General features: G+C 37.8%; 37 protein-coding genes (1 of these 37 only partly in view). 18 read left to right on the top strand and 19 right to left on the bottom strand.

Features of this window, described 5'->3' with window-relative positions:
* Positions 1-133 precede the first annotated feature (133 nt).
* The 3 genes from IWB64_RS07555 (at position 134) to IWB64_RS07545 (ending at position 2860) form a co-directional block, all read left to right on the top strand.
* Positions 134-424: an HU family DNA-binding protein gene (locus tag IWB64_RS07555; RefSeq protein WP_038236075.1), complete on the top strand. Its 291-nt coding sequence runs from the start codon at positions 134-136 to the stop codon at positions 422-424.
* A gap of 288 nt (positions 425-712) precedes the next feature.
* Entirely contained in the window at positions 713-2260 is a 1548-nt protein-coding gene (locus IWB64_RS07550) for an Rne/Rng family ribonuclease (RefSeq protein ID WP_194533430.1), read from the top strand.
* Positions 2261-2386: 126 nt separating this feature from the next.
* Positions 2387-2860, top strand: a complete 474-nt coding sequence (locus IWB64_RS07545; protein WP_194533429.1) for a regulatory protein RecX — start codon at positions 2387-2389, stop codon at positions 2858-2860.
* 13 nt (positions 2861-2873) lie between these two features.
* On the opposite strand, the gene IWB64_RS07540 is transcribed toward IWB64_RS07545, so the two are convergent.
* The 10 genes from IWB64_RS07540 to IWB64_RS07495 form a co-directional block, all read right to left on the bottom strand.
* On the bottom strand, positions 2874-3371 hold the full coding sequence (locus IWB64_RS07540; protein WP_194533428.1) for a DUF6646 family protein: 498 nt from the start codon (positions 3369-3371) through the stop codon (positions 2874-2876).
* Between the two features lie 36 nt (positions 3372-3407).
* Positions 3408-4268: a cupin-like domain-containing protein gene (locus tag IWB64_RS07535; protein WP_194533427.1), complete on the bottom strand. Its 861-nt coding sequence runs from the start codon at positions 4266-4268 to the stop codon at positions 3408-3410.
* Positions 4269-4335: 67 nt separating this feature from the next.
* Positions 4336-5430, bottom strand: a complete 1095-nt coding sequence (gene bioB, locus IWB64_RS07530) for a biotin synthase BioB (RefSeq protein WP_194533426.1) — start codon at positions 5428-5430, stop codon at positions 4336-4338.
* A 98-nt stretch (positions 5431-5528) separates the two neighbouring features.
* Positions 5529-6707: a beta-ketoacyl synthase N-terminal-like domain-containing protein gene (locus IWB64_RS07525; protein WP_194533425.1), complete on the bottom strand. Its 1179-nt coding sequence runs from the start codon at positions 6705-6707 to the stop codon at positions 5529-5531.
* Positions 6708-6716: 9 nt separating this feature from the next.
* Positions 6717-8018: an adenosylmethionine--8-amino-7-oxononanoate transaminase gene (gene bioA, locus IWB64_RS07520; RefSeq protein ID WP_194533424.1), complete on the bottom strand. Its 1302-nt coding sequence runs from the start codon at positions 8016-8018 to the stop codon at positions 6717-6719.
* A 146-nt stretch (positions 8019-8164) separates the two neighbouring features.
* The gene (gene bioD, locus IWB64_RS07515) at positions 8165-8788 is read right to left on the bottom strand and encodes a dethiobiotin synthase (protein WP_194533423.1); all 624 of its coding nucleotides are present in this window, start codon (positions 8786-8788) and stop codon (positions 8165-8167) included.
* A gap of 1 nt (position 8789) precedes the next feature.
* Positions 8790-9173, bottom strand: a complete 384-nt coding sequence (locus IWB64_RS07510; RefSeq protein WP_194533422.1) for a putative signal transducing protein — start codon at positions 9171-9173, stop codon at positions 8790-8792.
* 1 nt (position 9174) lies between these two features.
* On the bottom strand, positions 9175-10329 hold the full coding sequence (locus tag IWB64_RS07505) for an aminotransferase class I/II-fold pyridoxal phosphate-dependent enzyme (RefSeq protein ID WP_194533421.1): 1155 nt from the start codon (positions 10327-10329) through the stop codon (positions 9175-9177).
* 500 nt (positions 10330-10829) lie between these two features.
* On the bottom strand, positions 10830-11420 hold the full coding sequence (locus IWB64_RS07500) for a hypothetical protein (RefSeq protein ID WP_194533420.1): 591 nt from the start codon (positions 11418-11420) through the stop codon (positions 10830-10832).
* 11 nt (positions 11421-11431) lie between these two features.
* Positions 11432-12022: a DUF3575 domain-containing protein gene (locus tag IWB64_RS07495; protein WP_194533419.1), complete on the bottom strand. Its 591-nt coding sequence runs from the start codon at positions 12020-12022 to the stop codon at positions 11432-11434.
* Between the two features lie 147 nt (positions 12023-12169).
* Between IWB64_RS07495 and IWB64_RS07490 the strand changes: the two genes are divergently transcribed.
* The 9 genes from IWB64_RS07490 to IWB64_RS07450 all read left to right on the top strand — a co-directional run bounded on the left by IWB64_RS07490 (position 12170) and on the right by IWB64_RS07450 (position 37697).
* Positions 12170-13978 carry a M61 family metallopeptidase gene (locus IWB64_RS07490; protein WP_194533418.1) on the top strand — a complete coding sequence of 603 codons (1809 nt, stop codon included), beginning with the start codon at positions 12170-12172 and terminating at the stop codon, positions 13976-13978.
* Positions 13978-14505 (top strand): GNAT family N-acetyltransferase, encoded by a 528-nt coding sequence (locus tag IWB64_RS07485; protein WP_194533417.1) that lies wholly within the window; start codon positions 13978-13980, stop codon positions 14503-14505. Before IWB64_RS07490 ends, IWB64_RS07485 begins: the two co-directional genes overlap by 1 nt.
* A gap of 242 nt (positions 14506-14747) precedes the next feature.
* Positions 14748-17183 (top strand): TonB-dependent receptor, encoded by a 2436-nt coding sequence (locus tag IWB64_RS07480; protein WP_194533416.1) that lies wholly within the window; start codon positions 14748-14750, stop codon positions 17181-17183.
* Positions 17184-17250: 67 nt separating this feature from the next.
* A complete protein-coding gene (locus IWB64_RS07475) occupies positions 17251-22599 on the top strand; it encodes an AHH domain-containing protein (protein ID WP_194533415.1) in 5349 nt (1782 codons plus the stop codon).
* Between the two features lies 1 nt (position 22600).
* Complete coding sequence (locus tag IWB64_RS07470) at positions 22601-23305, top strand: hypothetical protein (protein WP_194533414.1); 705 nt, start codon at positions 22601-22603, stop codon at positions 23303-23305.
* A 185-nt stretch (positions 23306-23490) separates the two neighbouring features.
* Positions 23491-24117, top strand: a complete 627-nt coding sequence (locus IWB64_RS07465) for a hypothetical protein (protein ID WP_194533413.1) — start codon at positions 23491-23493, stop codon at positions 24115-24117.
* Entirely contained in the window at positions 24114-29063 is a 4950-nt protein-coding gene (locus tag IWB64_RS07460; RefSeq protein WP_194533412.1) for a hypothetical protein, read from the top strand. Before IWB64_RS07465 ends, IWB64_RS07460 begins: the two co-directional genes overlap by 4 nt.
* 32 nt (positions 29064-29095) lie before the next feature.
* On the top strand, positions 29096-31153 hold the full coding sequence (locus IWB64_RS07455; protein ID WP_194533411.1) for a fibronectin type III domain-containing protein: 2058 nt from the start codon (positions 29096-29098) through the stop codon (positions 31151-31153).
* Between the two features lie 4 nt (positions 31154-31157).
* The gene (locus tag IWB64_RS07450) at positions 31158-37697 is read left to right on the top strand and encodes a T9SS type A sorting domain-containing protein (RefSeq protein WP_194533410.1); all 6540 of its coding nucleotides are present in this window, start codon (positions 31158-31160) and stop codon (positions 37695-37697) included.
* A 77-nt stretch (positions 37698-37774) separates the two neighbouring features.
* Here the strand turns inward: IWB64_RS07450 and IWB64_RS07445 are convergent, their stop codons facing one another.
* From IWB64_RS07445 to IWB64_RS07415, 7 genes are all read right to left on the bottom strand, one after another.
* Positions 37775-38053 (bottom strand): F0F1 ATP synthase subunit epsilon, encoded by a 279-nt coding sequence (locus IWB64_RS07445; RefSeq protein ID WP_194533409.1) that lies wholly within the window; start codon positions 38051-38053, stop codon positions 37775-37777.
* Between the two features lie 69 nt (positions 38054-38122).
* Positions 38123-39631, bottom strand: coding sequence for a F0F1 ATP synthase subunit beta (atpD, locus tag IWB64_RS07440; protein ID WP_194533408.1), 1509 nt, complete (start codon positions 39629-39631; stop codon positions 38123-38125).
* Between the two features lie 181 nt (positions 39632-39812).
* Positions 39813-41438: an SGNH/GDSL hydrolase family protein gene (locus IWB64_RS07435; protein WP_194533407.1), complete on the bottom strand. Its 1626-nt coding sequence runs from the start codon at positions 41436-41438 to the stop codon at positions 39813-39815.
* Positions 41439-41457: 19 nt separating this feature from the next.
* Entirely contained in the window at positions 41458-44244 is a 2787-nt protein-coding gene (locus IWB64_RS07430) for a TonB-dependent receptor (RefSeq protein WP_194533406.1), read from the bottom strand.
* A gap of 198 nt (positions 44245-44442) precedes the next feature.
* Positions 44443-46290 carry a glutamine--fructose-6-phosphate transaminase (isomerizing) gene (gene glmS, locus IWB64_RS07425; protein WP_194533405.1) on the bottom strand — a complete coding sequence of 616 codons (1848 nt, stop codon included), beginning with the start codon at positions 46288-46290 and terminating at the stop codon, positions 44443-44445.
* A gap of 187 nt (positions 46291-46477) precedes the next feature.
* Positions 46478-48313 (bottom strand): DUF4270 domain-containing protein, encoded by a 1836-nt coding sequence (locus IWB64_RS07420; RefSeq protein WP_194533404.1) that lies wholly within the window; start codon positions 48311-48313, stop codon positions 46478-46480.
* Between the two features lie 5 nt (positions 48314-48318).
* Positions 48319-49128, bottom strand: a complete 810-nt coding sequence (locus tag IWB64_RS07415; RefSeq protein ID WP_194533403.1) for a glycogen/starch synthase — start codon at positions 49126-49128, stop codon at positions 48319-48321.
* Between the two features lie 106 nt (positions 49129-49234).
* Here IWB64_RS07415 and panC point away from each other — a divergent pair, with 106 nt between their 5' ends.
* The 5 genes from panC (at position 49235) to radA (ending at position 54013) form a co-directional block, all read left to right on the top strand.
* On the top strand, positions 49235-50077 hold the full coding sequence (gene panC / locus IWB64_RS07410; protein ID WP_194533402.1) for a pantoate--beta-alanine ligase: 843 nt from the start codon (positions 49235-49237) through the stop codon (positions 50075-50077).
* Between the two features lie 17 nt (positions 50078-50094).
* On the top strand, positions 50095-50445 hold the full coding sequence (gene panD / locus IWB64_RS07405; RefSeq protein ID WP_194533401.1) for an aspartate 1-decarboxylase: 351 nt from the start codon (positions 50095-50097) through the stop codon (positions 50443-50445).
* Positions 50446-50447: 2 nt separating this feature from the next.
* On the top strand, positions 50448-51413 hold the full coding sequence (locus IWB64_RS07400) for a lysylphosphatidylglycerol synthase transmembrane domain-containing protein (protein WP_194533400.1): 966 nt from the start codon (positions 50448-50450) through the stop codon (positions 51411-51413).
* Between the two features lie 27 nt (positions 51414-51440).
* Positions 51441-52583 carry an alpha/beta hydrolase gene (locus IWB64_RS07395; RefSeq protein WP_194533399.1) on the top strand — a complete coding sequence of 381 codons (1143 nt, stop codon included), beginning with the start codon at positions 51441-51443 and terminating at the stop codon, positions 52581-52583.
* A gap of 68 nt (positions 52584-52651) precedes the next feature.
* On the top strand, positions 52652-54013 hold the full coding sequence (gene radA / locus IWB64_RS07390; protein ID WP_194533398.1) for a DNA repair protein RadA: 1362 nt from the start codon (positions 52652-52654) through the stop codon (positions 54011-54013).
* A gap of 139 nt (positions 54014-54152) precedes the next feature.
* Here radA and IWB64_RS07385 read toward each other — a convergent pair whose 3' ends face one another.
* Positions 54153-55193: an NADP(H)-dependent aldo-keto reductase gene (locus IWB64_RS07385; protein ID WP_194533397.1), complete on the bottom strand. Its 1041-nt coding sequence runs from the start codon at positions 55191-55193 to the stop codon at positions 54153-54155.
* 146 nt (positions 55194-55339) lie between these two features.
* Entirely contained in the window at positions 55340-56107 is a 768-nt protein-coding gene (locus IWB64_RS07380; RefSeq protein WP_194533396.1) for an exodeoxyribonuclease III, read from the bottom strand.
* An 88-nt stretch (positions 56108-56195) separates the two neighbouring features.
* Here IWB64_RS07380 and IWB64_RS07375 point away from each other — a divergent pair, with 88 nt between their 5' ends.
* Positions 56196-57671: the 5' portion of a TonB-dependent receptor family protein gene (locus IWB64_RS07375; protein ID WP_194533395.1), read on the top strand. Its footprint extends 606 nt past the window's final position; the window shows 1476 of its 2082 coding nt (coding positions 1-1476); its start codon is at positions 56196-56198; its stop codon lies beyond the right edge, outside the window.

The raw sequence follows: 57671 nt of genomic DNA, 5'->3' as shown, positions 1-57671 counted from the left end.
TAAGCCTTCCAGAACGGGCATAAATTGAAAAGTGAAGGTGAACGACTTAAAATTAACCCTTTAGCACGAAAGATTGATTTTAATTTATATATTTGCATCCCAAAAAAATTATACTGAAAATTTAACACGAAAGATGACGAAAGCAGAAATTGTATCGAAAATCTCAGACAAGCTGGGAATTGAAAAAGGAGACGTACAGGCTACAGTTGAGAGTTTTATGGAAGAAGTGAAATCTTCTTTGGAAAGTGGTGACAATGTGTATCTTCGCGGTTTCGGTAGTTTTATTATTAAAACTAGAGCCGAAAAAACCGGAAGAAACATTAGCAAGAACACCACAATTAAAATACCAGCACACAATATCCCTGCATTTAAACCTGCAAAGGTTTTTGTAGAAGGTGTCAAAAGTAACGTACAAGTAAAATAAATATACTAACTTAAAGTAGAATTTTATGCCGAGTGGTAAGAAGAGAAAAAGACATAAGGTAGCTACCCACAAACGCAAAAAGCGTAGGAGAGCTAACAGACACAAGAAGAAATAATTGCTAGGGGTTGAAAATTTTCAACCCCTTTGCTTGTTTTTTCACCCATACGTTCATTGACATAGAGATTACAGAGAATCTCGGCGAATTATTGTGGTTCGTTTCAAATATTGTTTAATCGATTTGTCCATTTATTATTACTAGTAAGTGCAGACAAATACAAATACATTCAGGTGAATAGAGAATTAATCGTAAGATCAAGTTCTGATGCCGTCGATTTTGCCCTCTTAAAAGATGGAAAGCTCACTGAATTGCATAAAGAAGAAGACAACAACGACTTTTCAGTTGGTGATATATTCTTAGCAAAAGTTCGTAAGCCCGTAACCGGTCTAAACGCAGCTTTTGTAAATGTTGGTTATGAAAAAGATGCTTTTCTGCATTATCATGACCTTGGCCCTCAATTGGCCACTATGCTTAAATTCATTAAGGGCGTGAGTTCCAATAAGATTACGGATTACTCACTAGCCAACTTTCCATTCGAAAAAGACATTGACAAGAATGGCGTAATTACAGACGTCATAAAAGCAAACCAGTCTTTATTGGTTCAAATCGTAAAAGAACCTATTTCAACCAAAGGACCAAGAATTAGCTCCGAACTTTCTATAGCGGGGCGTTATTTGGTAATGGTACCTTTTTCCGATCGTGTTTCCGTATCTCAAAAAATTGGAAGCAGTGAAGAAAAAGAAAGGTTAAAAATACTCGTAAGAAGTATCAAACCTAAAGGATTCGGGGTCATTATTAGAACAGTGGCCGAAGGCAAAAAAGTAGCGGAACTAGACAAAGACCTAGAAAATTTGTTGGCCAAATGGTCAACAATGTGTAAAAAATTGTACAAGGCTCACACGCCTTCAAAAGTGTTGGTTGAGCTTAATAGGGCATCTTCTATCCTTAGGGATATATTCAATGATTCTTTTACAGGGATTGAAGTTGATAATGAGACCCTTTATGATCAAATCAAAGATTACGTGCTAGAAATAGCACCAGGAAAGGAATCCATAGTAAAACTGTATGATTCGCCTGTTCCTATTTTTGAAAAATACGGAATTGAGCGACAGATTAAAACTTCTTTTGGCCGTACCGCAAGTATGAGTAAAGGTGCGTACCTTATTATTGAACATACCGAAGCACTACACGTTGTAGATGTAAACAGTGGTAACCGTTCTAACAAGGCCAAAAATCAAGAAGATACTGCTTTAGAGGTCAATCTATTGGCAGCTTCAGAAATAGCCAGACAATTGCGCTTGCGTGATATGGGTGGTATTATCGTAGTCGATTTTATTGACATGGTAAAAGCACCACACAGGAAAAAGCTTTTTGATCATCTTCGTGATGAAATGAAAGATGACCGTGCAAAGCACAAAATATTGCCTCCGAGCAAGTTTGGACTTATACAGATTACTAGACAACGGGTCCGGCCCGAAATGAACATCAAGACAACCGAGGAAAATCCGAATGGTAATGGGAAAGAAATAGAAGCCCCAATAGTCTTGATAGACAAAATTAACGCCGACCTTGAAAAGTTGTTGAAAGGACCTAAGAAAGATAACGGAATTACACTTAACATTCATCCGTTTATCGCAGCCTATATTACTAAAGGCTTTCCTTCCATGCGCTCTAAGTGGTTCTTAGAACACAAGAAATGGATTAAAATACAACCTAGGGATGCGTATACGTATCTTGAATATCGTTTTAAAGATAAAGACGGTAAGACCATATATTAAAATATTAAAGCGACCTTCGGCAACGATGGTCGCTTTTTTTATGCCTTATCTTTACATAAAAACAGGCGCTATGCTTTACACTTCAAATTGTACTTTTGAAATGTAAAGCGCTAAGCAAAAATTAATATGAACGAACAACGAGCTTATTCCGTAGAGGAAGCCAAAAGAAAACTGGAAGGGTATTGCGCCTACCAAGACCGTTGTCATAAAGAAGTGGTCACTAAACTTCGCGAAATGCGTATGATTCCAGAAGCCATAGATCAAATTGTAGTTCATTTAATCAACGAAAATTTTCTTAACGAAGAACGCTTTGCACAAAGCTATGCAAGAGGCAAATTTTCTATAAAGAAGTGGGGCAAGAGACGCATTGTAAATGAACTGAAGCAACGTAATATCTCAAAGTACAACATTACCACAGCACTTAAAGAAATAGACCCTGAGGACTATATAAGTACGCTAGACGCTTTAGCAGAGAAGAGAATCTCTCAGATTACAGAGCGCAACCCAATAAAACGAAAGAAAAAATTAGCCGATTACCTTTTATATAGAGGATGGGAAAGCCATTTGGTCTATGAAAAACTGAAAGAACTAGTGCCGTAGCACAAACCCTTTTTTAAAGGAAGTTAAATACAGCACCAATGTTCACCATAAACTGATTGTGCAGTTTTTCAGCAGGTTCTAAATTTTCAGTTTTATATTTGGCTATTGGAAAACCAAATTCCGTAAACACACCAAGTCCATCAGAAAAGAAGAAACGAGCACCCATATGAAAGCCAAAATTCTTAAGACCTAAATCCAATCCAGGATAAATATCAACCTGATCACCTAGACCTATTATATTACCTAAGTGTGCACTAAAACGAGCCTTTGCATCAAAACGGTCCCAAGTACTGGCAGACACACTTTCATTTACACCCAAAAGGTAAGTAGAAGTTGCCCCTATTGATATATTTTCACCAAGACCATAATCATAAGAAGTCATTATTCCCGTACCGTTACTCTGTAAATTAGCACCCACTTGAAATTTTTGGTCACCCCTACCTTCATATGCCTGTGCAGAAAGATAAGTTGTTGAAAGAAGTAAGCAAACAGATAGAATGTAGAATTTCATTATAGTATTTTTTTAAGAAAAGGATATCAAAAAAAATTATTGGGACAAAATTTTAGCCGTTCGCTCAATTGCCTTTTTATTCTTTTTATCTATCCATTTCTGACCTTGTAATTTTCGCATTAAAATATCAAAATTACGCATTATGAAAACATTATAGACCCCCTCTGCAAAATTTATAGGATTCTTTGGCCACGACCTTAAACTCATTGAAAATCCAGGAGTTTTATACTCCATATAATGCCAATACCCTTCCGGCATATAGAGCACTTCTCCATGATTCAATTCAGTTTTAAAACCATTGGCTTTTTTCAAAGCAGGCCATTTATCAAAGTCTGGATTCGTAAAATCTATGCTCTCGTGCGTTATAAGTGAATGAGGTACTTTGTATAGATGCTTGGTTTCTGAAGGAGCAAATAAAATACACTCCTTTTTTCCCTCAAAATGAAAATGAAAGATATTGGACATATCTATATCATAGTGCATAAAAGTATAGGAATCGGTTCCACCAAAAAAGAGCATGGGTAGCTTCTTTTTAAGTCTTAATCCAAAATCAGGAAAATTATAATCTTTTTGAAGCTGAGGAACTTCCTTTAAAACATTCCAAAGAAAAATACGGTATTTGGTAGGTTTAGCTTTTAAAAGGTCTACATACTCGGACATCTTCATTTTAGCATGAGGCTCATTAAAACCATCCTCATGATTAACGGGCCTATCATCATAAAGCGGCACCATCTTATCTCCGGCAATCTCCTTAATATAATCTAGATTCCATTTATCAAAAGCAGGCCAATTTTCTATAGCACGCTCTATAACCACAGGTTTCTGTGGTTTAAAATAATGTTCTAAAAAATCTTCCTTGGTAATTGATGATACCCTTGGAATTGCTGTTAGCTTCAATGGAAATAGGATTCTATTTAAGCAGCAAATTTAATTAACCTTATGTAAAGATTTACTTAAAATTAAATTAATCTACTACTTTGCTCTTTGCCTTAGCTTCTTCGTTACGCTCAATTTTGTGTCCTGGTCGGCTCCATTTTGGCTTCTCCCCCAAAGGTTGCAACTTAGACTCTGAAGCTTCTACCGTTTTAGGCTGAGAAACTTTAGTAAATGCCTTTTGAGGATTCAAACCAAGAAGTTTGAACATCTCCATATCTTCATTTACATCTGGGTTTGGCGTAGTCAATAGCTTATCTCCAGCAAAAATAGAATTGGCACCTGCAAAAAAGCACATAGCCTGTCCTTCTCTACTCATTTCCGTACGGCCAGCAGATAAACGCACTTGTGTTTCTGGCATAACAATACGTGTAGTAGCTACCATACGAATCATATCCCAAATAGAAACGGGATCCATATCCGCCATTGGCGTACCTTCTACCGCAACTAATGAATTTATTGGTACTGACTCCGGTTGTGGATTCAAACTAGCTAAAGCAACTAGCATTCCGGCGCGATCTTCTATTTCCTCGCCCATACCAATAATACCACCGCTGCAAACGGTTACATTACTCTTACGGACGTTATCTATAGTATCTAACCTGTCTTCAAAAGCACGGGTAGAAATAACATCTTTATAATAATCTTCTGAAGTATCTAAATTATGATTGTAAGCGTACAACCCAGCTTCTGCCAAACGGTGTGCTTGGTTTTCTGTTAGCATACCCAGCGTACAACAAACTTCCATATCTAGCTTGTTAATGGTACGTACCATTTCCAATACTTGATCAAACTCTGGACCATCTTTTACATTACGCCACGCAGCACCCATACAAACGCGCGAGCTACCAGAGGCTTTTGCTCTAAGCGCCTGCGCTTTTACATGCGAAACTTTCATAAGGTCGTTACCTTCAATATCCGTATGGTAACGTGCCGCTTGTGGGCAATAGCCACAATCTTCCGGACAACCACCGGTTTTTATAGAAAGTAAAGTTGAAACCTGAACCGTATTTGGATCGTGATGTTCTCTATGGATAGTAGCTGCATCGTAAAGCAGCTCCATTAAAGGTTTGTTGTAAATATCAAGAATTTCTTCTTTCGTCCAGTTGTGTCTTGTTTCGCTCATAGTCTTTTTGGAAATCTCGGCGTAAAAATAACCTTTCTAAAATTGAAATTCCAAATTAGACAAAATATTCCTAACTCTAATATTAAAAAACGCGCCGTTTATCTGGAGAGCAGAATGGAAACCGCATTACCACCAAAACCAACTGCATTTACAAGTACTTTTTCAAGTTTTTTCGGTGATGAACTATAGGTGATAAAAGGCACTTTTATTTCATGTTGGTGCTGTATCATCAATACCGCCAATTCTATGCTTAACGCTCCCGAAGCTCCAAAAGTATGCCCTACTTTCCATTTATTTGTAGTTAAAAAGGGCAGTTTGTTACTAAAAACTTTTTCAATTGCTTTATACTCAGATATATCCCCTTTTACTGTGCCTGGCGCATGCATAACAATAGCATCTACCTCTTCAGGATTTATTTCTCCTAATGCCATTTTCATGGAACTTTGAAAACACTCGGCGTCCGTAGAGATAGAAATATTATGACGTAAGGGTTCTGTAGCATAACCTACTCCTTCAATAATAGCCAAGGTCTTTTCATTTACACCTTTTTCCAAGCATATTATAGAAGCACCTTCTCCAAGAATCATGGTGCTTTTTTCCTTTTCGAAATCTAAAGCACGACTAGGGAATCCTTCATTCCCTTTTGAAGTATCTTCCGTATTATACTGCGAATAGATTTTGAGCGCCTTCATCTGGGCAATGGTAAAAGATGTTAACGGCGCTTCGCTACCGCCTACCAAAAACTTATCTGCCATGCCACTTCTTAGCCACGCTACTCCATTTAAAACGGCATGTAGCGCCGTAGAACAGGTAATAGAATGCGATATCTCTGGACCTTTTGACTTTAAATCGTGAGCTACCCATGACGAGATATTTCCCAAGGTGGTCGTTGGTGATGAAAGTGTTGCCGTTCTATTATTTTCCAGAAACTCTTGATGGTATTTTTCAAAAAGTGCTGTGGCTCCACGTGAAGATCCAATATTAATTCCGAAATCATCGCCTGCTTCCCAACCTGCTTTAGCAATCGCGTCTCTTGAAGCATAAAGCGCAAACAAAACCGAATCATCAAGACTTTTGTATTTATTATCTGAATTCCTAAGCTCTTCTATTTCTTGTTTTGAATCTTTAGATAATGAGGCGGCCCATTCCGTGGATTCACCAAAAGCCTTCTGTTCAAAAAAGTGATTATCTTGGAGGTAGCTTGCCCAAGTCTCTTCAGATGTTTTTCCTAAAGGAGAAATTGAGCCTATTGCGGTAATGGATATTGGTTCTTTCAAACGGAAAATTTAAATACTGTTCAGTAGATCTTCTATGGTAGTATATATTTTCTGCAACTGCTCATCTGTAATGACGTAAGGTGCAGAAATATAGATTGTACTACCCAAAGGCCTCAAAAATACCCCATTATTCATGAAATGCTTGAAAATCTGGTCGCGTAAATTACCATACCGTTCCATTTTCACATTAAGGTCTAACGCGTAAATAATTCCGCATTGTCGTGTACCCGAAACTTTTTCATGGTTCTTTACTCTCAAATCAAATTCTTGGTGCGAAGAAATTATTCTTTTGATGCTATCTTGAATCTCTACTGATTGTAACAACTCCAACCCAGCTAAAGCTGCAGTGCAAGCCAATGGGTTTCCTGTATAGGTATGACCATGGAACAATCCCTTTGCTAAATCATCACTATAAAAAGCATTATAAACTTCTTGTGAGCAACTCGTAATCGCCATAGGAATTAGCCCTGCCGTCAACGCCTTGGACATGCAAATGATATCTGGTTTGGTATCTATATAATCCGAAGCAAAAGGTTTCCCGGTTTTACCAAAACCAGTCATAACCTCATCTGCAATGGTCAGTACACCATGTACTTTTAATAACTGTAAAATTCGATTCAAATTTTCAGCCTTGTGCATTTTCATGGCTGCGGCTCCTTGCACTAACGGCTCATAGATGAATCCCGCAATATGGTTCTGTTGCAACCTAATTTCTAAATCTGATAGAATACCCTCTATATTTTCATCCGTGGGAACATCAATACGCTCTACATCAATAAAAAACTCTTCAAAAGGACCGTTATAGACAGATAGCCCTGAAACAGACATAGCACCGAACGTATCGCCATGAAAACCCTCTTCAAAAGCGAGCATCGTTTTGCGTGTTCTTCCGTTGTTAAAATGATACTGCAAAGCCATTTTTATACCGATTTCCGTTGCGGTAGAACCGTTATCGGAAAAGAATAATTTCTCTTGATTTTCAGGTAATATCTTAATAAGTTCTTCAGAAAGTTTTATGGCAGGCTCATGAGTGAATCCACTAAAAACCACTTGATCCAGTTTTTGCATTTGGGCATAGACCCTATCTGTAATATACTCGTTACAATGACCATAGGCACTTGTATACCAAGATGCAATGCCGTCTATATAATCTTTTCCATTCTCATCATACAAAACAGCACCTTTTGCCTTAACGATTCCTAACATTTCAGGATGCAGTTTATGCTGTGTTAATGGGTGCCAAAGATGTTTCTTATCTCTAACAGATAGACTTTCAATTACTAGGGTTTCTGACGCGTTTGCCTTCTTCATAATGCAAAGATGAGGAATTAAAACTTTTTTTTTGAAGTATATCGATGCTGGATTTTTACAACCTACAAACAAAACTTAGAAGGTCGCAATCCGTTATACCTATTTACAAGTAGCAAGCTAGATTTAGCCTTAGTGAGAATACATTATTAAACCTGAAGCGTTTTTAAGATTGGCGCGAATTTATCAGCATATTTTTTAATTACGGCCTTGTCAAAAACAAGCTCTTCATCAATACGACCGATTAACGAAACACCCGTTTTATGAAGAATAATATTTTCCGTCTCCGGATTTTCCTTTCCACTAAAGAGCACAGAAACATCATATCCTTTTTGTTGCAACCAACCGATTGTTAAAAGTGTATGGTTAATGCTGCCTAAGTAATGTCTTGAAACGACAATAACATGATATGTTGGCATGATAATATCCAAAACCGTGTCATTCTCGTTCAGGGGCACCAAAATACCGCCAGCGCCTTCAATCACTAAAGAATTATCGGTTACAGGTTCCACTATTTCTAGTCGGTCCATTTTTATCCCATCTCTTTCTGCAGCGGCATGTGGACTCATAGGAGTTTTTAACTCATAACGGCTTTTGTGTATGACCGTTTTATCATTTGAAATTAGTGAGCTTACTTTATCGCTATCCGTGTTATCCAAATCACCGGCTTGAACGGGTTTCCAGTAATCAGCCTCAAGAGCTTCCGCTATTATGGCCGAAGCTATAGTTTTCCCTACTTCGGTAGATATTCCTGTCACAAAAATTTGCTGCATGCTATTGAGGTTTTGTTATCATGTTACAATGTAGGCATTTGTATTTTTTTTCCTCAAAAAAAGGAAAAAGTTTATATAAAATTCCTTTTCTGTTATAATACACCTCTGATTTTTGCATTTTACAATTGGGACAGACAATCAATTTACCATTGTCATCTAAGGCGTAAGCCCTGATTTCATTATATATCTCCGTAGCCTTTTCCTTATCCTCTGTGTATACTTGTACTTTTACCCCGCCTATTGCGTTGCTAATCATAGGGTCAGAATTCAAAGTAAATTCATCTTTAAGAAAAACAGGAATACCTTCAGACTCTAATTTACCTTTCAGTATTTGAACATCAGAAGGGTATTCAAAAGATGCTATCGTATAGAATTTCTCTTTCATATTACATAAGATCAGCTATAGCTTTTAGCAAAGTATCAATTTCCTTTTCAGTATTAAAACTATGAAGACAAACACGTAATCTTTCCCGACCTTCAGGTACAGTGGGAGATTGAATAGGTCTTACATCATACCCTTTTTCCTGAATGACTTTGGCAATATCGCGAATTTTATCATTACCTGAAATGATACAACAATGAATAGCAGAATTACTGGGGATAAACTTTGAGTTTAAATTAAAACTCTCTAATTTTTGATTGAAATACGTAATATTATGTTTTAGTGCTACCACCTCATCAACCCGATTTTGAAGATGGTCATATGCTGATAAAACCGAGGCTACAGCATGCGGCGAAAGCCCCGTGGTATAAATAAAACTACGGGCGAAATTTACTAGATAAGACTTTAGCAAAGTACTGCTCAAAATTGCAGCACCATGACACCCCATACCTTTGCCAAAAGTTACGATTCGGGCAAAAACCTCTTCATGCAAATTCAGTTCTTGGAGCAAACCTTCACCCTGCTTTCCAAAAACTCCTAGGGCGTGGGCTTCATCAACTATAAACCGACAATTATAATCTTTACATATTTTGGCAAATGCACTTAAATCAGGTACATCTCCATCCATGGAAAAAACAGATTCAGTGACCACATAGATTTCAACATCAGCCAAGTCTTTGTTTCGCTCAACCTGACATTTATGAACTAAATCTTTAAGGTTGTTATGCTTGTACTTATAGCTCTTGGAATTCCCCATTTGGATACCATCGCGAATACTAGCGTGAATATATTCATCATATAGAACAACATCTCCTCGTTGCGGTACCGAGCTAAAAAAACCAAGATTGGCATCATATCCAGAATTGAAGACCAATGCGTCTTCCGTACGATGAAATTTGGCCAGCATCTCTTCCAGTTCGTTGTAAAGAGAATGGTTGCCCGTTATCAATCTAGATCCGGTAGCACCATTTACAATGTGTCCCGTTTGCTTCACTATTTTACTGGCCATATCGAATAATGTAGGCTTTTGGGCCAAGCCTAAGTAATCATTGGAAGAAAAGTCTACTCGCTTTTCATTAGGGCTTGGAATAATGCGCATGGAATTTTGCCCATTTCTAAGCTCTAATTTTTGAATAAGTTTTTCGGGTAGCTGTACCATAAACCAAATGTAAGCTGTTTCATCAAAACAAACACATACTTGATTACTACAACATACCTTCGTTAAAGTATTTGATCTCTGGTCCTAGCTGTTGCGAGAAATGGGTATGCGCTCCAAAATAAACTGACCCTTAACATATGTAGCAGCTAATTTATTCCCTAAGAGATAAGTTGTAAAATCTCCTTCCAAGTTTTGTTATAGTAGATTTTATCATTTTTCGCTTGAGCCGAGCCTATTCATATCAGTCCAAATAGAAGCCAAACGAATGTTTTAAAAATTGAGTAATAATATGATTTTTATTGACAACAAAGGTAAAACCATGTGCGCTATGACACCCCATGTAATTAGGGGTTTTGTCTAAACGGAAAGATTATGATTATATGATCCTGAACAATAACTGGGTTTGTTATATAAATTGTAAAGCCGAAAAGTTTATAAAACAGGAAGCAAACGAACCTTCAATTGAATTCGTTAAATATACTTAGAAGGAAAATAAAACATTACTGCTGTTCTACTACCTCAAATTCTTTATAAGCATCATTAGGACTTGTAAAACGGTGCCTTATATCTAAATCAACACTCTCTTTGTTATTGTAATCAAACCCATTTCTGAAATAGACAAAAGATAAGTCCAACTGGAAAGACCCAATTTCCTGTAAAACTACTCCGACCCTTGACTCATATGCATCTTCTGCTTCGTTCAATTTGGCAACCGTAACGTAATCATTGTAAAAAAAGTAATCCGTAGGACTTTCTCCTGAAGTAATAATGTATTCAGGGTCTATTGAAACGTTCACATAAGTATTGGAAAAATCAGAGAATTTTTTAACATTAAAAGAATAAGCAAACTGATTGTCTTTTGTAGTTTCAAATATATCCAAGAGTTCATTGTACCCTTCTTCTTTAATATACCGGCTAAATTTTTGCGAAAAGAAAATGGTATCTCCAACTACATACTCGGTTTGGTCATCAAAGACAAATACATCCTCTACTTGTAGGTCTATATAGTTTATCGCAGAATCGTCATCATTAGAAAAACAGCCTGCCATGAGTAGGCTTAAAAGGAAGCAACCAATATATGCATATCTCATAATCACAAGTTTTAAAACCTATACCCTATTTTTATTCCTGTGCGCACTAAGGCAACATTTAAAAAAAAGAAATTAGTGCTAAAATTGGTTCGTATACCCAATTGTCCTTCTACAACCAATCTGTTCTTCATAAATAAAAACCGATACCCATATCCCGTTCCCAAACCACCAACAATGTAGTTTTCGGAGCCAATAACATACACGCCGTAGCCTTGATCATTAACGTTGCGTACATACCCACCGGTTTGTTCAACTTGGGATATGGAACCAAAGACTTCAAAAAAGTGGCCGTTGGTTTTAGTGCTGTTCAAATAGAACCGTACAAAAGGCATTATCTCAAAATTTGTGGTACGATCGTAATAGCCTGAAGATTCAGTATCAAAATCTCCAAAATCATCTCCATAAATTGCACCGGACAAACCTACTGCCCACTTATTAGCAATTGTTCGCTCATAAGTTAAATCAAAACTACCAGCAAAAGGCAGTAATAAATTTGTAGAAATCTGATTTTTATATTGAGGAAAATTCGTTTCTTCTTGCCCAAAACAAAATATAATAGAACCCAAGAACAACAGTACAATACAGTGTATTTTTTTCATCATGGTAATTCAGTCGTTAAAGAGATTCTTAAGCTCAAAAAAGATTGTTTCGATTACACGTGTAATACAAATCTTACTTCAAAATGGTAAAATTCAAAAATAGCGAATGCTCTGATTAAATAGTATATTGGTCTCATTAAATTTACATCAATGAAATTCTCCATTTCCTTCTTTCTTTTTATTGCTACAAGCGTACTTTTTGCCCAAACCAACAACTATGAAATTTCTTTTGAGAATGCCGTACACCATGAAGCGGTGGTAAAAGGAACCTTTCCCGATTTAAAAACGGATACGGTTGCTTTCAGAATGAGTCGCTCTTCTCCTGGGCGCTATGCGCTGCATGAGTTTGCAAAAAACGTTTATAGTTTTAAAGCTACGAACAGCAAAGGCAAAACTCTAGAAGTGTTACGTCCTGACCCATATTCATGGCAAGTAACGGGCCATGATGGTACTATTAAAATAAGTTACACTTTGTTTGCCAACCGAGGAGGAGGTACCTATTCTCAAGTAGATGAAACGCATGCCCACTTAAATATACCTGCGACATTTATGTACGCCCCTGCCCTGAGCGATAGAAAAATTGAAGTAGATTTTAAGGTAAGAAAAGATTTGAAGTGGAAGGTAGCCACTCAACTTCCTTTGGCTTCTGGCACCACATATTCTGCTCCAAACCTATATTATTTTATGGATAGTCCTACTGAAATAAGTAACCATTCGGTTCGTGAATTTGAGGTTGAGGACAACGGAAAGAAACAAAAAATACGTTTTGTGCTGCACCATAATGGTACAGATGAAGAACTAGATGCATATTTCGAAAACGTAAAGAAAACCGTTCTAGCAGAAAAGGAAGTATATGGAGAACTTCCAGAATTTGATTATGGTACCTATACTTTTTTAGCTTGTTATATTCCCAATGCTTCCGGTGATGGCATGGAGCATCGTAATTCTACCATTCTTACTAGCACACGTAGTTTGGCCAATGGAGGTATGGAAGGTAATATCGGAACCGTGTCTCATGAGTTTTTTCATGCTTGGAACGTTGAGCGTATTCGCCCAAAATCATTAGAGCCTTTTGATTTTGAAAAAACCAATATGAGTGGTGCCCTTTGGTTTGCCGAAGGTTTTACCAGTTATTACACGAATCTTATTCTTTGTAGAGCAGGAATTATTTCACCTGAAAAGTATGTGGATGGCATTTCAGGAACGTTCAACTATGTCTGGAACTCACCTGCACTTCAGTATTTCAACCCTATAGAAATGAGCTACCAAGCTCCTTTTGTGGATGCCGCTACCTCCGTAGACCCGGTAAACAGAGAGAATACCTTTATTTCTTATTATTCTTACGGAAGTGTACTCGGACTTGCGCTTGACCTATCACTCCGTGAAGAAAAATTGAACCTAGATGACTTCATGAAACTAGTTTGGAAACAATATGGAAAAGCTGAAAAACCGTATGTAATAGAAAACCTTCAACAAGTGCTAGCTGAATACGCTGGAATCGACTTTGCCAGTACTTTCTTCAACAAATATATTTACAAAAGTGAGATGCCTGATTATAGCTCGCTATTAAACTCCGTTGGTGTTACGTTGAAACAAAATTCAGAACAACCTTATTTTGGGGCAGCTGTATCGCTAGATGGTGATGGTCATGGTGAAATTCAATCGAATCCAAAAATGGAATCTCCAGCTTATATTTCTGTGCTGGATAAAGGTGATGTTATTACCGATATTAACGGAAATGGATTCCCGGACGGGCAACAATTCAGTGCCTATATAGAAAAACTAAAGATTGGAGATACACTGAAAATTACTTTTGAACGCTTCGGAGTAGAAAAGCACACCACCTTAATTCTAAAAGCAAACCCAGACTATCATTTATTTCTAACGGAAAAGGATGGTAAAGCCCCTTCAAAAAAGCAATTGCACAAAAGAAATAACTGGCTTAAAACTGAATACTAGTGATAACGTATACTACGGCAACAACGGATAATGAACTAAAGGAAATTCTGGCACTTCAACAGAAAAACCTACCTACTTCCATTTCACCCAAAGAAAAAGAAAAAGAAGGTTTTGTTACTGTGGTTCATACATTTGAAATTTTAAAAGCGATGAATGATGTCTGTGCTCATATTATAGCCAAGTCAGATAATTTAGTTATTGCATATGCCCTTTGTATGCATCCGAAATTCGCAAATGACATTGCCGTTCTTAAGCCCATGTTTGATGAACTTGAAGCTATAATCCCCCCAATACCCAGTTTTATTGCTATGGGGCAAATTTGTGTGGACAAAGCTTTTCGTAAACAAGGTGTTTTCAGAAAATTATATGAAACCATGCAATCCGTTACGCAACCGACTTTTGAATCTATTATTACCGAGATTGATGCTAGCAATACTCGATCGCTTCAAGCACATGCAGCCATTGGTTTTAAAGAACTGAAAACGTATTACTCTGCTGGTCAGGAATGGAAGGTTGTTAGTTTTTAATGATTTTTTCAAGCTAATGTTAAAAATCTTTAAATTTTCACATTACCAAATCGAAGCCTTATCGAAGTCAACACCCATAGTGTATTAGCTTTATTTTACTCTTTATAAAACACATGATGTTTTGTGAAATCCTCTCGTAGCAGTTGCGCTTCATCGAAAATATTGTAGTAATTTTCCTTGTTTAACTTACATTTAACGTTTTAGAACAAGAATCTTTGTATCGACTAATAGTTCCCTTACTTATGTGTTGTACCCTTGGTTTTTCCCAAAGTATCAACTTTGACCAACTGGGCAAGGAAAAATGGCTACGCTATAATGGCGGTGTAGCTGCCAATGCGGTGTATTATGATGGTACCGCCAACCGCCAGGCACTCACCTACTACCTAACAGGTAACTTAAACTTTAATATTGCAGGGGTTTATAATATTCCGTTATCATTCACCTACTCCAATCAAGAATTCGACTTTCCGAATCCGTTCAACTTTAATAGACTTAGTCTTCACCCTTCTTATAAATGGGCCACGGCGCATTTAGGGGATGTTAGTATGACCTTTTCACCTTATACCTTAGCGGGACACCAATTTAGCGGAGCCGGTTTTGATTTAAATCCCGAAGGAAAATTTCAAATCAGCGGAATGTATGGTAGGTTTTTAAAGGCCACAGAATATAATGAAGAACACCCTGAAGCCCTTACCGCATATAAACGTATGGGGTACGGTGTTAAGACCGCTTATGATTTTGACTTCATGAAACTGGGTGTTATTCTATTTAAGGCCAATGACGAGACAAATTCTTTGGAGACTCCGTATCCTTTAGAACTTGGGCTTTCGCCAAAAGACAACGCTGTGCTCTCATTTGAATCGGAATTTCGACTATTTGAGAAGGCTACTATTCATGTAGAATATGCTATTTCAGGGGTTACCGAAGACACACGTTTGACCGAAGACGTTGCGTCTGCTGGCTTGTTATCCTTCATCCTAAAAGAAAATATAAGTACTCAGTATTACAATGCCCTAAATGCTTCTTTTGATTACCCAGCCGGTAATGGAACCTTAGGTGTGGGATACGAAAGAATAGACCCTGATTACAAGACTTTGGGTGCCTACTATTTCAATAACGACCTAGAAAACATTACAGTAAACGCCAGTCAGTCCATTTTTGAAAATAAACTGAATCTTAGCGTAAATGCCGGTTTACAACGCGATAATTTGGACAAGGCAAAATCATCAAACCAACAACGTATTGTTAGTTCGGTCAATGCTAATTACACGGCTTCCGAACGTTTGGGTTTCAATGCATCGTATTCCAACTTTCAATCTTATACCAATATCCGAGATCAATTTGACTACATTAACCAAGTAGGTGTTTATGACAATGTAGATACGCTTAACTACCGTCAGATTTCTCAAAACGCCAATTTAGGAGTCAACTATGTGCTAAAGAAAACAGACACAAAGCAACACAGTACCAACTTAAATTTGGTCTACCAAAACAGTATCAATCAACAAGAAGGTGAAACTATAGAAGGTGGTCAAAATTCCTTTTACAATGGAATGGCTGGCTATACCCTTGGTTATCCAAAACAAACATTAAATATTTCGCTTGCCGGAAATGTTTCTTATAACACAGTGGCAGAAGATGACAATATGACTCTAGGACCGACGTTGTCAATAGGAAAGCAATTTTTTGACAAGCAGCTTCGTACTAATTTCTCTAGTTCTTACAACACGGCCTTCACCAATGGAAATCGACAAAATAACGTTTATAATTTTAGATTGGGCAGCACATATACATTATATAAAAAGCATAACCTCAACCTAAATTTCCTGATGCTTTTTAGAAATACAGATTTGAACAATAGCCGTGACCTTACTATAACTTTTGGCTACAGCTACGCCTTTGACAATTTCAAGCTTAATTTAGACCGAAACCAACGAATTCTTAACGAACGTGAGCCTCGTAGTAAGGAGAACTCACTTAGTTTCAGATACCGAAATGTTTCCTACAGCGGAACTATTCCTGAACTAAATGAGCAATTGACCAATGTGTCCGAAAGCTCACAATTTGCAGATATCCCGCAATTCAAAAAAGACGAACTAAAAATACTTTTAGCCATAGTCAAAGAGCAAAAACGCGAAGAAAAGTATAAAGAAAGTGCCCTTGTTTTTTTAAAGGAACTTTATGCTTACGGTGATTTTCAAGCTGTTTATGATGATGCCCTTTACAATATCATAATGTCCATCAAAGACGATATGACTAAAATTGACATGGCTCTAGAAAAGTTATTTGTAGTCAAAAAACTGGAAGCCGACAAACACCCGTTAAACGGAAAAGCAGTTGAAGATTACTCTGTCAGGGATAAAGCTATAGCTCCAAAATATCAGGCATTGCTAAAAGAACGGGGAACTCGTTTAGAAAAATTGGTAGGCCACAGATGGATGGAAACGCAATTTTCTGAATACACCACTAAAGAAGACATCATTAACCCAAGTGGATTTTTAAAAGAATTTAAAGAAGCCAACGCTCTGAAAGGCTTTGAGATTTACGAGAAATCGGAAGGTAATGTACAGAAACTAGAATACTATCTTGAAAATGAAATCATAGATTTCTATTATAAGAAGTCGTTGAATTTGGTGAATCCAGACTTATTTGAGCTGAAATATATCAATAAGAATTAGTAGTTAGTAGTTAGTAGTTAGTAGTTAGTAGTTAGTAGTTAGTGAAAATTAAAAAAATGCGCAGTGAATGTTAAATAGAGCGGTAAAACATATGAAGAATAGCATGTTACGATTGCAGCATTTTACAAAAGAGCTGGTAAGCGACTGTGGGCAATTGCAAACTGCAAACTTTACACTACCTACTCTTTTAATTCGTCCACTTCTTTTATTAGTACTACTACTAAATTTTTTCTCTGCTAGCGCCCAATCTTTTCCTGTTCAGGTAATTCCGCAGGCGACGCCTCCTTCGCCCATCTATTTTTCAGATTATGCAGATGCTAGTACCATAAGCAGTCCGTTGCGAGTGCAAATTATTTTGAATGATTTTGAGGTTGCCAACCGTGAGATTAGACTCCGTACGTATTTTTCAGGTGGGGGTATTAACTTTCAGAGTAATGATTTCGTTGTAGGTGCAGAGCAGCTCTTTTTGGAAGGAGGAACACCATTAGTGCTTACCAACGTGCAATTGGCACCCTATTTCAGGCTAGAAAATATTACAGGTATTTCGCCCAACGTATATGGCAAGGCAATTCCTGAAGGCGCCTATACTTTCTGTTTTGAAGTTTTTGATGTCCTTACCGGCAATCGCCTTTCACAAAGAAGTTGTGCTACCAGTGTAGTTTTTCACAACGATCCTCCGTTTTTGGTTTCACCAAGAAATAAAGACAATATAGCGGAAACAAATCCACAGAATATTGTATTTCAATGGACTCCAAGACACATAAACGTCAGTAATGTGGAGTACGAACTCAGTATTGTTGAGATATGGGATACCCAAGTAGACCCACAACAGGCCTTTTTAAGTTCCCCACCCGTTTTTTCAACCACCACCTCAGCAACCACCTATGTTTACGGACCGGCAGATCCGCTTTTTCTTTCGGGAAAAAATTATGCGTGGCGTATTCAAGCAAAAGCCAAACAAGGTATTGAAGAAATTGGTCTGTTCGAAAACCAAGGGTATAGTGAAATCTATTCGTTCAGTTACGCTACTAGTTGTGATTTACCTATTGGAATAAGCCATGAGGTTAAAGGCAGCACCAATGCCAATATTTTCTGGGACGACTTTTCTACGGATATCCCAGAATATACCTTAAGATACAGACAGAAAAATGACCCACTGAGCGCAGCCGAAGGGGGGAATGAGTGGTTCATGAACAAAACTACTTCAAACCAAACCACGTTGTGGGATTTGAAAGCAGGTACTGTTTATGAATATCAAGTACAAAAACAATGCGCCGTTACTGGTAGTGATTGGAGCATAACCAAACAGTTTACCACCTTTATTGCTGATGACGAAGCCAGCGTATATGAATGTGGTATTACCCCAGAATTTGACGTATCCAACAAAGAACCTTTACCAAGTATTAACTCTGGTGAGCAATTTACAGCAGGAGATTTTCCTATTAACGTTTTAGACGTAAGTGGAAGCAACGGTAGGTTTACGGGAAAAGGCTATGTAACCATCCCTTATTTAAACAGTATTAGAGTTGGTGTAGAGTTTACCAATATACTCATTAATACGGACAAGAAGTTAGCAGAAGGAACGGTAACTACTATGTACGACCCTAGCCTTAAGAACATTCTAGATATTGATGAAGCCATTAATACCGTTACGGATGTAGTTGATGCAACTGGGGAGTTTTTTGAAGGAGATAACGACCTTGATGAAATAGAGGTTGATTGGGCTATTAGCAAGGATGATATAACTATAGAAGACGGGAAAATTGTCATTACCAACCCTTATACCGGGGCAACCAAATCAGAACCTTTAGGTGATGATATGGTGATTACCGACAGTGAAGGGAAAACGTATTACGTAGATGCCGATGGAGAGATAACCGAAGGCGGTGTTATGGATTCTGGAGGAGCCGTAACCTCGGGCAATGTACAAGGGGTTTCCAATGATGGCCAAATAGAATCTTTAACGGCACAAGGTATTCTAGTAACCTTTGATGAAGAAGGAACTTACGGAATGGATAGTATGCCTTCAGGCAGCATTGGCCAGCTCAAACAAGAATATACCATAATAAAAGATGCCGATGGCGATGACTACCCCCTCACCCATCACGCAGTAAAAAATGGTGCCACCACACAAATAAAAGCTGATATTGATATTCAAAACAGCACCTACGCTGCTTCTGATGTTATCTTTAAGAATAAGCAAGGGGAGGTTATACCCCATATCCTAAATGGTACTAAGGCCACATTAACGTTAACGGGTAGATACACTTTTGAAAATGAAGTGATATATGCCGTAGTACCTGACAAAGAGAACAACATCAAACAGCTTACAGCAGGAGCCTTTACTTTATGGCATCTAACAGAAAGAACGGTAAAAGTAGCCTTGGTCTCCGTTAACGGAGCCTCTTTGGGTAGTATAGAAACCAATGTCTCCAACATTTTTGAAAAAGCGGTTGCCAATATCCAGTTTGGAGATAACCTCAACCTTTCTGTTAATAAAAGTGAACTTGGTGCGAACGAACAGCTAGATTTTGGAGAGAGTGCCTGGGCCGCCGCTTACAATGAAGAGCAAAAAATGCTCGTAAACAGGGTTAAGCAATTGTCTGGGTATAAAAGTGACACCTATTATATCTTAGTCTTCAATGATATTGAACCTTCGAGCTCTATTGGTGGGTTTATGCCGTTACAGCGCCAAATGGGTTTTGTCTTTGGAGGCAATCCTAAAGAGGAAGATAAAGACGGTGATAAAAGCAAAACTCTAGCTCACGAAATAGGCCATGGTATTTTTGCCTTACAGCACCCGTTTACTGAGTATAGCATTAATGAAGATGCTACGGAGTGGTTAATGGACTACGGTAGCGGAGACCAATTACCGCATACGCATTGGGCCCAAATTCATAACCCTGATCTTAAGTTTTATATTTTCCAAGATGAGGAGGATGGGGAGATTGCGGGCAGAACTTGGTTCACACCAGATTGGACTCCATTTTCAATTGAGAATTCAAGTATAATCAGGTCAAAAGAAGAATCTGATAGGGTTAAAGGAACGGTCCCCGGATTTAGATTGAACAATAATGTTGCCTATGACGCGAGATTTAAGGCAGATGGCAGTTTTGATGGTTACTATACAGAAGGTAATGATAATCCGTATACCCTTAAATTGATTCCGAACATACAGGATAATGCAAGTGTCTATTTATTTGAATCTGTACCGAATGATTGTGCAAATACGTATTTGACAGATTATGCCTATGTAAACAGCAACAAAAATAGTATCAATTTTTCCAGTACCAATTCAAATTTACTCCCTGTTAATATTACAACCAATTGTGAAACTGATTTGTGTGAAGAAGGAAAAAAATACTTTGATTCATATAAAGACCTTCCCACTGTAGAAGGTTCTGAAGAAGATTACTTAAGAAAGGTTGCTGAATTAATTTGTGAGCAAGGTTCTGATGAATTAATTAAAGCCCAAAAAGAGCAGTTCAAAGCTTGGGAAAATTCGGCAAAGAGTATCACGCAAAATGTTCAAAAATCATTTAGTTGGGAGAATTATTATAAAGCGTTAAATAGTTTAAATCAATGGGTTTCAAACGATGTTCAAGGTCTTTTAACAATAGAACAAAGAGATGAACTTTTTGAAGTGGCATTTCGTTTAGAGGTAGAAGTGTTAGAGCTTTTAAGTTTAGACAAAAAACTTGAAATGTTCAAGATTATGTTCGACGGAGAACTACAAAAACTCTTTTTCCCAAACCATCATGAAGTAATTGCAAAACTTACCGCAGCAATAAAAGACGAAGAAGCTACAGCTTTTATTACCGCATTAGAATCTGCTGAATATAAGGTTAACGAAAAGCCTCTATTATACCATTTCAAAAATAGGCTTAGCGACTACTTTACTGGCGATGCATATTCAGATTTTTTTAAAGAAATCTTGCGTCTTTCAACAGTAATGGCAACGGATAGTAATCTAAAAATAGAAACTCCGTTAATTTGGGATGTTGAACAAAAAGATTATGTACTTGTTTCATATGTGCAAAATCGTAATGATTACGATGTTGTTTATCATGAGAACACTTTTAAAGTATCTGTTAAAAAGTGTATATCATGTTGTTCCGGCACAAGAGGCTGTGGTAGTAACAAAGAATATGAAACTTTATTAGATAATGTTGATCCTTTTCATATGATTGGTCTCACCATTCTAAATGATGTTTCGCCATTGGCTTCAGGCTGTGCAGAAGACCCTAGAGCTTCCGAAATTTGTGGAGCAATGACACCTATACCAGCAATTTTCCTAGAATATTTAGGTGAAAATGAAACAGCCCAAAGATGGAAAAATTTTGGCTGGAACACTTTTAACGTAGCTATAACAATAGGAACATTAGGAGAAGGTGCTGGTGCTATAACTGCAATAAGGGCCGCAAAAGATGGCACAAGGGTTGCCATAGCATTAAAAAATTCTTTCAAACTTTTCGATTTTGCTTATACCGTTACAGACATAACTTTAAGTTTTACCGAAAGTGGTCCTTACGGCTGTGGTAATCTAGAAACAGAAGATGATAAGGAAAAGTGCAAAGAAAAATGGGAAGAATGGAAATATGTATCCTACGCTTTAGCTGCCAAAGGCGGGTTAGACTTAACAAAAGGTCTTGCACAATCTTCAGCAAAAGTTAGCAGGTATTCTGCTGAAGAATTGAGAGAATTTATCAGAGCAACTCAACTAAAAAAGAATAATTCCGACCTTAACCAAGATGAAATCGATGAAATAATCACTCAACTTGAAGATATTATTCAACGAAACGGATTACAAGACGAATATCAGGCGGCCTTAAGAGGAATTGATGATGTAACTGATGAAGGGGCAGATTTAGTAAGTTATGTAAATAACTTGATGAATAAGAATATCAGAAATGCTATTCTTGATGTTGCTGAAAGTAAAGCTGTAGCCCAAAAATATTTCAACCGAATACAACAAAATCCTTCAAATTATTTAAGTGAATACACCCTTCATTTGGATGATTTTGATAATTGGCATAAAAATGTCTTTCAATCGAATTTATTTGAAGCTCATCATATAATTCCAAAAAATGTGCTTAGAGACAATGCTAACTTGCAGAGTATTCTTGATTGGGCAAGAAAAAATAATAAAACTTGGGATTTTGGGGATTTAGAAAATGGAATTATGCTTCAGAAACGAAGAAAAAACAGTTTAGGAGAGGTTGTTGGAGACCACGCTAATCATCCTGCATATGATGAAGGTATTACTAATAAAATTGATGAAATATTTAATGAGAGTAATGGAAATATGTCAGATGCATTTGATGATTTTATTGATTTTGTAAATGATTTAAAAGTAGAATTAAATTCTCAAGTAGTTGAAGGAGATAAAGTAGTTAACTCATTAATTATTCCATAAAATGAAATATTATCAATTAAAACTTCGCTCTTATGATGAAAACATAAAAGATGAACTATCTGAAGGGCCAAAAGTTTATCCTAGGGCCAATGGAGATAGGGTTTCTAATAGTAACGGCTTTTTATCTAAGGGAGGTGAATTTGGAAAGATATTTTTTGAAAATTATGTTGATGATGCTCCAATTTTCGATTATTTCTATTTATATAATTTGTCTTACAAAAAAGAGTATGATTGGATTTTGCTAGATGCATACGGATATATAGGTCAAAACATACCTTCTGCAAGAGGCTTTTTAGTTTCAAGAAAACTTAAAGAAACTTTAGAAGAGTATAGTATTGCTAAGCCTTTTAGATTTTACAAAAGTAAATTGATGTACAAAGGAGAAAAGTTAGAGTATTTTATTTTTCATTTAGCTCAAAATGAATGGAATGAATTTAACTCTGAACAATCCTCTTTCTTTATGGATAATAAAAGGTTGGATGTAAAAGTATCAAGCAATAAAGAATTGAAAAAAATCTTAAAATCAAATTTAAAAATAAAGATGAATCTTGTTTTTGAAAATCAGAGTGACATTTTTTATTTCTCGCAATTAGGCTACCTGATATCTGAATTATTAAAAAATAAATTAGAGGAGCTAAAGATCTCAGGTTTTGAATTTAATGAACTCAAAAATGTAACCATATCTTTTACAAATAGGCTTGTTTAGTTTTTAAAACTCATAAAACATTATATAATCCAAGCTGCACATCGGCACCAATATGTTGAACAGAGCCGTAGTAACAGAAACAAGAGGAGAAACAAAAAATAATAAACAGCAAATGAATTATAAATTAGCAAAACACAATTTATAGAAAAGTGAAAGCTTTAAACTACATAGTAACATTTGGTTTTATGATAGGCGTTACGTTCTGCATACTTTTCTTATTTGTGCCGGAATTTTACAGTAAAGCTCAAAAACAAGATGTATTTGTTTCTTTAAAGCCTTTACAAGAGTTTAGTCTCACCTATTTACCAAATGGCAAATCTTTTGACAAAAGATATCTAAAATTGTTTGTAAAGTTTGATAGTGTAACAACATATAAAAAAACTTTTTATATGCCTGATAAAGAACATGAAAAAATAGAAATATTTCTGAATCAATTAGGTGTTTTAAAAGAAAACAATATAAGAAGTCTAATACCGCTATCTTTTAATAAGGACCAACTTAAAAAGTATAGCACGGTCGAGGTTGCCTACCTAAATAAAAGTATTGAAAAAATTAAGATAAACCGTTTTTTTCTAAAAGGTAAAAAAATAACGTCAATAGAAAGACTAATGTATTATACACTAACAGTAGTTTTCAGTGTTATAGGTTTATTGAGTGCTTGGTTTGTTGTAGGTTCGGCCAAACTCCATATAGAACATTATCAAAAAACTGGTGAAACATTAGAAATCAATAATTTGATAGCTGCAAAAATTGAAGGGTTTAAATATGTCCTGAGAGGTTTCAAATCGGAAAATAAAGAATCGGAAATATGAATAAAAACTATCTACATCTCATAATTTTCCTTTGGTTAAATTTTATTTGGGCTAACCCAAATGATTTTTCTTATGGAGCTGATGAGTACTCTAAAAACTCATTTGTAGTTTCAAAAGATTCTACAACCTCAAATACAAAAGACACCACAAAAATTAAAAAAGCAAATACGCAACAAATTGCACATTTGCAACAGTTGGCAGCTATGCGTAGTTCTGTATTAGCTCCGGGCCCAATTAATTCAGATAACTCAAAAACAGGAGATCTAACTGTGGAGGAAGAACAGGTTTTCCGTTCTTTCCCAACCCTAGACCAAAAACTGGTAGAGAATCAAAATTTTAATGTATCGTTTGCCAATAGAGAACCAGAATTTAATGCCGCTTTTTTAGCAGAGAATTTTCAACAAAACCCAGCTACCGAGAAACTCATTAACAATGCAAAAAACGCGGTTGAAGCAGTGGCTAAACTAGGCAATTTTGTAGACATTATAACCGGTAAAGACTTATTAGAACTCCCTGTAGGTCTTAAAAAAACAGACCAAACCTCTAATAATTCGGTAGAATTGGCCATTACCGAAGTAAAATTTACATCGGGCTATGCCCTACTTAAAATATGGGCCCGTTTGACTATACCTGAAAAAGGTGAGGTAGCGAATGAAGAAGATCGCGGTATTGAACGTGAGCTCTTTTTTGGTGCAGAAAATGTAAAACTCTCTCATGATGGCGGTCTCTCAGGAGATATGAAACTGGTGCTTTTAGGCAACCAAGCCATACCCATTCAAGGAGACAACTGGTTGCTTACCTTAAAAGGAGGAATTGACCTTAAAACAGGTGCTTTTACAGACCAATCGTTTATAGAATTTAACTGTTCTGATTTAAAAGCAATAAGTCTTGAAGGTGATGTACGCGTTTCGCGTAACGTACTTCTGCCCATAGACCAAGATGGTGAATATACATGTGGTAATTATAATGGTAATCTCTATGAGTTTACTGAAGATTATGACATTGTTGTAGCTAATGAATGCTATGTAGGTGCCTCGTTCAGTGTAAAATCAGAAGGCTGGAACGACCTTTTAGTAGATGTTAACCTACCACGCTTTGAGGTTGTAGGCTTAAAAGGTTGGGGCTTTAATCTAGAAAACGTAATTCTAGATCTTAGTGATAGTAGAAATTCACCCAATTTACAACTCCCTTCAGATTATGACCAAATCTACTCAAGCGAAGACCGAAAATTATGGCGTGGCTTCTATGCAGATGAAGTTAGTGTAATGCTGCCAAAAGGCATTGAAAACACTAAAAAAACAAACGGAAGGGTAGAATTTGGCGCAAAAAATTTAGTATTGGATAGTCAAGGCGTTTCCGGTACCTTCTTTGGCGAAAATGTTTTGCCAGCTGGAGAAGGCGCTGCAGGAAAATGGGCCTTTACCATAGATGATGTTAGTATTTCCCTCTCAAGAAATTCTATAACGGGCGGGTCTATTGGAGGCGATGTTTCCGTTCCAATCTTAAAGGAACCTATGGGATATTCTGGTTATATATCTCAAGACGAATATGGTCTTTCCGCTGTGCTAAAAGGGAGCTATACTGCTCCTGTCTTTTTAGGAGAAATGCAATTGGAACGTAATTCAACTGTTGCTATTAATGTAAAGGACGGTACGGCGTATCCATCTGCAATATTAAATGGTAAGTTGGCCATTGCCGGTAAAATAAATCAAAAAGAAGGTGAAAACCCCAATCCAGAAGACAAAAATGGTTTTGCCTTTAACGGTATTAGTTTTCAAGAATTAGAATTACAGACAGCACCCGGAACAAAACTTATACAGGCAAAGGAATTTGGCTTTAATGGGGAAATGAACCTTATGGGTTTCCCAGCTTCTATCGGAGATTTAAAACTAGTAACACCTAACAATCAAGTAGGCCTTTCTTTTGATTTAAAAATAAATCTAGATGATGGAGGTTCTCATGCTACAACTAGTATGGATATTCTTGGTAAGTTAGACGAAGGTGCTAAAATTCAAGAATGGAAATTTGAAAAAGTGAAAATTGATGGTATTGCCATTAAATACACCAAAAGTAATTTCACCTTAGAGGGCTCATTAAAAGTCATGGAAGATGACCCTATTTATGGAGATGGTTTTGATGGTACCTTATCGGCTACTTTCAAAAATCCAAATTTCAAAGTAGGTGGTCGCGCGATATTTGGTAAAACGGAGTTCAGATATTGGAATGTAGATGTTTGGATGGATAATGTGGAGGGCAATGGAGACTCTAAACTACCCTTAAAAGCATTTGTTGGAGGTATCTCTAACCGAATGAAAAAAACAGGTGGTAACGCTTCTGGTTTTGAACCTGGTTCTGCCGTTTATGAACCCGATGCTAATACTGGGCTTGCTATTAGGGCCGGAGTTAAAATTCAAACTCAAAATGCAGGTTCCTTTTCTTGTAAGGCTTATCTAGAAATGGAATATAATATACATGGTGGCCTAAATCGTATTGGATTTATGGGTGAAGGTGCCATTATGGGTGATGGTGACGGAGGCAGTTTAGCTGAAACCGGAGCAGCGGCTAGCAAGGTAGGAAAAGCCCTTGAAGGAAATAGTGCAGCAGCAGCAAACAAGCGCTATGGTAATTATTTAAGCGTAGCGCAAGAATCAATTCCTGTACATGATATTGCCGCATCGGGTAAAGTAGGGGTATATGTAGGTATTGAAAGAGATTTTGTAAATGACACTTTTGATGGCGAATTTGAACTCTATCTAGATTTAGCTGCCGTAAAGGGTGGTGGAGCAAATAATTTAGCAGGTTACGCTAAAATACATACTGGTCCTGAAGATTGGTACATGTATATTGGCACCCCACAACAAAGAATTGATTTGTTGTTCAACTCTGGGGTTTCAGTTAGAGTTGGCGGTTATTTCATGACAGGGACAATATTACCTCCTCCTGGCGATATAAGTCCGCATCCAATAGTTACTAAGATTTTAGGCGATGATATTTTCAAAGGGGAACGCAAAGACAACCAATTGGTTTCTGGAAAAGGTTTTGCCTTTGGAATGAACTTTGGTTACGGCTATGGTTTTGACTGGCCCATATTTTACGCTTCGGTAGAAATTGGAGCTGGGTTTGATGTCATGCACGCCTATTACCCAAATGCTAAATGTGTAGGCAGACCTGGCCCGGTAGGCAACAATGGTTGGTACTCTATGGGGCAAGTATACGCCTATCTTTATGGTGAATTTGGTGTAAAAGTGGACTTGGCCTTTATAAAAGGTAAATTTAAAATAGCTGAGGCCGGTGTGGCTGCAGCTTTACGAGGCCAATTCCCTAACCCCGTTTATATACAGGGCTATGTAGGCATGTATTATAAAATCTTAGGTGGTTTAGTAGAAGGAAGAATGCGAATGAAAGTAGAACTGGGTGAAGAATGTGAATTAGAGGGCATTTCTAACACAGTGGGTGTTCCAATAATTTCAGATTTAACGCCAAGGCATTCAAGTGACGATGTATCTGTATTTGCAGCACCACAGGCAGTGTTTAACTATGCCGCGAATTCCGATTTTACCGTAAATTTAGACGAAGGTAATCGCACTTTTAAAATACAACTCAAAAACTTTACGGTTACTTCAGAAGGACGCGAACTTGAAGGCCAATTGGAATGGAATGACACCAATGACGCGGTCACTTTCAAGCCAGTAGCAACTTTACCTTCTGAAAAAGAGGTACAGTTAGTAGTTGAGGTTAGCTTTGACGAAAAAATTGGAGGGTCTTATCAAACCATGGTTGAAAACGGTCAACCTGTAATTGAGCGATCGGAATCTACTTTTATGACCGACAAAGCACCAGACCATATACCATTAGAAAATATCGCCTATATGTATCCTGTTCTGGAACAGCAGAGTTTTCATCCCGAAGAGTTTGATACAGGCTACGTGAAGTTGATATCACAACAGAATTATCTTTTCGAAAGTGGTTTTGAAATGCGAGCAGAATTTGTTTCCAATTCAAACGGTCAAGGCGTACGCACCAATCTATCATATGACCGTTCAAAAGCAACTGTGTTCTATGATGTGCCAGAAATGGTTTTGAATTCAACTCACACACTAAACTTGATGGCATTTCCACCGGGAGCAGATATTCAAACAGAAATTATAGTAGAGCAAACAGAAGTTTTGTCAGGTGAAGAGGCAGGTGACACCAACTGGTTTGATCCTACTTCGGGTACTCAAGAAGTTAAGAACACATCTGGTAGTGTAGTTGTATCCAACAAAAAAGCTGCGGAAGTAACCATTTCAAATGGTGCTCCCAAATCAATATTGGAATATAGTTTTAAAACCAGTAAGTATGCAACTTTTGGTGATAAGGTGGGGAACTTAAACGTTACAGATAACCTTCTCAACTTTATTGGTGCAAATGTGCACTCCATGTCAATTGAAGTAGCTGACTATGAATATCTAGAAAAAATAGAGATTTTAGGTGGAAGATATACGGCATCACAACCTCTAGTTTATGGTCAAGCTATTTTGGATGACAAATATTACAAGAAAAAAATCTATCCTCTTATTTATGAAATTTATCCCCTAGACAGCAATATACGGGTCAATCGTGAAGAAGATATTCTTGGTGTACCACCAATCCGGTCATTTTATATTTCTAACCAGTATGAGGCAAATGTGGAAAGTAAACCTTATTCATATTGGGTAAAAAACAGAATTCCTTTCGTTTATGATTTACCTTATCAGTACAAAGAAGATTTTCTTTATTTACGAAATACAGTTTTAAGTAGATATGGAAATAATGAAGGAGACGCGGTTAAGTATGATTCGTACCGTTATTTATTAGAAGGGTTTCCAGCAATTCCTCTCGGTAATTATAAATCACAATTATTTTATTCTACACCAGGAAATCTTTATCAGAATGGTTACGATATTGAATATGTAAACAAGTTATAGTATATACTTTTTATAAGTTAAAAATTAATAGATTGAAGAAAATAGTACTAATAGTTTTATTAATAACAAACTTGGCTTGGAGTCAAGATACCGCATCAGTTCAGTTAATTACCCGTTCTCTCCCAGAAAAGGTGATGTTACGCTGGGCAGTAGATAAACCATTGGAATGGAAAAGAGCCAATGAATATGGTTTTTGGGTTGAACGTGCTACAATTTCTAGAAATGGCATAGCCGTTGTACCTATAGAAAGACAACGATTAACTCTCTCCCCACTTAAACCTAGACCACTAGAAGAATGGGCAGACTTAGCAAATAAGAATCAGAATGTTGCGGTTTTAGCTCAAGCGCTTTATGGCAGTTCATTTGAAACTACCGCTCCAAGTTCCAGAACATTGGGGAAAATTACCGCCATAAATAACGAACTAGAACAACGGTTTACTTTTGGCCTCCTTGCGGCAGAGCAGAATTATCAAGGTGCCATGCTTGCAGGATGGGGTATTGAAGACACCTCAGTGGTTGCCGGAGAAAACTACATTTACAAAGTTTCCGTTGCTTTGCCGGAAGAAAGTTCAATAATAATTAACGAAAATAGTGTTTATGCAAGTCCAGACTTATATGAAGAACTTCCCTTACCAATAGAATTGGCTGGCGTTTTTAGTGACTCAAGCGTTCTATTAAGTTGGAATTATGATTTATTAAGTACCATTTATACAAGCTATCTGGTAGAGCGGTCTATAGACAACATCAATTATGAACAGCAAAATGGACAACCAATTTTTAATGCTTCCGAGGAAAAGGAAAAGAAGCAGGCATCCTTATATTACACCGATTCTATTCCAAATAACAAAACCTATTTCTATAGGGTTGTAGGTAAAACCGCTTTTGGAGAAGTGGGCCCACCAACCAAGCCTATTTCCGGTAAAGCTTTAAAAGGACTCGAATTTGTTCCAAGAATATATAAAAAGGAAATTCCAACCGATAATAAAGCTATCCTGTATTGGGAGTTTAAGGATGAAGGCAATGCCTTGATTTCCAAATTTCAATTGCTGCGTGGATACAAAGCTGATGGTCCTTTTGAAATGGTAGTGGATAATATACCCGCTACGCAAAGAAAAATCACTTTTAACGATTTAAAAAGAATCAATTACTTTACTATTGTTGCGGTTGGCAAAAATGGGGTTAATGGTGAGTCTTATCCTGCCATTGTACAACCTTTAGATTCTATTCCTCCTGCTCCGCCTATCGGATTGAAAGGTGTAATGGACACCACTGGTATTGTAAAACTTAGCTGGACTAAAAATAATGAAGATGACCTTGGTGGTTATCGCATATTCCGATCTAATAATCCAAAAACAGAATTTAGTGAGGTTACAAACGCGACCTTCGAAAATGAAATCTACAACGATACCGTTGTTGCAGCCAATCTTAATAAAAAAATATACTATAAGTTACAAGCTGAAGACCTTCGTTTTAACCGATCTAAATTCTCTAAGATGCTAACCGTTGACAAACCAGATCTTATTGCCCCATCACCCCCGGTAATTACTAAGTACGAGGTCACCTCAGATGGCATTCAACTCAATTGGACTCCTAGTAGTAGCCAGGATGTTGCCTCGCACCGAGTGTATCGAAAAACATTGAACTCTACAGAAAATAATTGGAAAGAAGTACACGAAACAAAGTTAGATTCTACTTTTCTAGATAATACTAATCTTATAGAAAACACCTATAGCTATACCGTTATAGCTAAAGATTCCGTTGGTTTGGAAAGCATGCCTGCAAGCCCAATTACCTTAAATTGGTTGGGTAAGGTTTTAGAGGAAACTGATATTAAATTCTCCGGAACAGTAAATCGTGAATTACGCTTTATTAACCTTTCTTGGAAAGTAAAAAACAAAGATGTACTAGAATACCGTTTATATCGTGGAAAAAGTGAAGAAGGCTTGAAGCTATACAAAACTATTAAGGGAGGTGCAAATAGTTTTAATGACGTTTCTCTGGAAATAAATTCAAGGTATACCTATGGGCTTCAATTGATTCTTAAAGGAGGAACAACATCGTTAATAAAAAAGATAAGTTTAAAATATTAAGCCTATGAAAAAGCTAATTTTCATATTGTTCTTCGTTATTTGTGCTAAATCATTTGCCCAAACTTATGATGTTTATTTAGATCCTTTTCTTCGGACTTTTCCCTATATAGAAAATGGTACGGAATACTATCGAACCACTCGCGGTACAATGCTAGTTCGTGATGCGAACATGAACGTCTTAATTAGTATAAACAGGACTTTTGAAACCAATAATACAGGAATTTTTGAATGGCCGGGGGACATACGATCTGCAAGAACCAGCTCAAGTTCAATAAACTTTAGTGGTACTTTTAGGGTAGACACCTCTCCAAAGAGCTTTAACACGTCTGATTCTGGCTCAATGAGTATTGGTGACTGGAATTCATCGTTGTCCATGATTTTTAGTTATCCAGCTCCTTCGTACAATTTTGAGGCACTCATTAATTTTGCTGAGGAGATGAATATCTCTGTTCCGAATTCAACTCTATGTTATGATCAAGACATACAACTTACTCAAAATGCGAGAGGACATCCTAATCAAGCCTATAATTGGCAATTTAAAGGTCCACTCAAAGACGATGACTGGGCTAGTATTCCGTCTTCCACAGGATCTCCGACCGGGACTAAAATTGTTAGTTTGGCTAACCTTTATACAGATTCTAACGAATTGAGTAAAAGGATGGGCAAACCCATAGAGTTTAAAATACATAATGTTCTGAACGATTATGACTCAAATACAGTAACCTATACTTGGTTTGACTGCCCTCCTGAGTATGATAGTTTTTCAACGACTAATACTACCTGCGCCGTAGGTTCTACTGATGGCAGCATAACACTTAATTTTTTGGAAGATATCAATCCAGAATTTTCCATGCGCTATTTTATTTATCAAGGTGAGCCCTCTGAATTCCCTTCAGCTAGTAGCCCTGATGACCAGCGTCCTCCCGACGCTTACAGAAATGCAACCCTTAATTCTCTTGTGGATAATCTAGATGGCACGTTTAGCGGTTCAACTGGTAATATTTTGGACCCCGGCGAATATTACATCGTATATCAAGAAGTACTTTATGACCCTAACGATATTGATGTAACAGTTACCAGCGGTGCTATCACGCCTACCTCATTTACAGTTGGCAATCCCACTGCAGTGGCTATTAATAATGTAAGTATCACAGAACCTACATGCTCTACAATAGCTACTGGTTCAGCTACGGTCAATGTAGTTGCCCTAAGTGGTCAAGATTTTGAAGAAGGTACTTATGAATATTCTAATGATGATGGTGCTAACTGGCAGCCCTCACCTACTTTTGAAAACCTTGCACAAGGCAGCCCACAGAAGTTTCGCGTAAAACTTGTATTTTCAGGCGGCAGGGAATGTATAAGCGCAGATAATGAAAGTAGAACAATAGATTCCGTAACCAATCTTCTTACTATTAATGGCGGTAGTGGTCCCGTTTCTCCTACAACCGATTCGTCGAATGATGGTCAGCTCTTTATACGAGTTGACGGCGGTGCACCTGAATACACTTTTGAACTATACAACAGATTAAACCCTACTGTAATCTTACAAAGCACCACAGTAGCCATTGCTACTTTTCCAAATAACGAGTATCGATTTGAGGGTCTTGATGAAGGCACCTATTTTAGTATTGTTAAAGATGCAAATTGTGATGTTACCAGTCAAGATTATATTTTGGAAGCCGCCCTTACACCTCAACTTGGTCTTTCAACAGTTACACCAATAAGTTGCAATAACGCAAATGATGCAACAATTACAGTAAACGCAACATACGGAGAACCTACTACTTTTTTCTATGAATTGAGAATTGGCGCTACCGTTGTAAGAGATGGCAATTTTGCATCAAGTACAATTGCCCCATATGAAGAAGACATTACATTTTCAAATCTTGAAGCAGGTAACTATTCTCTTTTTGTGAGGGCAGATTTAGGAGATTTTTCATCCATTGTAATACCGGAAATAATTAACCCAGAACCTATTACCGCCACAATAAGTGCAACACCATTTTCTTGCTTTAACTCTACCGATGGTGCATTAACAGTCATCGCAACGGGCGCAACCAACTATGAATATGAACTCAGCACCGACCGAGGTAATTGGGTTGAGCTGGTTGGTAACAACATATCCGTTGACAATCCAAACTTTTATGAAGTAAGGCTAAGAAATCGTGATAACCCTAGTTGTGTTTCAGCTGTTTCAAATCAAGAAGAGGTTACCAGACCTTTGGAAATAACCATAACTGAAATCATCGCCAGCCATGTTGACGTCTCTACAAACGGTGTAAGTAACGGTGCCTTGGAAATTCTGGTAGAAAATGGAACACCAGGCTACATCTTTTCATGGACAAGAAGTGAAACCCTAACCTCTACTAAAATTCCGTTTACGCCTCCCACTCCAAATTCTACGGACACCAATTTAGTAGATTTACCCTTTGGGTTTTATCAAGTAACGCTAACTGATGACACCAATACTTGCCCATCTGTTCTGGGTCCTGAAATTGAAATTACCCAACCTGGGCCTCTCGATATCACTGACTTTATCGGTAGCGACACTTGCAACGGACTTGAAACCGGAACAATTACATCAACAGTTCAAGGAACTGGTAATATCACTTTTGAATTCTTACTGCAACCAGGAGAAGTGGGAGAGTCGGTCGCTTATACAATCACCACTACAGATAGAACAGTAACCGCACCAAATCTTGGCGCAGGTACATATGGCTTGCGAATTACCGAAGTAACTAGCACTGCCATTCAAACTACCGACCCGATTGATTATGTAACTATTTCCGAACTCCCCGGAATTACCGCAGAGACTGCCAAGACCGATGTTAGCTGTGACGGCTTTACACAAGGAACCATCACAGTAAGTAATGTCATAGGTGGGTCTCCATTCATTTCTGCACCTAATGACTTAACGGGTTATGAATATAGAATCAACGATACTTTCAATACCTTTCAGGCCGAACCAGTATTCAACAATGTAGCTGTTGGAAGTTATACGCTTACCGTAAGGGATGCCCTTGGCTGCGAGTTCAACACGCTTGTAGAGGTTGTTCAGAACGGCGTACCCGTACTTGATCCGGTAGCTACAATAGCCAATGACGCCTCTTCCGACACAAGCTTGGACGGTTCCGTTGTTCTTGAATTCGAGACCGGTACCGATCTAGGCTCGCTTTCATTTGAATGGTCGGGCCCCGGGGTATCGGGAATCACCACAAAAGACCTCGACGGCGTGGGCACGGGAACGTATCAAGTTATCATAACTGCTCCTGGAAATTGTACATTACCTGAAATATTTACAATTGGTGTTGAAGCTGCCTTCTCCATTCAACCCCTAACAGGAACACCAACCCTCTGCTCCGGAGGAACGGATGGCAGTGTAACAGCTAATATTACCGCTACGGGCCCTGTTACGTTTAATTGGAAAGAGGATGATGGTGGTGTTGACGGCATTCTAATAAATACCATCGAAAATTCCGCTCTTAGAACCTTGTCTTTAAACAATCTTTCAACAGGCATCTATTATTTAGAAGCTATCGACGAAAACAACGTAACAATTGAAAGTAACAGGTATGAGATAGTAGAACTACCGGAAGTTTCGGCAACAATCGTTCCCGTTCCCACTTGTTCAGGTTCCAATACCGGGTCCATAACCTTCATTCCTTCTGGAACTCTTACGTATTTCTATAGTATAGATGGAGGTACTACTTTTCAACCTGAACCAGTATTTGAGAACTTGGCCGATATCACTTATAACCTTCAGGTTCGTGCTACGGAAAGCCCCAATTGTGACTATATTTTATCAGATGTACTAATTGGAGTTTCATCCGGCATGTTCTGGGATGAAGATTACTCCTTAATCACAAGAGCTAGTGGACCAGGAGCTAATGACGGTAGCATAACTGCCGTCGTTACAGGAGGAACAGGATTTTATACCTATTCCCTTAATAACGGAATTCCACAACCGACCAATGTATTTGCCGATCTTGGTAAAGGAACTTATTCGGTTACCATAACGGATGAATCCGGTTGTTCCATTACCCAAAATAACCTTGAAGTAACCGAAGTAGGGCCTTTGACCATTTCGAATGTCACCGTAACCGATGCTTCTTGCCAAGGCGAAGCGAACGGTAGTATAGCCACCACCGTCACCGGGGAAGGAACAATTACATACAAATGGACACTTGAGAATGGTGATCCGGTTCCGGTTTCCAACGGTACCGATGGGGCCAATATAACAGGTGTTTTGGCCGGTACCTATCTTTTAACTGCCATTGATGACAATAGAACCGCAACCATAACTAGAATCGTTGGTGAGCCCACAACCAGTGTTACGATTACCAATATAGCGATTACCGATGTTTCCTGTTTTGGTGGTACTGATGGAACATTAACCATTACGGCCGATGGTGGCACAGCACCCTATATGTACTCCATAAATGGTGGTGATTTTCAAACAGAACTATTATTCGATGGACTTTCGGCAACCGGTTATACCGTAAGTGTTCGTGATGCCAATGACTGTATGTTTATTGAACAGACTTCAACCCCGATAATAGAACCACAAGAGTTAGGTCTTGCCCTTATTGATGTAAGACCGGTCTCATTGCCAAATGGAGAAGACGGGGCTATTTCTATAGATGCGGAAGGAGGCTCGGGCAATTATACCTATTCCTGGACGGGACCTGATGGTTATACTTCGGTAAATAAGGATGTTTTGAACGGTCAAGCGGGCGACTACGTCGTTACGATTACCGATGCCATAAACACAGGTTGTAGTTTTACCTCCGATCCCATTAAAATAACAGAACCTGGAGAATTGGTCGTAACAATTGATCAAAGTGTTATGCTCCCCTGTTATGAAGACGATTTTGCTGAAATAACAGCCAATGTACAGGGCGATGCGCCATTTACCTATCAATGGTTTGAAGAAATCAATGGTAACAATACTTTATTGGAAGAAGAAACCAATATTATCGGGGGTCTTTCCCCTGGAAAATATTTCCTTAGGGCAACCGATGCCAATTTATTATCCGTCGATTCAGACCCTATTACCATAACCGCACCTGCGCAACTGGAAATAACCATTGACAGTACTAACGATATAATCTGTGCCGGTGAGGCCACAGGTGCCATAAGTATTACCGTATCGGGAGGAACTCCCCCATATCAATATTCTTGGAGTAATTTAGCCACTGTTCCCGATATTAGCGGATTAGAACCTGGTGATTATACTATTTATGTGGAGGATGCAGCAATTTGTATTGCAGAACGAACGGTAACAATCTCAGCTCCCGTTGATGCTATTGAAATTACGGATGTAACTATATCCGATGCTTCGGAATATCTGGCAGCGGACGGTACAATTTCACTGGATATTATAGGGGGCGCAGAACCCTACTCCTATACTTGGACACGTCTTTCGGACAATTCGAATGTTGGTGACCGAGCGGCAATCTCCAATCTTATGGCCGATTCGTATGTAGTCCTTGCTTCGGATGCCAATGGATGTTCCGTAACCGAAACCTATGAAGTAACGCAACCCGATATTGTGGAGGGTACGATAGTTCAACCCATATGTTCGGGCGAGGCCAATGGAAGTATTTCTGTCATTGCCAATGAGGGCAATGGTGTGTTTACCTACCTATGGAGCACAGGCGCTACCGAAAGTCAAATCAACAATCTTCCAGCTGGAACCTATTCCGTGACGGTAACAGGCTTTGATGGTGGACCGATCGATAGGACGTACGTATTGGAAAACCCGGTTCCATTAGAAGTGGACCTGGGAAGTGATGTCGTGCTTTGTTCAGGGCAAACCTTACAGCTGGACGCTACCGTAGATGATCAGACCGCAACATACACATGGAGCTCGAATACCGGTTTTTCAAGTTCCGAACCGAACGTAGAGCTCATCGCCACCGGAAATTATACCGTAACCGTTGAATCCGAGACAGGTTGTACCGTTGAAGGTACTATTTCTGTCGATATCAGTACCGATGAGATCAATGCTGAGTTCGCCGTATCTAGTCAAGTATTTACTGGGGAATCCGTTATTGCAGTGGACATCAGTTACCCGCTACCTGATGGTATCGAATGGATTCTTCCCGTTCAGGCAAAAATCGAAACTCAAAACAGGGACGAGGCTCAATTTACCTTCGCAGAGGCAGGGGAATATGAAATAACCATCATTACCACCCGAGGTGAATGTGTTGCACAAAAAACTAAGAAGATAGTAGTTGTTGCTAGAGATGGTTTAATAACAGAAGAAGATACTAAAAATGGTCAAAAACTCATTGAAAACTTTCTTGTATACCCCAACCCAAGTGATGGTAAATTCACAGCAGACGTTACACTTACCGAAGAAGGTAATATCAGCATAAAGGTATTCAGTTTAGCTAATAACGCGCTCATGGCCTCTGAAAAAGACCGTGGGGAGTTATCTTACAGTATTCCATTTGACCTATCTGGCCTTCCGGCAGGTGTTTATGCAGTTTTACTTGAAACCCCATACGGACAAACTTTAAGAAAGGTGATTATTAAATAAATTATTTCCTTAAAATTTCCTCATAAAAAAAGCCCAAAGATATAAATCTTTGGGCTTTTTTATTTTAAAGTGAATTGTTAATCGGCCAAAATTATTACCCGATTATCACTCATCTCAACAGTTCCGCTAGCTATGGGAAGGATAACCTTTCCTGTGGCATCTTTAGAGAATTTAGAGGCATTCGCTTCTTCTATTGTTATATTGCCTTCAACACGAACATTACCTTCTTGAAGCAAAGAAACTATAGCAGCGTGACCGTTCAAAATTTGAAACTCGCCATTCATTCCCGGTACAGTTACCGATGTTACCTCGCCTGAAAATAAAGTGGCTTCTGGTGATACAATTTCTAAATACATATTCTTAGTGTTAAGTAGTTAGTTTGAAGTAAAAAGTACGAATACTCGTTACACCGCACTTAGTACTAATTAAGCTTCAGCTAACATTTTCTCACCTGCTTCCATCGCTTCTTCAATGGTTCCTTTAAGGTTAAAGGCAGATTCTGGAAGGTGATCTAATTTTCCGTCCATAATCATATTAAATCCTTTAATGGTCTCTTTAATATCAACCAATACACCTTTAAGACCTGTAAACTGTTCAGCTACGTGGAAAGGTTGTGAAAGGAAACGTTGAACACGTCTTGCACGACCTACTGCCGATTTATCTTCTTCTGAAAGTTCTTCCATACCAAGAATAGCAATAATATCTTGCAATTCTTTATAACGCTGTAATAACTCTTTTACACGTTGCGCACAGTTATAATGGTCATTTCCTAAAATATCTGCTGTTAAGATACGAGAAGTAGAATCCAATGGATCCACCGCTGGGTATATACCTAACTCGGCAATCTTACGAGAAAGTACCGTTGTAGCATCTAAGTGAGCAAAAGTTGTTGCTGGAGCTGGATCCGTTAAATCATCCGCAGGAACATATACCGCCTGTACAGATGTAATAGAACCTCTTTTAGTTGATGTAATACGCTCTTGCATAGCACCCATCTCTGTTGCCAAAGTTGGTTGGTATCCTACCGCAGAAGGCATACGACCTAAAAGAGCCGATACCTCAGAACCTGCTTGCGTAAAACGGAAAATATTATCTACAAAGAAAAGTACATCTTTACCTTGACCTTCTCCTGCTCCATCACGGAAGTACTCAGCAATTGTCAATCCTGACAATGCAACACGAGCACGTGCTCCTGGTGGTTCGTTCATTTGACCAAAAACAAAAGTTGCTTTTGATTCTTTCATGGCTTTTTTATCAACCTTAGTAAGATCCCATCCACCATCTTCCATAGAGTGCATGAAGTCATCACCGTATTTGATAATACCAGATTCCAACATCTCACGAAGTAAATCGTTTCCTTCACGAGTACGTTCACCAACACCTGCAAATACAGAAAGACCACCATGGCCTTTGGCGATGTTGTTAATCAACTCCTGAATTAATACTGTTTTACCTACACCTGCACCACCAAATAATCCAATTTTACCACCTTTTGCATAAGGTTCAATAAGGTCAATCACCTTAATACCGGTAAAGAGAACTTCGGTAGAAGTAGAAAGATCTTCAAATCTTGGAGCATCTCTGTGAATAGGTAAACCATCTTTACCAGCTTTAGGCAAATTACCTAAACCATCAATAGCATCACCAATAACGTTGAAAAGACGACCGTAAACGTCATCACCAACTGGCATTTGAATTGCGCTACCTGTCGAAAGCACATCTGTTCCTCTACTTAGACCATCTGTAGAATCCATGGAAATTGTTCTCACTGTGTTTTCACCAACGTGAGATTGTACTTCTAAAACTAGTTTAGAACCATCTTTACCAGCGATTTCAAGAGAATCGTAAATTTTTGGAAGGATATCTCCTGATTGAAATTCCACATCTACTACTGGCCCAATAATTTGGGAAACTTTACCTGTAACTTTTGACATTACTTTATTAGTTTATGAATTCAAATTACTTACTGTATTGAAAAACACCTTAATACACCCATGTTTTTCAGGCTGCAAAGGTATGTTTTTCATCTCGAATTGAAAATACTTTTTATTCTTTTTTCACCATAAAAAAAGGCGCCATTAACTGGCGCCTTGTTAAATGTAATAAAAACAATGCCTATTGCAATGCTGGTGAATAGTTTGTTGGATAATTTCCGATATTGAACAAAGACCCTGATGCTTCAAAATTAGTCTCATAAGTAGCATCTATAGACTTCATGAACTCATTAGCCATAAGTGCATATCCTCTTGCCGTTAGATGAACACCATCTAAAGAAAAACCACCACCAGTTACCAAATTAGCCGTCAGGGTAAAGTCACCATCGGTAACACCGCCACTAGCCAAATCCTGTAATAACTGATTAGCATCTACATACGCTAATCCTGCTGCAGAAGCTGCGGAAGCAATTGTAGCATTAAACTGGGTTGTAACTGCATTAATCTCATCTTGTTCTTCTGGAGTTAAAACCCATTTATCGGCCAAAGGCAGTGTAACCCCTTCAACAGAAAATTGGCCTGCAATCGCAGGAGGAAGATTTACCGCTGAAAAGTCAGCAAAAGATGCTTCATTCACCTTACCGATTACGTTACTACTAGGCAACACCAACAAATCATTTTCGGTAGCAGCTCTTGATTGACCATATGCCGTGCCTAAAAGACTAGCAACCAAAGGTGCTGCTGCCTCAGGAAGACCCAGTTGTGTAACAAACACAGGAAAACCAGGATTAGCATTGAATGCGCCCGTGATTTGTGCGGATATATCAATAAGCGCTTCGTCTTTTATAACTACCGCATTATTTGTTGAATCCGAAAAAACAACTATTCGATTCGTTTCTCCAAGCGCAGTATACACTTGATTTAAAGCTCCATAAACTGTATTTAATGTTGGTACTTGTGCAGCAAAACCATTCTCAGCTGGATCAATAGGGTCATGAGGAACGGTTGTAAAATGTGGAATCGTCGTTACATAAGGAATATTAGCCATCACACCTTTTGCTCCCGCAGAAGTCAATGTAGTTACCAATGTATTTATAGCAAAATCAAAAGTAGGCTGGTCTGTCATAGGGTTTGTACCATCGGCTCCTGAAAGCGCATGCCCTAAAACATCATTATTACCAATCCATAAACTAAAAAAAGTAGGTGATTGTGCCATAGCCAGTTCCAAAACCTTGGCATCAGGAGTTGTTCCCGTCATCCTAACATAATACGGATTAGCGCGCTGAGCAGCTAAATTTGCAGCATTACCATAACCATCCGCTAATAAGTGAAAACTCTTTGCTCCAGGAACACCCATATTATTGAACGGACCCGTTGGGTTATTTAAAATTATATCCGTTGTTGGGTCTACTGGACCAATAACATCCGCCAAGTCCACCGGACCAGCACCACCAAAAACCAATCTTGGATCAAAACCTTCCAATTGAGTTCCTCCGGCTAGAAGGCCTCCAATATTATCGCTCATTAAAGGCTGTGAAAAAGCACCGCCTCCTACCAAAGCAAATTTTGTAGATAACAAATTTGGTATTGAATTTTCTTGCCCTGCAATAAAAAGAGCATTATCCGTAAAACCTGCAGTTAACGAATTTCCTAAAGAAACATACGTTGAAAAATCTGCTGAACCCGCATTTAATTCAACAAGTGCTTCCGCCATTACTTCTGGCTCAAGATCTACATCTTCAGGGTCATTACAGGCGGTAAAAGCCAAGATACCTAAAGAGATGTATATATATTTTAAGTTTTTCATTTCAACTTTAGATTAAAAATTAATTATTAATTGTCCAAGATAAGTAGTACATAGACCCAATATACCCGGTACCGAACGCTGTATAGTACTCTTTACCGGTTAGGTTTGTTCCCCCTATTTTAAAGGAAGACTTAATACTTGGCACATCATAATTGATTTGTGCGTCAACTACATGAAATTCTGGAATAACACCGTTACCAAAAGTGGCTTCCCAGAAATAATCATCACTGAATCTGTATGACACATTAAATCCGAAATTTTCAAATAACTGCTCATTTCCAAAAGATGCCTTGAACTTGTGCTCTGGAGTGTTGAAATTCAACATTACATCTGGATTAGCATCACGGTCAAAATCTAATTTTGTAAACGTATAACTACCTCCTAAATTAAAATCTCCAAATACTTTCATGTTAAGGCCCAAAGATGCACCATATGAACTAACATCAGCATCAGTATTAGTGTACGTGCTATATGCTTGGTAATCCCCATTGGCTATTGCTGCTACAGAAAGTGCACCATCACCAACTACTCCATATAAAGGAGAAACTACAACTTCCTGAGAAATAAAATCTTTATACCTGTTATAGTAGGTACTAAAGTCAATTACCAGCTTATCAACCTTACCGCGGTATCCAATTTCAATAGATGATACTTTTTCGGGTTTAACTAAATCTGGATTAGCAATTTCCAAGTCCGCAGGGTTCCCTGTTGCACCTAAAGAGGCTACAGAAGCGGCAGAATAAGAATTGTTATATGCCACCGCACCAGTTTGCGTAACCGAAGCCGGTTGTTGATATAAAAGTTGACCGGTAGCACTTACATCATAATCCCTTGAATATCTATCTAGATTATCTGATGCAGACCCAACTAAAATTGCCCTACCAGCATTCAAACCAATGAAAAGATCTTGAGTAGTTGGATTTCTAAATCCTGTTTGGGCAGAAGCTCTAATGTTATGATTTCTGCTAATTGTATAACCAGCGGATAATCTTGGTGATAAAAATCCATCAAAAAACTCAGATTTATCATAGCGAATAGAACCCGTTAATTTTAAACTTTTTTCTCCTGCAAAAGGCAAGGTCTTTTGAACCTGAGAGTAAATTCCAAATTCCGAATAATCAATTGGACCATCTATATCTGTATAAATAGTACCTAAGGAATTTAAACTATACTCCCTAAACGACCCACCAACTTGAATTTCTGCCCAATCAATTAAATGAGCAAAATTATAATTAGCATCTGCATGATAGTATTTAGACTGATCGTAAAATTGAGAACCCTTGCTCAAATCTGGATCTTTAATAACTGTATTAAAGGCAGCATCAAACTCTGATGTACCAGGCAACAATCTACCTGATTCAGCTTGGGCCCTACCAGCAGCATGAGCTTGAGCATCTGTAGCTCCTCCTAAAGTTGCCTGAACATAAGCTCCTGTATACTCCCCAAACCAGGTGTTGTCATCTTTCCAACTTCTATTAATATTGATACCAGTAAATACCATATCATAAGAATCTCCAGCTTTATCACCAACAACATAGCCTCTTACAAAGAAGTTATCGTTTCTAATTTCAAGTTTATGTTGTTCTTGAAAAAATCCATCAATATTATATCTATTGGTACCTTGATAGATTGTAGTACCTGTTCCTACCTTACCTACATAAGAAATCTCCAGGCTATTACCTTCTATTGGCCTATAATATAAACCCCAATCTGCTTTTATACTTTCTGCATTGTACTGAGTAAGATCACTTTCAGCATAACCTGTTCTACTTACGATTTCCGAAGGAACCAAAGAATTGGCCCCAGCAGGTAGGATACCTAAACCTTCTAAAGTAAGCGCCACATCTTTAATGTTAGTAGAAACCTCATCTCCATAAACATTAACCCCGTCATAGTTCAAGTTATCTCTTGTACCACCTGGTGTAATCTTATCATCTGTATTATTAGCGGCCCAGTCAGTTCCCTTAAGATATCCGAAATTAACTTTTCCAGCAAATTTATCACTGAATTTATACGCTGCCCTAATACCAAAATCTGTATAAGAATTATCGCCAGAAGCTTCTTGAGAAGTTATCCCACGCTTAATTGACACACTAATTCCTTCGTAGTCAAACGGATTCTTACTTCGCATAAACAAAATACCGTTAAAGGCATTTGCACCATAAAGCGCAGATGATGCTCCGGGTAATAACTCAACACTTAAAACATCCGGTTCAACTAGACCTACTAAGTTTCCGATAGGGAAATTTAATGCTGGTGTAGAGTTATCCATACCATCAACAAGTTGCATAAAACGCGTATTAGAAAAAGACGCAAAACCTCTTGTGTTTACAGACTTAAAAGTTAAACTATTTGTATTTACATCAACCCCTTTCAAATTCTCTAAACCGCCATAAAAATCCGCAGCAGTAGTGTTTTTAATCTCAGAAACACCAATTCTCTCAACCGTAACCGGTGATTCAAAAATACGCTCAGGCGTTCTAGAAGCAGATATAACTACTTCATCTAAAAATGTTTGGGACTCATCAATTGTAATGGTCAAGGTTTGATTGTTGGAGGTGACTTCCTCTGTAGCATCCGAATATCCGATGCTGGTGATCATTAACTGAAAAGGGGGTACCTCAGAAGTTTGTAAATTAAAATTACCATCAAAATCCGTTGTGGTGCCAATCGCTTTTCCTTTAATAACGATATTGGCCCCTGGTACGGGCTGACTGTTCTGATCTACCACTTTCCCGTTTACCGTTGTTTGCGAAAATCCAAAGCTAGTCGCCAACAGCAAGGCTAAAAACAGTATTGCTCTCATGTTAAGTTTAAGTTAAAAATGTTAGTAAATCGAAGTTACATTTTTTTTTCGACCAATAATCATAAAATGGAAAAAATTATGCGTGCATAGTACTTTTTTCGCAAAAATACCTTCTTCAAATTACAAATACCCTAAAACAAACAGGCCTTGACATATGTCAAGGCCTGTTAAAAGCTGATACTATTATTTAATAACTGTTTATTCTACCGTAACCGATTTTGCCAAGTTTCTAGGCTGATCTACATTACAATTACGCATTACCGCAATGTGGTATGACAACAGTTGCAACGGAATTGTAGTTAATAATGGCGTAAGGCTTTCCAAAGTCTCAGGCACTTCAATTACATGATCGGCAAGTTCCTTAACCTGTGTATCACCTTCTGTTACAATAGCTATTATCTTTCCTTTTCTTGATTTGATTTCTTGAATATTACTTACCACTTTTTCATAATGACCTCTCTTAGTGGCAATCACAAATACTGGCATTTGTTCATCTATCAATGCGATAGGTCCATGCTTCATCTCTGCAGCAGGATATCCTTCAGCATGAATATAACTAATTTCTTTAAGTTTAAGCGCTCCTTCCAAAGCTACAGGGAAATTATACCCTCTACCCAGATATAAACAATTGGTAGAATCCTTATAAACCTCTGCAATCTTTTCTATAAGAGCATTGCTTTCTAACACTTTCTCTACCTTAGCAGGAATAGTTTCTAGTTCAGTCAAAAATTCATGGAATCTAGATTGAGAAAAAGCACCTTTTTCCTTTGCCAATTTTAACGCAATTAGCGTAAGAACAGTAATCTGCGTTGTAAAAGCTTTGGTTGAGGCCACTCCTATCTCCGGACCGGCATGAGTATAAGCGCCTGAATCTGATTCTCTAGCAATAGAAGAACCTACCACATTACAAACACCAAATACATAAGCTCCTTTTTCCTTTGCCAATTTTATAGCGGCCAAAGTATCTGCAGTTTCACCAGATTGAGAAATGGCAATAAGCACATCCTTATCTGTAATGACAGGGTTTCTATATCTAAACTCAGAAGCGTACTCTACTTCTACTGGTATTCTTGCCAAATCTTCAAATATATACTCGGCAACCAGACCTGCATGCCAAGAAGTTCCACAAGCCACAATAATTATGCGGTTAGCGTTCATGAACTTTTCTAAATTCTCATCAATACCAGCCATCTTTACAAGACCTTGAGCTGCACGTAACCTACCTCTATAGGTATCCAAAATAGCCCTTGGTTGCTCATAAATTTCCTTGAGCATAAAATGATCATAACCACCTTTTTCAATCTCCTCGATATTCATTTTCAATTCGAGAATATTCGGGTATGCTACAGCATCATTTTTTATTTTACGGAGCTTGATTTCCTTCCCTAGTCGAATAATAGCCATTTCTTCGTCTTGAAGGTATATAGCATTATTGGTGAACTCAATAAATGGCGAAGCATCAGAAGCAATGAAAAATTCATTATCACCAACTCCAATTGCTAATGGACTACCTAATTTGGCAACCACTATCTCATCAGGCTTCTTAATATCAAAAACAGCAATAGCATAAGCACCTACTACTTCATTCAAAGCAAGCTGAACAGCTTTGCCCAACTTTACATCTTCAGACTTTTGAACCTCTTCAATAAGGTTAATTAAAACTTCCGTATCTGTATCTGATTTAAAAGTATACCCTCTTTTGGTAAGTTCTTTCTTTATAGACTCATAATTTTCAATAATTCCGTTATGGATAATTACTAAATCACCGGAATTAGAATAATGTGGATGAGAATTAACATCGTTTGGCACCCCATGGGTAGCCCAACGTGTATGACCAATACCTAATTTTCCTTCTATAGAAATAGTACTTTCGGCCTTTTTCTTTAAATCTTCAACTTTACCCTTGGTCTTTGCCAAGTTTATTTTTTCGCCGTCGTAAATTGCAACACCGGCACTATCATATCCTCTATATTCAAGACGTTGTAAACCTTTTACTATAATCGGATAGGCATCTCTATGCCCTATATAACCTACTATTCCACACATACTGTATAAGTTAATTTAAGTTGGGGGAAATAAACACTTTGCCGCAAATGTACTAGAAGCTGGCGAAATCTCCCTAAAACACACCTATAAAACGAAAAATAACGTTTATTGGTATAGTAAGGTTAATCTCACTGCTTAAAGCGTAAACTCGCGTAAATAAAATTAGAGTAATTGTTTTGTATAAAAACTAGTTGGTTTCGGTATAGAAAATTTCAAGCTGTAACTTCTTATCAGAATCAGCTGCACTAACTTCGCTACCATACAGAGAAGTACCTAATGGCGTTAAAGTATTTGCAACCGGTAATTCTTCTTCAACATTGTTCTCCAGCATAGCATTACGCGTAGTAGAAAAAAACAGGTTAGGTGTAGTTGTAAGCCCTAAAGTGACATTTTCTGCATCATCCAACACAAGACTATTAATATAAGTAGTAACATCTACGGTGTATTTGACACCTTTTGCAGCACTGGAAGTCTCTAATTCCCCATCATACTCAGCCAATTGACTAGTAGCATCAATTGCTGATAGAGGCAAACTTGCATTAGTTGACTTATTATATAAATACAATTTTTGAGGCTCTGCGCCTAAATTATCATCAGCTACATAAAACACAAGATTGGCATTATTAATAATCCAATTATTAGCTTTTATTTCATTTATAGCCTCTCTACTGTTTGCGTCATCGAATAGTTTAATTTCGGCAAAAGAACCAGCTCCACCTTTCAAATAAATCTTAGATGCATTTTCACCAGTATCTAAATTATCTGATATTTCATTGGGATATAATTCATTAACAAACGTATTTGCCGCATTACCCTCGGTACTCGTAACCAAGCCCGTTGTTGAACTGAAAATATCTTGCATGAAATTAAGTACTAAGTCTCCCTGCTTACTTTGTTGAGTAACTACCCCATCTGTATCTGCACTATCATAACTATAAGAGACCGTAATACTTGCTGATTTTAGGTTGAACAAAAACATTACATCTTGACCGCCTTCTGTAACAGACAAATGCAATCCTCTTAAAAACTCCTTAAAATTTGCTTGAGTAGTAAGTTCAGATGAACCCTCTTTATCTAAAATATTTTCCTGAAAAAAGTCTTTATCCAAAGCTACTCGAATACCTGGATTCAAATAACTAAACTGATCAGATTCTATAACGTCCTCAGTTGATTCATCATCTCGTTGGCGTAAAGCTATTTGTTCAGAACTAATAACCAGTGGACCTACGACCGAACTGTCATAAAGAACTTCACCGAACGAATTAGCCGGAAACTCTTGGTTAGAGTAATACTCTTGCGCTTCTTGAAAATTAGCAGTAGGATCCAAGTCTCGCATAAAAAAAGTAGATTGTTGTACTTTTAGATTAAACGTTGGGTTATCAATATCCTGATCATACAATCTACTATCAACATAGATACTATCCAAGTCAAAAGTTTTAGCAAACTGATCTGCTACAAAATCAGCATCATCAGCATCATCAGCATCATCAAGAGGATTTGAACCTTTTACATCTTCTTGACTATCTGTAAGACCACCTCCATCAGTATCACTATTTGGATCTAATGGGTCAGCATCTAACTCATCAATAAGACCATCTAAATCTGCATCTCCTGTAGGGTTCGTCAAAAATGGAATATATAGGTATACTGAATCTATCGTTTCATTTTCCGGTATCTGAGCAAGTACACTTGCATTCTCTGTTTCTTCTAGTAATTGAGAATACGTCCCAAAAGTAGGATTAGCACTAGGCAACAAAACTTGAGTAGTTACTTGCGCCTCAGTTCTTCCGTAAAGAGGGTCGTCATAAATACCTAATTGATATATAGGCAATTGATTAGTAGCAACCGCCTTAATCTTCTTATTATAGGCAAAAACGTCAAAAACAGCCTTATTGTTTTTGAACGGCTCCCCTCCAACTACACCAGAGCCAACGGTTGTTAAGTCTTCTTCACAAGATGCAAAGATGGTGACAAGTGCTATTACTGCAAGAGCAGGAAGTTTTAATCTGTTCAAAAAAATCATTCGGGCTATTTTAAAACTTCAGTGTTATAAAAATTGGCATAGGCTTCCTCAAATTCTTGTAAGGTAACATATGGCAACACAGGTTTTTCAAGGTTGGATATATGACTCTGTAAATCTTCTGGAATATCTTCCGCAGCTAAAATAACAGCATCCGAGTTATCTACAGCAATCTTTAACAAATTATTATAATTGGGGGTTTTAAGATCCTGAATACTATCTTCTGAAATACCATCAAAAGCTACTTTCTTAATCATATCAGAATCTAGTTCACCTTCAAAAGATTTACCATAAACCGAAGTGACTATTTTACTAGCATTGAACAATGGCTCGTCTGCATAGTATTTTTTTAAATACAATGGCAACAAAGAAGCCAACCACCCATGAACATGTATTATATCTGGAGACCAATTTAACTTCTTGACTGTTTCAACAACACCCTTGGCAAAAAAGATAGCTCTTTGATCGTTGTCCGGAAACAAATTACCGTCCGTATCAGTAAACGTAGCCTTACGCTTAAAATACTCATCATTGTCTATAAAATAAACCTGAATACGCTCGCGAGGTATGGAAGCCACCTTAATTATAAGAGGCATATCCATGTCATTGATAACTAAATTCATACCTGACAAACGTATCACCTCGTGAAGTTGGTGTCTACGCTCGTTTATATTGCCATATCTCGGCATAAAAATCCGGATTTGACCGCCATTACTGTTGACCATCCTAGGAGTTTCATAAGACATTAGGGAAACTTCGTTCTGTGGAAGGTAGGGTACTAACTCCGACGAGACGAACAATATCTTTTTACCATTCATATATGCAATGTTTTTTATTTATTTGGTGCAACGTGCGTGCAAAATTACGAAAATTCTACAGATTAGCCGTAATTATAGTAAGTTTGCTCGCTTTTAAACCAAACCTATGCTAGTATTCAAAACTAAAAAAGAACTCTCCGATCACATTTCAACCCTGCCTAAAATAAATAAATTAGGGCTCGTACCCACCTTGGGTGCACTTCACACTGGTCATGCCTCCCTGGTTCAAAAGGCAGTTAAAGAAAATCAAACCGTTGTAGTAAGTATTTTCGTAAACCCCACGCAGTTTGACAATAAGGAAGATCTTGCTAAATATCCGGATACTTTTGAAGCCGATTTGGATTTACTTTCTAATATTTCGGAAGATATCCTTATTTTTTCTCCTTCTGCGGATGAAGTCTATGATCAAAATATTAAAGCCAAGAAGTATGATTTTGAAGGCTTAGACACGGTTATGGAAGGTGCATTTAGAGATGACCACTTTAATGGGGTGGGTACTATTGTTGAAGCGCTTCTTTTACTTGTAAAACCAGACAGGGCTTACTTTGGAGAAAAGGACTTTCAACAACTACAAATTATAAGAAAGCTGGTAAAACAACAGCAGATTCCTGTGGAGATTATAGGCTGCCCAATTGTTAGGGAAGCCAATGGCTTGGCCATGAGCTCACGTAATGAAAGGTTATCCACATCATTACGACAAAAAGCCTCGTTCATTTACAATACACTACTAACTGTCAAAGAAAAATTTGGCACGGAAAGTGCTAATTACATATTAGATTGGGTCAAAATACAATTTAAAGAACAAGAAGATTTAGAGTTGGAATATATTGAAATAACCGATGTAGAAACCCTAAGCCCAATTACAAGAAAAAACGAAAAACTAAAATATAGAGCGTTTATCGCCGTTTATGCTGACGGAGTTCGGCTAATAGACAATATTGCCCTATAATTAATTACCTTTATCCCATGCAAATAGAAGTTGTAAAATCTAAAATACACCGTGTAAAAGTTACCGGAGCCGATTTAAATTATATCGGTAGCATCACTATTGATGAAGATTTAATGGATGCAGCAAACATTATAAGAGGTGAAAAAGTACAGATTGTAAACAATAACAATGGTGAGCGGCTAGAAACCTATGCTATACCAGGGCCAAGAAAAAGTGGTGAAATTACTTTAAATGGTGCAGCGTCCAGAAAAGTAGCTGTTGGTGATATTCTTATTCTTATTACCTATGGTAGAATGGATATTGAAGAAGCTAAAAAGTTTAACCCTTCATTGGTATTCCCTAACGAAGAAACCAATTTATTGAAGTAAAATTGAACGAGAAACTTAAAAAGATTCTAAAAACACTACTCCCAATAGCCTTGGGAGTTTTTTTAGTTTGGTACTCTTATTATAAGACATCACCAGAAGATAGAACTCAAATATTATTTTACATTAAGGAAGCTGACCTTTTTTGGGTTAGCATTTCTATACTACTCGGTATCCTAGGCCATATCTCTAGGGCCGTTCGTTGGAACTTTTTATTGGAACCTTTAGGTTACAAACCTAAAATAATAAACAATATTTTTATCATTTTGATGGCCTATTTTGCAAACCTAGGCATACCAAGAACAGGGGAGATTCTTAGAGCCACAGCCCTCACCACCTATGAAGGCGTGCCTTTTGAAAAAGGGTTTGGAACTATTGTAACAGAGCGTGTTATTGATGTAATTATGCTTTTATCGCTAATAGGCATCACTTTACTCTTACAGACAGATATTATTTTAGGTTTTCTACAAGATAAAGGGTTCAACATTAAAGGACTATTACTATTGATGGGAGCAGGACTTGTAGGTCTGGTATTCTTTTTTATTTTCATTAAAAAATCGTCGCATAAAATAGCCATCAAGATTAAAGGCTTCGTTAAAGGACTTATGGAAGGTGTTTTTAGCATTTTTAAAATGAAAAAGAAATGGGCGTTTGTACTGCACACCCTTTTTATTTGGGGTTGTTACATTGGCATGCTTTGGGTCATTAAATTTACCGTACCCGAAACCATACACCTATCGTTAAGTCAACTTATGGTTGCTTTTGTAGCTGGGTCTTTTGCAATGACGGCTACCAATGGTGGCATTGGCCTATACCCCATAGCAGTAAGCAGTGCGTTGACCATTTTTGGCATTAGCGCGGTGTCCGGTGATGCCTTCGGATGGATTATGTGGATTGCACAAACTCTAATGATCGTCGTTTTTGGGGCAATATCTTTTCTGGTATTACCGTTATTCAACAGAAGCCGATAAGGTTTCGTTGTACCCAAAAACTAAACCATGTTACGCAAACTTACTTTTTTTGCATGCCTGCTTTGCGCGAGCCTCAACGCACAAGTTACACAAGAGATCTTTGAATCTTTTAAATTACAAGAGAGACGAGACGTAAAATACTACTTTCCAGAAGATTACGACAAAGAAAAAAAATACCCTTTAATTGTTGTTCTAGATGGCGAGTACCTTTTTGATCAGGTAGTAGCCAACGCTAAGTTTTACCATAAATTTCATGGCATGCCTGCCAGTATAATTGTAGGTGTGGAGCAAAGCAAAAAAAGTATTCGTTTTGACGATTGTGCTTTTGACCCTGATTCTGGTCTTCCTTCTGAAAAAGCAAAAAAATTCTTCGAGTTTCTAGGAATGGAAATTATACCTTACCTAGATTTAACTTACAGTACAGCACCTTTCAAAATGATTGTTGGGTATGATATCACCGCTAATTTCACCAACTATTGGCTTTTTAAAGAAAATTCGCTGTTCAATGCTTATGTGAATATTTCCCCGGATTTAGCTCCAGAAATGGAAACCAGAGTTCCAGCACGTTTAGCTGCTTTTGACAAACAAATTTTCTATGAATTAATAGTAGAGACTGAAAAAAACAAGAACACTTCACGAATTCTTCAGATGGACAAGGCCATTAAGGCCATTGACAAGGAATCCCTCCATTACAACTTTCAGCAATATGATGGTGCTGATCATGTTTCCATAGCCACTTACGGTCTAGGAAAGGTTTTTGATAATATTTTTGGCATGTTCAAGCCAATCAGCCCTAAGGAGTACAAAAATCAAATATTAACTTCTGAAGCGCCTGTTTTTCAATATTTAGAAAACAAATATCAAAATATAGAGGATTTGTTCCGAGTTAAAAAAACAGTTGACCTGAACGATATTATGGCCATCTATGCCGCATGCCGAAAAAAGGAGGATACAGAATCTTTAAAACCTCTTGCAGAACTTTGTAAAAAAGAATTTCCAGATACCATGATGGGTTTCTACTTTGAAGGTGAATATTACGAGCAGATGGGCGAACCAAAGAAAGCGTTCAAAACTTTTGAAAAAGCATTTGCTATGGATGAAATAGATTTCCTTACCAAAGAGATGGCTTTAGAAAAAATAGATGCTTTAAAAGCTGATTTTGGTTACTAAATCACAAACTACACAGCGCTAATTATCAAACAAAGTTTTACCTTTAAGGCCAATCCTCAAATCAAGGTATGGCCAAAACAAAAACAGCTTTTTTCTGCCAGAACTGTGGCACTCAATACGCCAAATGGGTGGGACAATGTTCTGCTTGCAAAGAATGGAACACCGTAGTTGAAGAAGTCGTTCAAAAGGAAGAAAAAACAAGTTGGAAGGCAAGTACTACAACGGTCAAAAAAATAGCAAAACCCTTACGTGTTAATGAAATTAGCACGGACAAAGAGCTTAGACTAGACACATTTGATTTAGAATTCAACCGTGTTTTAGGCGGCGGACTAGTACCTGGAGCTTTAGTTTTACTTGGCGGCGAACCTGGAGTTGGAAAAAGCACCTTGCTTTTACAGATCGCTCTTAAACTTCCCTATAAAACTCTTTACGTTTCTGGGGAAGAAAGTCAAAAACAGATTAAAATGCGGGCAGATAGAATTCACCCGAACAGCGAAACCTGTTTTATACTTACAGAAACCAAGACCCAAAACATCTTTAAACAAATAGAAACCACGGAACCGGATATAGTTGTTATCGATTCCATCCAAACACTACATTCAGATTACATAGAGTCTGCTGCAGGAAGCATCTCTCAAGTACGTGAGTGTACTGCAGAACTCATCAAATTTGCCAAAGAAACCAACACACCAGTTATTCTAATTGGCCATATTACCAAAGATGGTTCCATTGCAGGACCCAAAATCTTGGAACACATGGTTGATACCGTATTACAGTTCGAAGGCGATAGAAACTACGTATACCGAATCCTTAGAGCTTTAAAAAACCGTTTTGGATCAACGGCAGAATTAGGTATTTATGAAATGTTAGGTGGCGGGCTAAGACAAGTTAACAACCCTTCTGAAATACTGATTTCTAAAAATGATGAAGGATTAAGTGGCACTGCCATTGCATCTACCATAGAAGGCATGCGCCCATTAATGATAGAAATCCAAGCTTTGGTAAGTACAGCCGTTTATGGTACGCCACAGCGCTCTACTACAGGCTACAATGCTAAGCGTCTAAATATGCTGTTGGCCGTTCTTGAAAAGCGGGCTGGTTTTAAATTAGGAGCAAAAGATGTCTTTTTGAATATTACTGGTGGAATTTCAGTTGATGACCCAGCTATTGACTTAGCAGTAGTTGCGGCCATTCTATCCAGCAATGAAGATATTCCCATTGAAAAGGGCGTCTGTTTTGCTGCAGAGGTTGGTCTTGCAGGTGAAATACGGCCAGTACAACGGGTAGACCAACGTATTTCTGAAGCTGAAAAACTGGGTTTCACTTCTATTTATGTTTCTAAGAATAATAAAATTACCTTAAAAAATTCAAAAATAGAAGTGCATCTTATCTCAAGAATAGAAGATATGTTCAACTCTCTTTTTGGCTAATCTACTTATCTGAAAAATCAACAGAACGCCCCTACCTCTTATCACGAAGTATCCGGGCGGTAACCATGATTATCAAGATTACGACCACAATTACTATCAACTGGCCAAAGCCTACCTTTAGAAAGAACATATAGCCTATTTATGGTGCCGGATTAGGTATAGAATTGTGTATCGCTTCGATGCCTTCAAGCACCTCTTCGCTCAATTTCAAATCTATACTTTCAATATTCTCCTGCAATTGTTTCATTGAAGTAGCCCCAATAATGGTACTCGTAACGAACGGTCTTGTGTTTACAAAAGCCAAAGCCATTTGCGCCATAGAAAGTCCGTGCTGCTGTGCTAGTTCATGATACCTCTCAGTTGCCTGTATTGCTGGCTCATTACTGTATCTATTGTAGTTAGGAAACAATGTAATTCTTCCCGTTGCAGGCTTCATACCTCCTAAATACTTTCCGGATAATGTTCCAAAACCCATTGGGGAATATGCCAAAAGGCCAATCTTCTCACGCAATGAAATTTCAGAAAGACCAACCTCAAACTGGCGGTTCAAAAGGCTGTATGGATTCTGTATGGTAATAGCACGAGGCAAACCTGCATGAACTTTACTCTCCGTTAAAAAACGCATAGCTCCCCAGGGAGTCTCATTGGATATGCCTACGTGTCTAATTTTTCCTTCACGAATTAAATCGCGCATGGTTTCCAACACTTGATGAATATTATCTTCCCAATGGTCAGATATATCATGCTTATAACCTCTTTTCCCAAAGTAATTGGTATTTCTTTCTGGCCAATGCAGTTGATAAAGGTCTATATAATCGGTCTGAAGGCGTTCTAAACTTCCCTCAACAGCACTACGAATAGCATCTGGCGAGAAACCTGTAGTTCGGATAAACTTTGTAAAATCGGCCTTACCAGCAATTTTGGTTCCGAGTATGACTTTATTGCGATTGCCATTTTTCTTGAACCACGTTCCAATTATTTTCTCGGTTTCCGAATGACGGTCCGGATGCGCGGGAACAGGATACAACTCTGCAGTATCAAAAAAGTTAACTCCATTTTCTAAAGCAAAATCCATCTGTTCGTGGCCTTCCGCTTCGGTATTCTGTTTGCCCCAGGTCATTGTACCAAGGCAAATTTTACTGACTTCAATGTCAGTGTAGGGTAGGGTAGTATTCTTCATGTGTACTTTGGGGTATTATTGGGGTACTATTTTCAAAAAGCCCAAATCTAAGCAATTTGAAGGGTTACAAAAAACCCCTTATCGATTGTTGCCTGAAAATCGACAAAATACATATGTACAGGAAAAAACCTAACGGATCGACCAGATTAAACCATATCAATCTCTACCAAAATAGGACAATGATCACTATGTTTGGCTTCTGCGAGTATTACTGATCGTTTTAATCGACCCCTTAAAGAATCGGCTACCATGGCATAATCCAAACGCCATCCTTTATTATTGTTTCTAGAATTGGCTCGGTAACTCCACCAAGTATAATTATCGGGTTCTTCGTTGAAATGACGGAAGCTATCAATAAATCCGCTATTCATGAAATCGCCCATCCACTCTCGTTCAACAGGTAGAAAACCAGATACATTCTTATTACGAACGGGATCATGAATATCTATTGCTTTATGACAAATATTATAATCGCCTAAAACAATTAGATTGGGACGTGTTTTCCTAAGACCATCTGCATATTCTTGAAAATCTGCCATATACTGCAATTTGAGATCTAAACGCGCCAAATTAGTACCTGAAGGGAGATACATGCTCATGATTGAAATATCACCAAAATCTGCCCTAATATTACGTCCTTCAAAATCCATATAATCTATACCCGTTCCTTTTTGGACAGTATCTGGTTGCGTTTTAGATAGAATAGCGGTACCGCTATACCCCTTCTTTTGCGCACTGAACCAGTAATTGTATTTATAGCCCGCCTCTTCAAAAAGAGAAAGGTCTAACTGCTCCTCCATAGCCTTTATTTCCTGAAGACAAACTACATCTGGATCAACCGCTTGCAACCACTCTATAAAACCCTTGTTCAATGCAGCACGAATGCCGTTTACGTTATACGATACTATCTTCACGATTTTTACTTTTTTACGAAAATAAGCAATGTGAACCAAGAAGCCCATGAAGTTTGTTATTTTTGGGGTCTTCTAACAAAAGCCCTAAATGAAGTCGATTTTCACAGCCCTTATTCTTATTTTTTTTATACAAATCACAGAGGCACAAAGTCCTGTTCAAAAAGATAGTGTTACCGTATTAAAGGAAGTAGTTCTAACCGATACAATTATAAAAAAACAGGCCACGGGAATTGTTCCATCTTCAATTATAGGTATAAAAAGTTTTCAGAATTACAGCCCAGTAGATATGGTTTCTGCTATTAATCAAATACCAGGGGTCTTCGTTCTTTCCGGAGCTTTAAACACTAACAAAATTACAATTAGGGGTATTGGCGCTCGTTCCCAGTTCGGGACGGACAAGCTTCAGCTTTATTATAATGATATACCCCTAACAAATGGAACAGGATCATCTACCATTGAGACTTACGATTTAGAAAATTTAGACGGCATAGAGATCATTAAAGGTCCAAAAGGCACTGCATATGGCACAGGTCTTGGGGGCGCCATTATATTACACTCAGGAGAAAACACTAAAGAAGCTACTAGCCTTGAGAATAATTTCACAACAGGTTCATACGGGCTTATAAAGAACAATCTTAGATTCTCTCATTCGAATAACAGATTAGCATTAATGGTTCGTTATGGACATATGGAAACCGATGGGTACCGAGAGAATAACAGGTTTGAACGCGATGGAATTTTAGTAAACACATCGTATAAAATTAATTCAAAAAGTAAGGTTTCATTTTTACTAAACCATATTGATTATTCAGCACAAATACCTAGCTCCATAAGTCGTTCTGCATTTGATGAAGACCCAAAACAAGCAGCTTTTACTTGGAAATCAGCACAAGGTTTTGAGGATAACAATTATACTTTAGCCGGATTTTCATACCAACATGAATTTAGCTCTAGATTAGAAAACACCACAAGCATTTTTTACACCTATCTTGACCATTATGAACCAAGACCCTTCAATATTTTGGATGAAATCACTAATGGTTATGGCTTTAGAACTCGGTTTTCAGGAAATTTTAATTTTCTGCAAAGAAAAGCGAAGTACACCTTTGGAGCAGAACTTTATAAAGATGAATACAATTGGGGTACGTTTGATAATCTATACGAAGAGAATAACGGTAATGGCAGCTTAAAGGGAGGGCGCATTAGTGATAATAAAGAATTTCGCAGAAAATTTAATGGTTTTGGTTCCTTAACGCTTCCCCTTACAGATGAGTTCACTGCCCAAATAGGCCTAAATATCAACAAGACCCATTATGATTTTAGAGACAAATTCAATTCAGGTTCTGATAACAAAAATGCTAAACGCGACTTTAAAGCGATAGTACTACCGAGCCTTGATTTAAATTACAAACTGAATGAATACCATTTTATATACGCCAATATTAGCCGCGGCTTCTCTAACCCAAGTCTAGAAAGATCATTAACTCCAGAAGGTGTCATCAACCCTGACATTGCACAAGAAACAGGAATTAATTATGAACTTGGAGGTCAGTTTAATTTCTTC

Origin of the sequence: Zobellia nedashkovskayae (assembly GCF_015330125.1) — a bacterium.
Classification (GTDB): domain Bacteria; phylum Bacteroidota; class Bacteroidia; order Flavobacteriales; family Flavobacteriaceae; genus Zobellia; species Zobellia nedashkovskayae.
Note: the sequence above shows the minus strand (reverse complement) of the source record. Positions and strands in the feature narration are given on the sequence as shown.

Bases quoted from the DNA above. Each gene is read 5' to 3' on its own strand.
- IWB64_RS07555 (WP_038236075.1), top strand. From the start codon at position 134: ATGACGAAAGCAGAAATTGTATCGAAAATCTCAGACAAGCTGGGAATT.
- IWB64_RS07545 (WP_194533429.1), top strand. From the start codon at position 2,387: ATGAACGAACAACGAGCTTATTCCGTAGAGGAAGCCAAAAGAAAACTG.
- IWB64_RS07540 (WP_194533428.1), bottom strand. From the start codon at position 3,371: ATGAAATTCTACATTCTATCTGTTTGCTTACTTCTTTCAACAACTTAT.
- bioB (WP_194533426.1), bottom strand. From the start codon at position 5,430: ATGAGCGAAACAAGACACAACTGGACGAAAGAAGAAATTCTTGATATT.
- bioA (WP_194533424.1), bottom strand. From the start codon at position 8,018: ATGAAGAAGGCAAACGCGTCAGAAACCCTAGTAATTGAAAGTCTATCT.
- bioD (WP_194533423.1), bottom strand. From the start codon at position 8,788: ATGCAGCAAATTTTTGTGACAGGAATATCTACCGAAGTAGGGAAAACT.
- IWB64_RS07510 (WP_194533422.1), bottom strand. From the start codon at position 9,173: ATGAAAGAGAAATTCTATACGATAGCATCTTTTGAATACCCTTCTGAT.
- IWB64_RS07505 (WP_194533421.1), bottom strand. From the start codon at position 10,329: ATGGTACAGCTACCCGAAAAACTTATTCAAAAATTAGAGCTTAGAAAT.
- IWB64_RS07500 (WP_194533420.1), bottom strand. From the start codon at position 11,420: ATGAGATATGCATATATTGGTTGCTTCCTTTTAAGCCTACTCATGGCA.
- IWB64_RS07495 (WP_194533419.1), bottom strand. From the start codon at position 12,022: ATGATGAAAAAAATACACTGTATTGTACTGTTGTTCTTGGGTTCTATT.
- IWB64_RS07490 (WP_194533418.1), top strand. From the start codon at position 12,170: ATGAAATTCTCCATTTCCTTCTTTCTTTTTATTGCTACAAGCGTACTT.
- IWB64_RS07480 (WP_194533416.1), top strand. From the start codon at position 14,748: ATGTGTTGTACCCTTGGTTTTTCCCAAAGTATCAACTTTGACCAACTG.
- IWB64_RS07475 (WP_194533415.1), top strand. From the start codon at position 17,251: ATGTTAAATAGAGCGGTAAAACATATGAAGAATAGCATGTTACGATTG.
- IWB64_RS07470 (WP_194533414.1), top strand. From the start codon at position 22,601: ATGAAATATTATCAATTAAAACTTCGCTCTTATGATGAAAACATAAAA.
- IWB64_RS07465 (WP_194533413.1), top strand. From the start codon at position 23,491: ATGATAGGCGTTACGTTCTGCATACTTTTCTTATTTGTGCCGGAATTT.
- IWB64_RS07460 (WP_194533412.1), top strand. From the start codon at position 24,114: ATGAATAAAAACTATCTACATCTCATAATTTTCCTTTGGTTAAATTTT.
- IWB64_RS07450 (WP_194533410.1), top strand. From the start codon at position 31,158: ATGAAAAAGCTAATTTTCATATTGTTCTTCGTTATTTGTGCTAAATCA.
- IWB64_RS07445 (WP_194533409.1), bottom strand. From the start codon at position 38,053: ATGTATTTAGAAATTGTATCACCAGAAGCCACTTTATTTTCAGGCGAG.
- atpD (WP_194533408.1), bottom strand. From the start codon at position 39,631: ATGTCAAAAGTTACAGGTAAAGTTTCCCAAATTATTGGGCCAGTAGTA.
- IWB64_RS07435 (WP_194533407.1), bottom strand. From the start codon at position 41,438: ATGAAAAACTTAAAATATATATACATCTCTTTAGGTATCTTGGCTTTT.
- IWB64_RS07430 (WP_194533406.1), bottom strand. From the start codon at position 44,244: ATGAGAGCAATACTGTTTTTAGCCTTGCTGTTGGCGACTAGCTTTGGA.
- glmS (WP_194533405.1), bottom strand. From the start codon at position 46,290: ATGTGTGGAATAGTAGGTTATATAGGGCATAGAGATGCCTATCCGATT.
- IWB64_RS07420 (WP_194533404.1), bottom strand. From the start codon at position 48,313: ATGATTTTTTTGAACAGATTAAAACTTCCTGCTCTTGCAGTAATAGCA.
- IWB64_RS07415 (WP_194533403.1), bottom strand. From the start codon at position 49,128: ATGAATGGTAAAAAGATATTGTTCGTCTCGTCGGAGTTAGTACCCTAC.
- panC (WP_194533402.1), top strand. From the start codon at position 49,235: ATGCTAGTATTCAAAACTAAAAAAGAACTCTCCGATCACATTTCAACC.
- panD (WP_194533401.1), top strand. From the start codon at position 50,095: ATGCAAATAGAAGTTGTAAAATCTAAAATACACCGTGTAAAAGTTACC.
- IWB64_RS07395 (WP_194533399.1), top strand. From the start codon at position 51,441: ATGTTACGCAAACTTACTTTTTTTGCATGCCTGCTTTGCGCGAGCCTC.
- radA (WP_194533398.1), top strand. From the start codon at position 52,652: ATGGCCAAAACAAAAACAGCTTTTTTCTGCCAGAACTGTGGCACTCAA.
- IWB64_RS07385 (WP_194533397.1), bottom strand. From the start codon at position 55,193: ATGAAGAATACTACCCTACCCTACACTGACATTGAAGTCAGTAAAATT.